Consider the following 56,968-nt stretch of genomic DNA (forward strand, 5'->3'; position numbering starts at 1 on the left):
GACGTCGCCCGGGTCGAGGAGCGCACCTTCATCTGCTCCGTCGACGAGGCGGACGCCGGCCCCACCAACAACTGGATGGCGCCGGCCGAGATGAAGCGGACGATGACGGAGCTGTACCGCGGCTCCATGCGCGGGCGCACCATGTACGTCATCCCGTTCTGCATGGGCCCGGTCGAGGCCGAGAGCCCCATGTTCGGCGTCGAGATCACCGACAGCCCGTACGTGGTCGCCTCCATGCGCATCATGACGCGGATGGGCGCCACGGTCATGGAGGCCATGGGCGACGACGCGGACTTCGTCCACGCGCTGCACTCGATCGGCGCCCCGCTCGCCCCCGGCCAGCAGGACGTGGCGTGGCCGTGCAACGAGACGAAGTACATCTCGCACTTCCCGGAGACCCGGGAGATCTGGTCCTTCGGTTCGGGCTACGGCGGCAACTCGCTGCTCGGCAAGAAGTGCTACTCGCTGCGGATCGCCAGCGTGATGGGCCGTGACGAGGGCTGGCTCGCCGAGCACATGCTGATCCTCAAGATCACCTCGCCGGAGGGGAAGGTCTACCACATCGCCGGCGCCTTCCCGTCGGCCTGCGGCAAGACCAACCTCGCCATGCTGGAACCGACCATCCCGGGCTGGAAGGTCGAGACCATCGGCGACGACATCGCCTGGATGCGGTTCGGCCCCGACGGCCGCCTCTACGCGGTCAACCCGGAGTACGGACTCTTCGGCGTCGCGCCCGGCACCGACTGGAAGACCAACGCCAACGCGATGCGCACGCTGGACCGCGGCAACTCCATCTTCACCAACGTGGCCCTGACCGATGACGGGGACATCTGGTGGGAGGGCATGGGCGAGCCGCCGGCGCACCTGATCGACTGGAAGGGCAACGACTGGACGCCGGAGAGCGAGGACCTCTCCTCGCACGCGAACAGCCGCTTCTGCACCCCGATCACCCAGTGCCCGATCCTCGCCGAGGACTACTACGACCCGAACGGCGTGCCGATCGACGCGATCCTCTTCGGGGGCCGTCGCCGGGACACCGTCCCGCTGGTGACCGAGGCCCGCGACTGGGTGCACGGCGTCTACATGGGCGCGACCCTCTCCTCGGAGACCACCGCCGCCGCCTCCGGCGCGGTGGGTGTCGTCCGGCGCGACCCGATGGCGATGCTGCCGTTCATCGGCTACCACGCCGGCGACTACTTCCGGCACTGGATCGAGATGGGCAAGGGCGCCGACGGCGACGAGTCCAAGCTGCCGAAGGTCTACTACGTCAACTGGTTCCGCAAGGATCCGGAGGGCAGCTTCCTCTGGCCGGGCTTCGGCGAGAACTCCCGGGTGCTCAAGTGGGTCGTCGAGCGGATCGAGGGCCGCGCCGAGGCGGTGGAGACCCCGATCGGCATGGTTCCGGCCCAGGACTCGCTCGACGTCGAGGGCCTGGACATGACCCCGGAGGACGTCCGGATCGCGCTGAAGGTCGACCCGGAGGAGTGGCGCAACGAACTCCCGCTGGTCACCGAGTGGTTCGAGAAGTTCGGCGACAAGCTGCCGGGCGTGCTCTGGGCGGAGCTGGACGCGCTGCGCGCCAGGCTCGACGCGGAGCCGCGGCGCTGAGGACAGGTGTGACCGATGCCCGGACCGGGCATCATCGGATTCCATGAGGACGGCCGCCGCGACCGAGGTCCGGCGGCCGTCCGCCGTCCGGGCGCTGACCCTGCTGCTCGCGCTGACCGCGGCGGCCACCGTCGTGGTCGAGATACTCAACTGGTGGTACGCCCCAGAGCAGGGCTTCGGGTTGGCGGTGCGGACCGGTTGGGCGATGCTCCGGTCGCTCGGCTTCCTGCTGCTGATCGGGCACGTCCGTCGGGGCCGAACGGCGGCCCGGCCGTTCGGGCTGATCCTGGCGGTGACCACGATCTTCGCGGTCGGCCGGCTGATCGTGCCCCGGCAGGGGGTACCACCGCTGCCGGGGTTGCTCGGATTCGTTCTGATCACCGTGCTCTGCGCCGCCGTGGTCTGGCTGCTATACCGCTCGCCCGCGGTCTCCGGGCACCTGGTCCGCCACCGGCCCCGGCTGGTCATCGACCGGCAGGGCATCTCCTGGCGGGAAACCCCGCCCCGCCGCCCCGAGGTGAGCGGGTGGTTGCTCACCAGCCGGGTCGCCGCGTTCACCTACAGCCCGCTCATGCTGGTCCCTGCGCTGGTCGCCGGGGGCGCCGTGCTGGACGACCGGCTGGCCGCCGTGCCCGCCGTGCTGTTCTGGTTCGCCGCCGGCATCGTGACCAGCTACGCGGTGCTCTTCTGCACCGCCTTCCTCATGCGGGGCAAGGGCTGGGCGCGCACGCTGCTGGTGGTGGTCACCGTGGTCGTGCTCGCCGTCGACCTGCCACTGTGTTGGTGGCTGCTCGGCCCGGACGGGCTGGTCCGCGACGGCGGCCCGCTGCTCGCCGCCGCCGTGTTGACGCTCTACGGCCTGTGGCGAGCGACCCGAGCCGAACGGCGGCCCGCCCCGGGGGTGTGACGCTGCCGTGACCGGACCGCCTCTCCGCGGGGCGACTGACCCGTGCGGCTGTCGGGTGCGGTGTGGTGTCGCGGGCGCTGTCGAGCTGCCCCGTCCACAGGACCACAGCGGAGTGGCGGTGCGAAACGCGTCATCGGACGGCCACGGGCACCGCGACCGCCCGGTGTCGCGGTGGTGGGTCGGGCGCGTGGCGTTCGGTGGTGCGCTGCCCCATCTGTGCGGGCAGCTCGACAGCGGCACACGGCCACCTGTTCAGTCGGGTCGACCGCAGGCTGCCGCACCGCCGTGCCAGCGCGCCGTCGCACTGATGAAGAGACCGTTCCGGGGAGAAGTCGGCCGACGTGCCGGTGAGGTGCCGTGCGGTGGGTTCGCCCGGCGGCAGGATGGCGGGTGGGCTGACCGAGGGAGGCGGTGCGGTGAGCGACGAGTTCGACGTGGTGGTGGTCGGGGCCGGTCCGGCCGGGTCGGCCGCGGCGCTGGCGGCCCGCCGGGCGGGGGCGAGCGTGCTGTTGCTGGACCGGTCCGACTTCCCGCGGGACAAGGCGTGCGGAGACGGCATCGCCGCACACGCGCTGGACGTACTCGACGAGTTGGGGGTGCCCGACGCGGTGGCCGGCCACGCCCCGCTGCCGGCGCTGCGACTGCTCGGCCCGGGCGGTGGCTCCGTGGCCCGGGCGCTGCCCCGGCCGGCGTACACCGTGCCCAGGAAGGTCTTCGACGCGCGGCTGGTGGCGGCGGCGGTCGCGGCCGGCGCACGGCTGCGCCGGCACACGGTGCGGCACCTGGAGGTCCGGGCCGACCGGGTGGTGCTCGACGGCGGGCTGGCGGCACGGGCGGTGGTCGGTGCGGACGGTGCCGGGTCCGTCGTCCGGCGGGCGCTCGGGCACCGGCCGAATCCCGACCGTCACCTGGCGCTCGCCATCCGGGGGTACGCCCCGGCGCTGCCCGGCCCGCCCGAACAGCTCATCGTCACCTCGGCGCCGCGCTGGCCGGCGTACGCCTGGTCGTTCCCGATCGGGGACGGCCGGGCGAACGTCGGGTACGGGGAGGTGCTGCGGGGCGAGCCGCTGACCCGGGCGCACCTGGTCGACCGGCTCCGCGCGCTGTTGCCCGGCACGGACCCGGCCACCGTCACCGACCTGCGGGCCCACCACCTGCCGCTGTCGACGCACCGTCCGGCCCCCGGGCACGGTCGGGTGGTGCTCGCCGGGGACGCGCTCTCCCTGATCAATCCGTTCACCGGCGAGGGCATCTTCTACGCCCTGCTCTCCGGTGCGCTCGCCGGCACGGCGGCGGCCGGCTCGCCCGAGCAGGCCGCCCGGCGGTACGCGGGCGCGCTGCACCGCCGACTCGGTACCCACCTGCGGCACAGCTCGCTGGCGGCGTGGCTCGGCCGACACCGGCGGGTGGTCGACGCGGCGGTCCGCGCGGCGCGCCGGGACGACCGGGTCTACCGGACGGTGGTCGAGTTGGGGCTGGGCGACGGACGGCTGGACGCCCGCACCCTGGGCATGATCGGCATCGGTCTCTCGGTGTGGAAGCGCGGTCCGAGGCGGTGATTCGCCGGGGATGTCGCTACGCTGCAGGGTGATGACTCTGCGGGACCTGATTTACTCGGTGTACGAGCGTCGCCTCAAGGCGAAGCTCGCGGGCAAGCCGGTGCCCCGGCACGTCGGCGTGATGTGTGACGGCAACCGCCGGTGGGCCAGGGAGATGGGCTACGTCGATCCGAACGACGGGCACCGGATGGGCGCCGTCAAGATCAAGCACATGCTGGGCTGGTGCAACCAGGCCGGCATCGCGCACGTCACGCTCTACCTCCTGGCCACCGACAACCTGCGTCGACCGGCCAAGGAACTCGACCCGCTGCTACAGATCATCGAGGATCTGGTGGTCGAGCTGGCGGAGGAGGGCAACCCCTGGCGGTTGCGCATGGTCGGCGCGCTCGACCTGCTGCCCGCCTCGACCGCCGCCGCGCTGAAGGCCGCCGAGGAACGCACCCGGGACCGCAGCGGCGGAGCCGAGGTCAACATCGCGGTCGGCTACGGCGGCCGGCGGGAGATCACCGACGCGGTGCGCTCGCTGCTGCTGGAACACGCGGCCTCCGGCGGCACCCTGGAGGAGCTCGCCGAGGTGCTGGACGTCGAGCACATTGCCGAGCATCTCTACACCCGAGGTCAGCCCGATCCGGACCTGGTCATCCGTACGAGCGGTGAGCAGCGCCTCTCCGGCTTCATGCTGTGGCAGTCGGCGCACTCGGAGTTCTACTTCTGCGAGCTCAACTGGCCGGATTTCCGGCACATCGACTTCCTCCGGGCCCTGCGCTCGTACGCCAACCGCCAACGCCGCTACGGCGCCTGACGCCCCCCACGCTGGCCCGCGACGCCGGTACCGCCACGGTAGGCCCCCGCGATCTTGCACTTTCGGCCCCGCAAATGCCCGTTTAGCCCTCTTTGCCTGGGCAGGAAGTGCAAGATCGCCGGGGCGGGCGGGCGGGCGGGCGGGCGGGGCCGGGCGGGCCGGGGAGGGTGGGGTGGGGTGGGTCAGGTCAGGTGGGTCAGGTCAGGTGGTGGGTGGCGTTGGTGAGGAAGTCGCCCAGGGCGGCGGGGGAGTCCAGGGTGAGGTCGGCGGCTTCCGCTACCTCGTGACCCGTCTCCGGGTTGGCGACAGCGACGCAGACGCCGAAGAAGTGCGGGTCGGCGGCGGCCCGGGCCCGCAGCGCGGCGAAGGCCTTGATGTCGGAGACGTCGTCCCCGAAGTACCAGGCGCCCTCGGCGTCCCGGACGATCTCGTCGATCACCATGCCCTTGTCGCGGTCGACCGGGGGCTTGAGCTCCAGCACCATCCGCCCGGCCTGGACCCTGAGCCCGAGCCGCTCGGCCTGCGCCCGGCCCCACTGTTCGACCGTCGCGCCGAGCTGCGGCGCGGTGCGCCAGTGCAGCGCCACGGAGAGCCGCTTGTACTCCACCAGCGCACCCTCGGGCAGCTCGGCCCGGGCCAGTTCGGCCAGCTCGGCCATGGTGGGCACCCAGGGCAGGGCCGCCGGCTCCGTCACGGTCTCGCCGCCGGAGTGGCTGTGTTCCAGGCCGTAGAGGCCGTACAGGTCGACGCCGGCCAGGCCGCCGAGGTGGTCGCGGAGGAACTCGACCGGGCGTGCGGAGACGATCGCGATCCGCCGGACGACCGGGGCGAGCGCCTCGATCGCGGCCAGCACCTTCGGTGCCGGGCGGACGGCGGTGGGATCGTCGTCGACCGGCGCGAGGGTGCCGTCGAAATCGAAGAAGAGCACTGTCCCGGCCGACCGCCCGGCGGTCGTCCGCCAGGCCTGGTCGGCGTCCAACGGGGTCCTCGGCTGCTGGTTGCCCAGATTCAACGGCGGCACGCGCGACAGCGTACCCCGGGCGGGGCGGCTCAATCCCCGACCGAGAGATGGCCTCCGGCCGGCGCATCGGGTGTGCGGCCGGCGCGGACGGCGGGCTGTCGCTCAGCGTTCGGCGGCTCCCCGTCCCCGCCGGCCGAACGGCACGACGGCCGCCTCCTGGCCGTGGTTGAGCAGGTAACCCTCGACGAATCCGGCGTTCCGGTCGCCGGTGCGCTCCTCGATCTCCTTCAGCTGGTCGACCAGGAAGTCGGCCAGGGCGCTGACCCGGTCGTCGAGCCGGTGGTGCAGCTCGGCGACCACGGCCAGGACGACCGCGGTGCCGGCCGAGGTGAGCGCGAGAAGGTTGACGAGCAGAGGAAGCTGCCCGCCGTTGACCGCGAGGGTCACCACGTTTCCGGTCACGCCCAGTGTCACCGACACGGTGGCGATCAGGACTGCCATCCACTTCAGGGTCATGGACAGACCCCTCCTTCTGTCCCGCAGGGCTGGGTTCGGCCTTGTCCCGTCCCCCCGCCGACGACGAGCCCAAGCAGTACGAATACGGACGCTAGCGCGCCCGTTCCGGCCCCGGAGCGAAACGAATGAGTCTGACCTGCTGTTCTTTCGCCATCTGAGGAACTAGCCGGCTTGTTTACCTCGTTTTCGGACATCGACCGGCAGGGTGGGGCGATATGCGAGGTATCTAATGGTTTCCCGAATATGGAACTTCTCCGCGTCGGAGACGTCGGGGTCGACGAGGCGACGCAGCAGCGCCTCCACGTCGGGGTCCATCGGCGGAGGTGTCGGGGCGCTGCGGGGGGCGGTGTTCCGTTCCCAGCCCAGCGCGGTGAAGGCGGTGGCGGGGCTGAGGCCCAGGCCCTCGCAGAACGCGACCACGCGCTCGGCCTCCGGGTCGCTCGCCCAGTCGCCCCGTACCCAGCGGTTGATGGTCTGCCGGGAGACGCCGGTGCGGCGGGAGACCTCGGTCCCGCTCCAGGCCCGGGTCGCCCGGGCCTCGTCGAGCGCCCTGCGGACGAAGCTGGCGAAGGCGATCTTCCGTGCGTTGGCCGTCTCGGTCACCTGGTGACGGTACGACCAGCCGTCGACCGGTGTGCGTACTGGCACGCTGTTGTCACGCGGACGTGACGAAGTTTTCGATGTGCCGGTAAACGATCCGGCACCGCTCCTGAGGGGTGTCACCTGGGCAGAATAGGTGACCGTAGAGGTCGCGGCAAAGGGACGAAAAGCTGATACTGTCACGCTCATGGGACAACCTACGGTGTGTCACGTGCATGAGACGATCGGTGCTCACATGCGTCACGCCTCCGGCGCGAGGGGGGTGTGGTGACCGAACTAGCCACCCGTACGCAGGCATTCGGCCTGGTCGCGAACGGGGTGGCCGCGGGCCTGAGCGCGCCCTGGCGGCTCTACCTCGCCCGAGGCTGCCGCTATCTGTCGCTCAGCGTCGGCGACCGCACCGAGTGGGACGCCTGGCGCACCCACCTCGGCTGCCCCGAACTGAGCGTCCGGGTGTACGACGCCGGCGGCGAGATCCGCCGCTCCTCCGTGGCCGAGGTGGTGCTGGACGGCTGCCGGATCAGCGTCGAGCTGGTGGAGGAGGTGGGCACGGACGACCTGGACCGGCTCCTGGTCGCCGAGCCCACCCCGACCGAGCCGGAGGAGCGGTGACCCGGCACCCGCGGCCGACCGGAGCCGCCGGATGAGCCCGTTCCTCGCCGTGTTCCTCGTCCTCGTCCTCGGCGCCACGAGCTACGCGGCCGGCCGGTTGCACGGTCAACTCAGCTACCGGATCGGTTACCGGTTCGGCTACCGGCAGGGCTACTTCGACGGCGACCGGGGGGCCTGGAACCGGCGTCGCCGCGACGCCCAGGCCGCCATCGCGTCCGCCCTGGCCGGCCCGGCACCCGTCGCCGCCGCCCGGGTCACCGGCACGGTGGTCCGGCCCGGAACCACCTACACCGGCTCGTCGTTCGCGGCACCGGCCGCCCCGGTCGCCGAGCGGCAACCGGCCGGCACCCTGGTCCGGCGGACCGGTTGAAGTCCGGTCGGTGGGGAGCCCGAGGCCCCGTCGACCGGCGATCAGGCGCGGTGCGTCGTCCGCGGCGGACACGCACCGTCGGGACCACGTCAGACCGGTGACGGTGGTTCCGCCGGCCGGGATGCGCGCAGGGGGCATGCATCCCGGCCGGTTCCGCCGCCGGCCGGGCACCACTGGCCGGTACCGGTGATCCGCGCTCGCCCTCTAGCCCACGGCGGCTGACGCCGCTAGCGTCTAGGCATGGCACGGGGTTCTCCCGGGCCAGCCGGTCCGCCCGGATCTGCGACCTCGCGCACGGGGTTCCGCATCCGACCCCGTGTCCCCGGGCACCGGAGGAGGCGGAACGCGGGTGGCGGGTGCCCATCCGTCGGAGCAGGCCTGTGACGACTCGCCGTACACCCGCCGGGACCGACCAGACCCCGGCCGCGACTGCCACGACCCGCCGCGCCACCCGGAGCCGCCGCAGCGCGGCCGCCGCTCCGGTCGGCACCGAGGAGCCCCGACCAGCAGGCCAGGCCTTCGTCCTGGACACCTCGGTGCTCCTGTCCGACCCGGCGGCCTTCCACCGCTTCGCTGAACACGAGGTGGTCCTGCCTCTCGTGGTCATCTCCGAGCTGGAGGGCAAACGACACCATCCGGAGCTGGGCTGGTTCGCCCGGCAGTCCCTGCGCATGCTGGACGAGCTGCGGGTCCAGCACGGGCGCCTGGACCATCCGGTGCCGGCCAACGACTCCGGCGGCACGCTGCGGGTGGAGCTCAACCACTCCGACGACGCCGTACTGCCCCCGGGCTTCCGCACCGACTCCAACGACGCCCGGATCCTCTCGGTCGCGTTGAACCTCGCCGCCGAGGGCCGGGAGGTGACCCTGGTCAGCAAGGACATGCCGCTGCGGGTCAAGGCCGCCTCGGTGGGCCTGCGGGCGGACGAGTACCGGCACGGCCAGGCCAGCGACCCCACCTGGACCGGGATGGCCGAGCTGGAGCTGACCGACGACCAGATCGGGCGGCTGTACGCCGGCGAGACGATCGACCTGGACGCGGCGGCCGGGCTGCCCTGCCACACCGGCCTGGTGCTGCACTCGGGCGGAGGCTCGGCGCTCGGCCGGGTGCTGCCCGACAAGACGGTACGGCTCGTGCGCGGCGACCGGGAGGCGTTCGGGGTGCACGGCCGTTCGGCCGAGCAGCGGATCGCGCTCGACCTGCTGCTGGACGAGTCGGTGGGCATCGTCTCGCTGGGCGGGCGGGCCGGCACCGGCAAGTCGGCGCTGGCCCTCTGCGCCGGGCTGGAGGCGGTGATGGAACGCCGCCGGCACAGGAAGGTCGTCGTCTTCCGCCCGCTCTACGCCGTCGGTGGCCAGGAACTGGGCTATCTCCCCGGCTCCGAGTCGGAGAAGATGTCGCCCTGGGCGCAGGCGGTCTTCGACACCCTCGGCGCGGTGGTGCACGAGAACGTGCTGGAGGAGGTCACCTCACGCGGGCTGCTGGAGGTGCTGCCGTTGACGCACATCCGGGGGCGCAGCCTGCACGACGCCTTCGTGATCGTGGACGAGGCGCAGTCGCTGGAACGCGGCGTGCTGCTGACGGTGCTCTCCCGGATCGGCCAGGGCTCCCGGGTCGTGCTCACCCACGACGTGGCCCAGCGCGACAATCTCCGCGTCGGGCGGCACGACGGGGTGACCGCGGTGATCGAAGCGCTCAAGGGCCATCAGCTCTTCGCCCACGTCACGCTCAGCCGTTCGGAGCGTTCGCCGATCGCCGCGATGGTGACCGATCTCCTGGAAGACATCCCGCAATGATGCCCGTTATGTAGGGGTTCATCCGCATTTTATTTGTGGTGCAAATCACAGTTGGGGCTGATGGTTTCCCATCAGCCCCACTGTGCGCGATGGTGTCCCACGAGCGCCCACGTACCGAGAAGATCGTTGGTGATCGTTCGTCACACACGACGCGCCAACATCTCCACTCCGGTGCGTCGGCTGCGACCGGCACCGGGTCGGGGCGCTCGCGGCGCGGATCGCACCCTCCCGGGTGCCCGCCACCGCGCCGCGTCCTTGCCCCCAACGAAGGGACCACTTCGTGAGTCGGCTGTGGAGCCGGTTCGGCGCCCGGACGGCCGCTGTCGCGCTGCTCTCCGTGGGCGTTGCCGGCGGTGTCTATCTGGGCGAAGACCGTCAGACCCAGCAGCAGGGCCTGACCGCCCAGGCCGGGGCTGCCGTCGAGCAGGCTGAGTTCGAGTACCAGCGCGAACGGCAGGCCGCCTACCAGGTGCAGTCCGCCAAGAAACGGGCCGCCGAGTACCAGGCGAAGCTGCGCGCCGCCATCGCGGCCAAGGAGGCCGCCAAGCGTGCCCGCGAGGCCGAGGCCGCCGCCGCGTCGCGGAAGAAGGCCCGCGAGGAAGCCGCCAAGAAGGCCGCCGAGAGCAAGCCGTACGCCGGCCCGATCCCCGCGTCCTGCGCCGAGTTCAGCGGCAACCGCAAGGTCGGCTGCGCGATGATGGTGGACGCCGGCTTCGGAATGGACCAGTTCCCCTGCCTGAACAAGCTCTGGGACAAGGAGAGCGGCTGGAACCACAAGGCCCGCAACTCCTCGTCCGGGGCGTACGGCATCCCGCAGGCGCTGCCGGGCAGCAAGATGGGCTCGGTCGCCAGCGACTGGCAGACCAACCCGGCGACCCAGATCGAGTGGGGTCTCGGCTACATCAAGGGCCGCTACGGCACGCCCTGCAAGGCCTGGGCGCACTCCCAGGACGTGGGCTGGTACTGACCGATCCGCCGGGGGCGGGGTGTGTGGGCGTCCACACACCCCGCCCCCGTCGTTCCGGTACGGGTTGCCCGCAGGAGTGGCGGCTGGGCCTGTCACCTGATAGCTCTTGACGGGTGACCCTGCACCCGTCCAGCGGCGACCCGCACCGGTTCGGCACCGAGGCGTTCTACGCCGCGCTCGGCCGGGCCTTCGTCGCCATGTGCGCGGTCGTGCCGTTCCTGTTCCTCGTCGAGGCCGTCGACCAGGGCCTGGCGTTCGGCCTCGACGCCACCGCCGGGATCATCCCGAAGCGCATCGACGGGCTCGACGGGGTCTTCTTCTCGCCGTTCCTGCACCACGGCTTCGACCACCTCTACAGCAACAGCATCCCGCTGATCCTGCTCGGCACCTTCGTGCTCGCCGCCGGCGCCCGCCGGTTCCTCTGGTCGACGCTCGTCATCATCCTGGTCAGCGGGCTGGGCGTGTGGTTCACCGGCTCGTCGACCACCGTCGTGGTGGGCGCGAGCGGCGTGATCTTCGGCTACCTGGGCATCCTGCTCACCCGGGGCATCGTCGAGCGGAGCTGGTGGAACTTCGCGGTCTTCCTGCTGGTCGGCCTGCTCTACGGCTGGCAGTTGGTCGGCATCCTCCCCACCGACGAGCGGATCTCCTGGCAGGGGCACCTGTTCGGGCTGCTCGGCGGGGTGGTCGCCGCGATCATCTTCCGGCGTCGCCGGGGCGACCTCGGCGGCCCGTACCGGTCGGAGTCCACGCTCACCATGCCCTGAGCCGGCGGGCGGCACCGACGTGTCGTCGCCGTGCTCTCCCCGTGGGAGGTGCTTGCCCAGGCGCTCCGTCGGCCCTACCGTCGGCATCAGCACGCGTTCATGCGTGAACGGAAAGTGACGGTGCGCCCATGCGTGAGATCGATGTCGCGGTGATCGGGGCCGGTCCGACCGGGCTGTTCGCGGCGTACTACGCGGGATTCCGGGGGCTCTCCGTCGCGGTCGTCGACGCGCTGCCCGAGCCCGGCGGCCAGATCACCGCCATGTACCCGGAGAAGCTCATCCACGACGTGGCCGGCTTCCCGGCCGTCAAGGGGCGGGACCTGGTGGCCAACCTCGTCGCCCAGGCGGCGCCCTTCGACCCGTGCTACCTGCTCGGCACCCGCGCCGAGAAGCTCTCGTACGCCGACGGTCGCCCGGTGCTCGGTCTCGCCGGAGGCGAGCAGCTCCGCTGCGGGGCGGTGCTCGTCACGGGCGGGCTGGGCAGCTTCACGCCCCGGCCGCTGCCGGCGGCGGAGCACTTCGTCGGCACCGGCGTCGTCTACTTCGTACCGCAGCCGGCCGAGCTGGCCGACCGGGACGTGCTGATCGTCGGCGGCGGCGACTCCGCGTTCGACTGGGCGCTGACGCTCCAGCCGCTGGCCCGGTCGGTGACGCTGACGCACCGGCGGGAGAAGTTCCGGGCCCACGCGGCCACCGTCGCGCGGGTGCTGGAAACGCCGGTGCGCGTGATCGTCAACGCCGAGGTGACCGCCCTGTACGGCGACGGCACCGTCACCGGCGCCGAGGTCACCGTACGCGGCGGCGCGGCCGAGCTGCTGCCGGTGGACACGGTGGTGGCCGCCCTCGGCTTCACCGCCGACCTCGGCCCGCTGGCCGAGTGGGGCCTGCGGCTGGACCGCCGGCACATCGTGGTCGACAGCGCGATGGCGACGAACCTGCCTCGGGTCTTCGCGGCGGGCGACATCACGGAATACCCGGGCAAGGTGCGGCTCATCGCGACGGGCTTCGGCGAGGCGGCCACGGCGGTCAACAACGCGGCGGTGGCCATCGACCCGAGCGCGCACCTGTTCCCCGGGCACTCGTCCGACGGCACCTGACCGCTGCTACCGGATCCTGCCCCGGCCGTGGCCGGATCGAGATCGGTGGCTGCGATCGTGGGTCGATGAGCCCTCCGGTCCCGCGCCCCGACGGCACGCGAGCGGCCCTGGCCTGGCTGGGGCACCCCGCGACGGTCGCCGCCCTCGTCCTGCTCGTGGTCAACGACCACCTGCTCAAGCCGGCTTTCCCCGGCCTGGTGACCGGAAAGCTCAGCGACGTCGCCGGCCTGCTCGTCGCGCCGCCGTTGGTCGCGGTGCTGCTCACGCTGCTGGCGCCGCGGCTGCCGGACCGCGTCGCCGCCGGGCTCGGGCTCGGTCTCGTGGCCGCCGGCTTCACCGCGGTCAAGTCCAGCGGGTACGCCGCCGCGGGCGCCTCGGCGCTCTGGAGCGCCGTCAGCGGGCCGTCGCTGGTCCGGGCCGACCCCACCGACCTGCTCACCCTGCCCGCGCTGGCCCTCGCCGGGTGGGCCTGGTCCCGGGCGCGGCGGGAGCCGGTGCGACGGCGGTCCGCGCGGCTGGTCCGGCTGCTCGTGCTGCTGCCGGCGGCCACGCTGGCGGTGGCGGCCACCAGCCCGGTCCACTATCCCGACGCCGTCCGGGCGGCGGTCCTGGACGGACAGTTGGCGGCCGGCATCGGTCACGGCTACGAAGACCACGTCTTCGACAGCCCTCCCGTCTGGCGGGTGAGCGGCGACGACGGGGTCACCTGGCGCGACCCGACCCGGGGCGAGACCGAGGCGTTGGCCGGCACGAAGGGGCCGGTCGCCGGCCCGGTCAGCCGGGGGTGTTCGACGGCCACGCCGACGCGTTGCTACCGGCTGGTCCCCGGCCGGCTCGCGGTGGAGCAGAGCGACGACGCGGGCCGGAGCTGGCAGCACGCCTGGGAAGCGACCGAGGCGCAGCGGGCCGTCCTCCGCCGGCAGTACCCGGACCCGGGGCGCGGGGAGCGGATCGCCACGCAGGAGCTGGCGGTGCGGGACACCGGCCACGGCCGGCACGTCGTGCTGGTCGCCAACGGCCGGGACGGGTTCGCCGTCCGCCGGCCCGACGGGAGCTGGGAGCGCCTCGGCTTCGTCGGGGACGAGGCGGCGGGCGGATACCCGTTCGACGGTCGGCCGTCGGCGCTCGGCCGGAGCAGCCCGGCGGACCGGCAGAACGATCCGCTGCTGGCCCTGGCCCTGGGCCTCACGCTTGTCGCGTCGGTGCTCGCCGTGTCGGCCGGGCGGGCGGGGGTACGAACCGGCACCGCCCGCTGGCGGCCGGTTCCCCTGGCCGTGCTCGCGGTCACCGCCTGGGCCATGCTGGCGCTGACCTGGTCGAATCTGCCGTTCGTCTGGGTACTCGGCCTCGTCGGACTGGTCGCGGTCCTGCTGCCCCTGCTGGCGCTGTCCGGCCTGGCGTCGGTCGGGCTGTCCGGCGCGCGCGGGCGATGGACCGTGGAAGTGCTGCTGGCCGCCGCCCTGACCCTGGCCCTGACCGCGTTGCCGCTGGTGGGCTGGCTCTACGGCCGGCCCGCGTACCCCGGCATGGCGGTGCTGCTCGCCGTGGCGGCCACCGTGCCGGGGCTGCTGCTGGGCTGGCGGGCGGCCCGGCTGGTCGCGGCACCGGCCAATCCGCTCGTCAGCGGGCCGGGCGGCCGGGCGTGACAGCGGCGACGATGACCGCGACGAGGGTCAGCGCCGCGCCGAGCAGGGTGACGGCGTCCGGGCGGGAGGCCGCCGTGGGCAGGAGAAGATCCAGCAGTACGGCGCCGACGATCTGCCCGGCGATGGTGGCCAGGCCGAGCAGCAGCACGCCGGTGAACGAGACGATCGCGGCGGCGATCGCGATGAACACGATCCCGATGGGCCCGCCGAGATAGAGCCAGGGCTCGGCCGGTGGGCTGCCCGCCGGCCACCCGCGCAACGCGATGTCGACGGCGAAGGCGACCAGCAGGGTCACCATGCCGACGGTGAAGTTGACCAGGGTGGCGGTCAGCGCGCTGCCCGACGCCATCCGTACCCGGCCGTTGACCGCCTGCTGCCAGGCGATGCCCACCCCGGCGAGCAGTGGCAGCAGGGCCAGCCCGAGGGTGCCCGGATCGCCCAGCCGGTCGCCGACGGCCAGCAGGACCGCGACCACGGTCAGCGCCGCGCCGGCCAGCCGCTGCGGGGTGACTCCCTGGCGGCCGCCCGGGCCGATCCCGGCCCGGTCGACGGCCAGGCTGCTGCCGGACTGGCCGGCGACCACCGCGACCGTGAAGACCGCCACGCCGAGCGTGCCGATGGTCAGCCCCTGGGCGGCGACCAGGAACGCCCCGCACATCCCGCCGAGGCACTGCCACGGCCGCAGCGTGCCCGCCGTCAGCGCGCCGCGCAGGGTGGTCAGCCCCCGCCGCCCGCCGGGGGTGGCGGGCACCAGCACGAGCAGCACCAGCAGGCCCAGCCCGAACGAGACCACCGCGGCGGCGATCCCGTCGGCCAGGCGTACGCCCAACTCGCCGTTGATCCGGGACTGCACGGCCACGGCCACCCCGGAGGCGGTCGCGAGACCCACGCCGACGATCCGGCGGGCCGCCGACGGGGCGGGCGGGGCCATCGTCCCGGCGGCTGTCACTCCTGCTCGGCCAGCGGGCGGCCGTCGAAGTCGATCGCCGAGTAGAGGGCCAGCTTCTCCAGCCGGTGGTACGAGTCGATCACCCGGATCGTGCCGCTCTTCGAGCGCATCACGATCGACTGCGTGTACGCCCCACCCGCCCGGTAGCGGACGCCGCGCAGCAGGTCGCCGGAGGTGACGCCGGTGGCCACGAAGAAGCAGTTGTCGCCGGTGACGAGGTCGTCGGTGCTCAGCACCCGATCCAGGTCGTGCCCGGCGGCGAGCGCCTTCTCCCGTTCCTCGGCGTCGCGCGGCCAGAGCTTGGCCTGCATCGCCCCGCCCATGCACTTCAGCGCGCAGGCGGAGATGATGCCCTCGGGGGTGCCGCCGATACCCATCAGCACGTCGACGTCCGACTCGCCCCGGGCGGCCGCGATGGAGCCGGCGATGTCCCCGTCGGAGATGAACCGGATGCCCGCCCCGGTCCGGCGGACCTGCTTGACCAGGTCGTCGTGGCGGCTCCGGTCCAGGACGCAGACCGTGACCTCGGAGACGTCGGTGCCCTTGACCTTGGCGATCCGGCGCAGGTTGTCGGCCACCCCGGCGTTGATGTCCACCACGTCGGCGTACGCCGGCCCGACGGCGAGCTTCTCCATGTAGAACACCGCGCTGGGATCGAACATCGCACCGCGCTCGGAGACGGCGAGCACCGCCAGCGCGTTCGGCATGCCCTTGCTCATCAGCGTGGTGCCGTCGACCGGGTCGACGGCGACGTCCACCTCCGCGCCGGTGCCGTCGCCGACCTCCTCGCCGTTGAAGAGCATCGGGGCGTTGTCCTTCTCACCCTCGCCGATCACCACGACGCCCCGCATCGGGATCGAGTTGATCAGCTTGCGCATCGCGTCGACGGCCGCGCCGTCGCCGCCCTCCTTGTCGCCCCGGCCGACCCAGCGGCCGGCGGCCATCGCCGCGGCCTCGGTGACCCGGACCAGGTCGAGGGCGAGGTTGCGGTCGAGATCCTGTGGGATCCGCGTCCTGGTGTTCGTCATGACTGCTCCTCCTCGCGACGTTGCGGGGCGGCAGGCTGCGGCGTTGCCGCTGCCGGCTATGTCGCTGATCCTCACACGATGGCGCACCCGGCGCCGGGCCGGGGCGGTGATGGCCCGGATACGGCCGGTCGGGCAACTGCGAAGATGGCGGGGTGGAACCCGCACAGCCTGCCGATCGCGTACCCGCCGACCCGACGCCGCCGGACGGCCAGCCGCCGGTGACCCCGTCCGCCGCCGTACCCCAGGCGGAGCCGGCACTTGTCGAACCCGCCGGCGCGCCCGGGGCGGCCCAGCCCGACGGCGCCGCCGAGACGGGCGAGCAGCCCGCGCCCCCGCCGGCGGTCGACACCCACAAATCGGAGCGGTCGCCGAAGGACATGGCGATCTCGCTGCTCGTGCTGCTGGTGCCGATCGCCCTGCTGCTGGCCTTCTACCGTGGCTTTCTCGGCGGCGACCAGCCGACCACCGTCGACCCGGCGCCCGCCGTCGAGTCGGCCCGGGCCGCCAACGCCTTCCCGGTGAGCGAGCCGGCGGGGCTGGCGGACGGGTGGCGTACGGTCAGCGCGAACTTCCAGACCGTCGATGGCGGGTCCAGCCTGCGCATCGGTTACCTGACCCCCGAGGGGCGGGGCGCCCAGCTGGTGCAGAGCAACGTGCCGCCGGAGCGGCTGCTGCCGACCGAGCTGACCGCCGAGGCACAGCCGCAGGGCCAGACCGACCTGGGCGGGCGCACCTGGCAGCGGTACACCGCCCGGGGCAACGAGCAGGCGTTGGTCCTGCTCGAACCGGACCGGACGGTGATCGTGGTCGGCGACGCGCGGGACAACGAGCTGCGGCACCTGGCTGCGGCGATCCGCTAGCCCGCGACCCCGCGTCCGAGCCGTTTCCGCGTTCCGGAGTCACCCGCGCGGGGCAACCGGACAGAAGGGTGATTGTGCGACGCGTCGACAGGGAACAGGAGTGGAGCGAACCCGTTACGGCCGCTCCGGCGACCGCCCCGGGCTCGTGCGACGCAGCCGAGGTGGTGCGTCGCCCGGTTTCCGGCCGCCGCCAGGTGCGTCGGGTGACCCCGTGGGAGACACGTATGACTGTTCGACGCCTGAGCGCCGGCCTGGTGGCCGCCGCGCTGTTCACTCCCGGTCTGGCCGCCTGCAACGCCACCGGGACCCCGACGGCGGGCTCGTCCGCCACCCCGACCCTCTCGGCGCCCGCGGCCTCCGGCAGCGCGACGCCGGTGCCCGGGGACGCCAAGCAGGCGCTGCTGAACTCCACCCGCGAGATCAGCAACGGCAACTTCCGGTTCACCATGTCCGGCGTCGGCTCGACGGCCGAGGGGCGGGTGCACGAGCCCAGCCAGAGCGCCGAGATGCGGGTGACGATCGGCAAGCCGACGGACGACCTGTTCATGAAGCTCGACCTCGTCCACTACAAGCCGGACAGCTGGGTGAAGGTCGAACTCGGCGGCACGACCGCCAAGAGCATCCCGGGTGTGCAGAAGCTGAACCTGGGCAAGTACCAGCACCTGGACCAGACCCGGATCAAGGGCAACCGGAACCTCGGCTTCGACTTCGACAAGGTCGACCCCGCCGGCAGCGCGGTGCTGACGCAGGGCATCACGGAGGTGCGTCAGACGGGCGAGGGCGCGTACGCCGGCACCATCGACGTGTCGAAGGCCGCTGAGGCGGGCTCGGTGGACCCGACGGTGATCACGGCCCTCGGGGCGCAGGCGAAGTCGGTGCCGTTCACCGCGAAGCTCGACCCGCAGGGCCGGCTCAGCGAGCTGGTCATCCAGATCCCGGCCGCCGGGCAGACGAAGGCCCAGGACATCCGGATCACCTACTCGGAGTACGGCAGCGCCACCGCGGCGCAGAAGCCGCCGGCGGACCAGGTGGTCGAGGCGCCGGCCGAGCTCTACAACCTGTTCAACTGAGTCGATCGACGCGGGCGCGGGGCGGTTCCGGCCGCCCCGTTCCGCGTCGGCTCAGGAAGCCGACTCCTGCCGGGCGGCGTCGATGCGGGCGCGGGCCCCGTCGAGCCAGCGCTGGCAGGTCTCGGCGAGCTTCTCGCCGCGCTCCCAGAGCGCCAGCGACTCCTCCAGCGTGGTGCCGCCGGCCTCCAGCCGTTCGACCACCGATGCCAGCTCGGCCCGGGCCTGCTCGTAGCTGAGCCGTTCGTCCTGCTTCTCGTCAGTCATCGCTGCCATCCCACCACATCGTGATCCTCGCCCCCGCTCAACCGTCGACCGTCGCGGTCAGCTCGCCGTCGGCGAGGCGTACCCGGAGCGGATCGCCCTTGCCGACCTCGGACGCGGCGCGGACGACCTGACCGTCGGCGCGCTGGACGATCGCGTAGCCCCGGTCGAGGGTGGCGGCGGGGGAGAGCGCGCGCAGCCGGGCCAGGGTGTGCCGCAGGTCGTCGTCGGCGGCGGCGAGCCGGTGCTCCAGACACCGGCGGGCCCGCTGGCGCAACCCGGTCAGGTCGGTGGCCCGCTGGTCGACCATCACCTGCGGCCGGGCCAGCACCGGGCGGGAGCGCAGCCCGTCGAGCCGGTGCGACTCGCGGTCGACCAGGTTGCGTACCGCGCGTTCGAGGCGGTGCCGGGCCTGCCGGATGACGCGTACTTCCTCGGTGAGGTCCGGGACGACGCGCTTGGCCGCGTCGGTCGGCGTCGACGCCCGCAGATCGGCGACGTAGTCGACCAGCGGCGTGTCGGTCTCGTGGCCGATCGCGCTGACCACCGGCGTGCGGCAGGCGAAGACGGCCCGGCAGAGCGCCTCGTCGGAGAAGGGGAGCAGGTCCTCGATGCCGCCCCCGCCCCGGGCGATGATGATCACATCGACGGCCGGGTCGGCGTCCAGCACCTTGAGCGCGTCGACGATCTGCGGGACCGCGCCCGGCCCCTGCACCGCCACGTTGACCGTGCGGAACTCGACCGCCGGCCAGCGCCGGCGGGCATTGGTCAGCACGTCGCGCTCGGCGGCCGAGGCGCGCCCGGTGATCAGCCCGATCCGGTTGGGCAGGAACGGCGGCCGGCGCTTGCGCGCCCGGTCGAACAGCCCCTCGGCGGCGAGCAGCTTCTTGAGCTTGTCCAGCCGGGCCAGCAGCTCGCCGAGGCCGACCTGTCGGATCTCGTCGGCGCGCAGGCTGAGCGTGCCCCGGGCGGCGTAGAACTCCGGCTTGGCGTGCAGCACCACCCGGGCGCCCTCGCGCAGCTCCGGCGCCCCGGCGTCGAGGACGTCCCGGTTGGTCGTGACGGTCAGGCTCAGGTCGGCCGACGGGTCGCGCAGGGTGAGGAAGACGGTGCTGGCGCCCGGCCGGCGACTGATCTGCGCCACCTGCCCGTCGACCCACACCCAGCCCAGCCGGGCGATCCAGGCGCCGACCTTCTGGCTGACCACCCGGACCGGCCACGGCTCGTCGGACGTGCTCCGCGCCACCTCGCCTGTGCTCACCCGCCCACCCTACGGCCCACCCCGGACATGCCCGCGCGGCTCACCAGCCAGCCTCGTGGTGGCGGTCGCGTCCCGCGTGGCTCTCCCGGGCGGCACGTACGATGGGCGGGTGACTCAGGCTGAAGCGACGTCCCGGACCGGCAAGCGCGTGCTCCTGGCCAAGCCCCGCGGCTACTGCGCGGGCGTCGACCGCGCGGTGCAGACCGTGGAGGAGGCCCTCAAGCTCTACGGCGCCCCGATCTACGTACGCAAGCAGATCGTGCACAACAAGCACGTCGTACGGACACTGGAGGGCCAGGGCGCGATCTTCGTCGAGGAGAACGAGGAGGTGCCGGAGGGTGCCACCGTCATCTTCTCCGCGCACGGGGTCGCCCCGGAGGTCTACGAGCAGGCCCGCAGCCGCTCCCTACGGGCGATCGACGCGACGTGCCCGCTGGTCACCAAGGTGCACCAGGAGGCGAAGCGGTTCGCCGCCGAGGACTACGACATCCTGCTGATCGGCCACGAGGGTCACGAGGAGGTCATCGGCACCTCCGGCGAGGCCCCGGAGCACATCCAGCTCGTGGACGGCCCTGAGGACGCCGACAAGATCACCGTCCGTGACCCGAACAAGGTCGTCTGGCTCTCCCAGACCACCCTCTCAGTCGACGAGACGCTGGAGACGGTGGCCCGGCTCAAGAAGCGGCTGCCGATGCTCCAGTCGCCGCCCAGCGACGACATCTGCTACGCCACCTCCAACCGGCAGCACGTGGTCAAGGAGATCGCGCCCGAGTGCGACGTGGTGATCGTCGTCGGCTCGACCAACTCCTCCAACTCCGTACGCCTCGTCGAGGTCGCCCTGGACGCCGGGGCACGCGCCGGTCACCTCGTCGACTTCGCGGACGAAATCGATGACGCGTGGCTGGAGACGGCGCGCACGGTCGGGCTGACCTCGGGCGCGAGCGTCCCCGACGAGCTGGTCCAGGAGGTTCTCGACCACCTCGCCGCGCGTGGCTTCACCGACGTCGACGAGGTGGTGACCGCCAACGAGCGGCTGACCTTCTCGCTGCCGCAGGAGCTGAAGCGGGACATGAAGGCCGCCGCCGCGGCCCGTGGCTGACCGGCGGGAACGCCGCGCGGCCCCGCTGCGTCGAATACGGGTATGAGGACCCTTCGGCTTGCCGTCTCCGCGCTGGCCGTCTGCATGGCGCTGAGCGCCTGCGGCGGCCAGGACGGTGCCGGCGACACCCCGACCCCTACCCCGACGGGAGCGCAGCCGGTGACCAGCCCGCCGAGCCCGGATCCGACGACCCCCGGCGACCCGACCGGCCCGGTCGTGCCACCACCCACGAAGGGCTCTGGCGGGCCGACGAGCCCACCGGCGGGCGGCACCACGCTGACCGGGACCGTGACCTCCGGGGTGGAGCCCAACTGCCTGCTGCTCGACAACTACCTGCTGGTCGGCGGCCCGCGTGACGTGCTGGCGCCGGGCACGAAGGTCACGGTCACCGGCCGCGTCCAGCGCGACCTGATGACCACCTGCCAGCAGGGCACGCCCTTCCTGGTCGAGACCGCCCGCCGCGGCTGAGACCGGATCGTCGGGGCCCGGCCGCCCGGGCGGGGCGTGGATCGGCGGAATCCGCCGTGCCACGCGACCGCCCGCGGCCTCCCGCCGGCCTCCCGCGCCCTCGATGCCAGGCAGTGGTGCGTGGCAGCGGTACGTGAGGGCGGTGCGTGACAGCGGTGCGTGGCGGTGGTGGTGAGGGCGATGAGTAACGGTCGGGGCCGACTGGGGGCGGTGCGGTGCACGGTGCGTGACGACCCGGTTGGCCGGTTGGTCGTGACCCGCTGTCGAGCTGCCCGCACAGATGGGGCACTGACCGTCACACCGGTGGACCTGAGGAACAAAACCTCTTGGGGGCGGCCTTCGCGGAATGGCCCCGAGGAACGAACCCCGGGGAAGCGGTCGAGGAGTGGCCCCGAGGAGCGGCCCGGGGGAAGCCGACGAGGAACGGCCCCGAGGAGTGGCCTGGGGAAAGCCGTCGAGGAGCGGCCCCGAGGAGCGGCCCGGGGGAAGCCGACGAGGAGCGGCCCCGAGGAGCGGCCCCGAGGAGCGGCCCGGGGAAGGCCGACGAGGGGTGGCCCCGCCGAGCGGGCACAGGGTAGGCCGACGAGGAGCGGCGCCCGAGGAGCGGACCCCGGGAGTGAGCCCCCGAGGAACTGCTGGTCGTCGGGAATGCGGTCGCCGGGACCCTTGGCGCGGCCGGTAGCCCGCCTCCGACCGACCATCGCGGCAGCGCTTGTGCCGTCCATCCCGCATGCGGTCCTATTGACGGGGCAGCTCGACAGCGCCCGCGACGACATCCCACCGCTCGATCGGGTCCGCGGCAGCCCTGCCGCGCCCGACAGCGTCCGCCACAGCCCCGCCGCGCCCGACAGCGTCCGCAGGTGGCGGCCCGGCCCACCGGCAGCCCAGGGGCGGCAGGAGCACACCTCCAGCACGGGCGGCACATTCAGCGTGGCAGGGTGACCAGACCGCAGACCGGCCAACGCGGCGGCGGCGAGCAGAACGGGCGGAGCCCGCCCCCGGACGGGGACGGGCTCCGGTGTTCCGGTACGGGACGGGTCAGCTCACGGTGCCGATGGAGACGGCACCGCGGCCGACGACCGCGCCCTCGCTGGTCACCACGGACAGCTCACCGTAGAGCGCCCGACCGGCGACCGGGGTGGACTGGGCGGTCACCGCACCGGTGAGGGTGGCGGTGGCGCCGTGGGCCAGGTTGACGGTGCTGGCGGACGCCGAGAGGCTGCCCAGCGCCGCCGCCGAGAACGAGTCCTGGTAGTCGTAGGCGGTGCTGCCACCGGCCCCGTCCACCGCGTACCCGTCGACGACCACCCGGTAGGTGCCCGCCACCGGGTTGTTGATGGTGACGGCCTCCTCCGAGTCGCCGTCGGCGGCCCGGCCGACCTCCGTGGCACCACGGAAGACGAAGAGGTCGAGGTCGGCCGCGGCGCTGGCCGGGTTGCCGATCCGGGCGGTGAAGCGGGTCGCGCCCGCCGGCACCTCCACGATGAACTCCTGCGTCGCGCCCTCGGCGATGGTCGGCCGCTCGGCGTGGACGCTGGAGAGCGGCCCACCCTGACCGGCCACCGAGACCGGGCCGAAGGTGTTGGTCAGCGACCAGGTCACCGGGGTCGCCGTGCCGGCGGGGACCGACGGCAGCTCGACCACGGCCGGCTCGACCGCGACACCCTGCACCCGCGCCGTGAGCTGGAACGGGTTGTTCAGCGACGGCGAGGTCCGCCGGGACTCCACCTCGATCTCCCAGACCCCGGCGATCGGGTTCTGGTAGTCACGCTCCTGCGGCTTGCAGGCGTTGACGTCGGAGAAGTTGGTGTAGCAGGCGAGGCTGGAGGTGCTCTCCACCGGGACGCCGTACGGGTTGAAGGCGATGAACCGGGTGTGCGAACCGGTGGCGATGCCGGAGAGGTTCACCTGGAGGGCGCCCGTGCCCGGCGGAACGGTCACGAAGTACGAGGTGAAGCCGTTCCGGTCGACCGAGCCCTCGGCCGAGAAGGCGAAGTTCGGCTTCTGCACCTCGTTCGAGGCCACCACGACGGTGGAGACCTCGAAGTCGATCACCGAGGTGGCCGGGTCGTCGATCGTCAGGATCGCGCCGTGCGCGCCAGCGGTGCCGGGCTTGGCGGTCACCGCGACGGTGACGGTCTGGTTCAGCGGGAGCGAGACGGTCTTCGGGGCCTTGAAGGTGCCGTCGTTGCCGCGCAGGCCGAGGTTGTGCTTCACGGTGCCGGCCGGCCCGCTGGTACGGGTGATCTTGACCTGGTAGGTCTTGGACTGGCCGACCCGCTGGCCACCGTTGGCGGAGGCGCAGCGGTTGTAGAGGCCGGTGCCCTGGTTCGGGGTGCTGAGCTGGCCGGACAGCACGGTGCAGACCGGCGCCTCGGAGGTGTAGGAACGGGTCTCCACGCCCTTGCGCAGCAGCTTCCACGCGCCCGGCACGTTGAACATGCCGTAGCCCTGGCCGTACGTCGGGACGTCCTTGATTGGCTTGGCCGACGAGTAGATCGCCCGGCGCAGCGCGGCCGGCGTGACGCCCTTGTCGGTCGCCTTGGCGGCCGACAGCAGCAGCGCGGCGGCGCCGGCGGCCTGCGGGGCGGCCATCGAGGTGCCGTTCAGCATCGCGTAGCCCGGGGGCAGCGGGTAGCCGGCCTCGGGGACCGGGTTGCCGAGCTGCCAGGTCGGGGCGGTGGAGATGGCCGAACCGGGGGCGGCGATGTTCGGCTTGAAGCCGCCGTCCTCGCGCGGGCCGCGGGAGGAGAAGTTGAACAGCGCGTTCTTCGTCTTCACCGCGGAGCCGTAGTTGGCCAGCCAGGTGTCCTTGCTGATGCTCGCCGCGGCGCTGATCACGTTGGCGGCCACCGACGGGTCGCCGATGGTGTTCAGACCCGGGCCGGAGTTGCCGGCCGAGATGACCAACTGCACGCCGTAGGTGGTGATCAGGTTGTTGTAGAGCTCGGCGCGGGCGTTGTTGCCGTCGTTGAGCGCCGGCAGACCGCCGATCGACATGTTGACCACGTCGACCTTGCGGTTGATCACCAGGTCGGCCATGCCGGTGGTGAGGGCGGCGTAGGTGCAGCCGCCGCCCCACGAGCAGGCCCGGGCGGAGACCAGCTTGGCGCCGGGCGCGGCACCGTCGAAGGCGCCGTTGCCGAGCATGTCGTTGGCGGCGGTGATGCCGGCGACGTGGGTGCCGTGGGTGCTCTCGACGATGCCGATGTTGACGTAGTCGACCAGGCCGGGGCCGCCGGCGGGGGTGGTGTCCACGTCCTCGCGGTACTCGACCACGAACGGGATCCGCTCGACGACCGGGGTCGCCGGGTTGTCGGTGCCGAAGTGGCCGACGTCGAACTTCTCCTTGTACGGCCGCATGACGGCGTCGTCGGTGAAGTTGTTGTTCTGGTTGCTGTCGACCCAGACGTTGTGGGTGGCCGGGTCGTAGAGGACGCCGAACGTGTCGGTCCGGTCCCCGTCGCGGTTCACGTCACCGGCCGGGTCGCTGGCGGCGGTGATCGACTCGCTGAAGCGGTTGAAGCGGTAGGTGCCCGCCGGTGCCGTCCAGGTCACGCCCGCGGCGCTGAAGGTGGGGCCGGCGACCTCGGTGAGCATCGGGCGCCAGGTCGCGTCCTCGAGCGGGTCCGTCGCGGTGACCCAGTCGACGATCTTCCGCTCGCCGGTGGTGGTCTTCTGCAGTGCCGGGTGGGCGAGGTCCACACCCGAGTCCATGATGCCGATCGTGACGCCGCGACCGTCCCACTGGGGGTTGTCCGCGACGAAGTCGACCGCGCCGATCTCGTGCGTCGGCATGTAGGGGTTGGCGGCCCGGGTGCCGGCGCCGGGGCCGGACAGCGTCGCAGCCTGCTTCGCCGCCTTCTTGCCGGCGGGCGCGACCTCGGGCGTCGGGTCGGGCAACTGGATCGTCTCGTCCAGGTCGACGGCCGAGACGCCGGGCAGCGTGGCGGCCTTCACCACCTTGGCGGTGGGGACCTTGGCCAGGACGTAGCCGATGCTGTCGTACCGCTCGGTGACGGCGGCGCCGAGCGCCTTGAGATCGGCGGCGACGTCCTTCGCCTCACCCTTCTCGGTGGCGACGATCAGCGTGACGGTGGGGGCCTTCTTCGCCTCCGCCTCGGCGAGCAGCTTGGCGTCGTGTGAGCCCAGCGCCGCCACGGGGGAGGCTTGGGATGCGTCGGGCGCGGCGGCGGGCGCGGCGCCAGCGGTGGCGGCACCACCCGCCACGGTCACGGCGCTGGCCGCCATGACCGACGCGAAGAGCGCGGCGGAGGTGCGCCGGCTCAGGTTTCGGGGTTTGCTCACGTTCTCTTTCCTCCAGAGAACAGGGCCCTCAGATGCAGGGCACGCGTGAGGCGAATCCTTCGTGCTTTCGCTGGTCACTGTCACTAGTGACGTGGTCGTTGTGACCACTTCGTGATATGCGCGAATGTGCGTTGTCACATCCAGGTAATGGAAATCGGCCGTCAGTCCAGTGTCGACCGACCGGTCGGCGCATCGGCGTCGGCGGTTTCGAGCAGTTCCGGCGCCTGCGGCTGACGGGGGGCCACCTCGACCTGCGCCGGCGCCGCCAGATCCTGGTCGGAGACCCCCAGCTCGGCGAGCTTGCGGGCACTGACCAGCACGCGCGCCTCCAGCGAGCCGACGGCCCGGTTGTACGCCGTCACCGCGCCGCCGAGCGACGCGCCGAGCTTGCCGACGTGGTCGCCCAGGGTGGACAGCCGCCCGTAGAGCTCGCGGGCCAGCGAGTGCACCGCCACCGCGTTGCGTGCCAACGCCTCCTGCCGCCACGAGTAGGCGACCGTACGCAGCAGCGCGACCAGGGTGGCCGGGGTCGCCAGCACCACGTCGCGGGCGAACGCGTGCTCCAGCAGCGTCGGATCGCGCTGCAACGCGACGTCGAGGAACGGGTCGGCCGGCACGAACAGCACGACGAACTCCGGCGTGCTGTCGAACGCGGCCCAGTAGGACTTGGCGGCCAGGGCGTCCACGTGCGCCCGCAGGTGCTTCGCGTGCGCGTCGAGGTGCGTGTCGCGACCCCGCTCGTCGCGGGCCTCCATCGCCGTCAGGTAGGCGTCGAAGGGTGCCTTGGCGTCCACCACCACGGACCGGCCGCCGTGCAGCCGGACCACCAGGTCGGGGCGGACCCCCTGGTGGTCCGTGGCGGCCGTGACCTGCTCGGAGAAGTCGCAGTGCTCCAGCATGCCGGCCGCCTCGACGATCCGGCGCAACTGGTGCTCGCCCCAGCGGCCCCGCACCTGGGGCGCCCGCAGCGCCGCCACCAGCTGCTTCGTCTCGGTACGCAGCTCGCCCGAGACCGTGCTCATCGCGCGGACCTGTTCGCGCAGCTCGGCGTACGCGTCGACCCGGTCGTGCTCCAGCTCGGCGACCCGCTGCTCGTAGCGGCGGAGCGTGTCGTGCAGCGGGGCGACGGCACGGGCCACCGCCTCCTGGGACTGCGCGGTGGCCTCGTAGCTCAGCGCCCGCATGGACTGCTCCAGCCGCCCCTCGCCCTCCCGGGTGGCCCGCAGCGTGGCGTCCAGCCGGGCGATCTCGGTCGCCGAGCGGTTCCGGGCGGCGTACCAGCCCGCCGCGCCACCGGCGGCGAGGCAGACGACCACCACGGCCAGCGTCGAGAAGTCCACCCCCGGAGCTTGCCAGAAGCGCACGACGTACGCCGCCGCGCCGCGTTTGTCGCGGATGGACGTTGTCGCCGATCGTGCCGAGCGTCATGCCGACATCCGGCCGTTCCGGGGGCAGACAAAGGGCGAGGCGATGGCTCAGAGTGACGGCATGGCTGCGGAGGGGGTTGGCATGGCTGGTGGGCCGCGCCCGGGGCGGGCACCCGGAATGTTGGTGGTGGGACTTCTGCTGGCCGGCCTCTCGGGGCCGGGCGTGGCGGTCGCCGCGCCGCCGGGCGGCCCGGTCGGCTGGCGGGACCTCGGCACCCTGGGCGGCGGCTGGAGCGTCCCGGTCGGGCTCACCGACTCCGGGCTCGTGGTCGGCAACAGCCAGACCGCGGCCGGCCGGATCCACGCGTTCGTGTGGCGCGACGGGGTGCTGACCGACCTCGGTACGCTGGGCACGGACAGCCATGCCGTCGCCGTCAACGAACGCGGCATGGTGGTCGGCACCACCGTCCTGGGCAACGGACAGACCCGCCCGTTCCGGTGGCGCGACGGCATGATGACCGATCTCGCCGCTGTCGGCGGGCCGGCCTGGGCGGTCGGCGTCAACGATCGCGGCGAGGTGATCGGCACGAGATACACCGACACCAGCGGCGAGTACGGCCAGGCGTTCCGCTGGCGGGACGGGGTCAGCACCGACCTGCCCGGGCGGGGTGGCGACACCGTACCGGTGGCGATCAACGGTCGGGGTGACGTCGTCGGCTTCACGAACAGCGCGGACGGGGCGGACACCGAGGCGGCGCTGTGGCGCGACGGAAGGCTGGTCGGCCTGGCCCCGCCGGGCGCCTGGGCCAGCATGGCGACCGGTGTCAGCGACCGGGGCCACGTGGTCGGCAGCATGCGGGACGGTGCGGGATGGCGCACGTTCCTGTGGCACGACGGTGTCTTCACCGACCTCGGCGCCCTCGGCGGCACCGACAGCTACCCGGTGAGCATCAACGGGCGCGGGCAGCTCGCCGGCAGCGTGCAGACCCCGATGGGCGTGCGTGCCGTGCGGTGGAACCGCGGCGTCGTCACCGACCTCGGCACCCTCGGCGGCTCGTCGAGCCAGGCGATGGCCATCAACGACGCCGGCACCGTGGTCGGCGAGGCGACCACGGCCGACGGTACGAAGCACGGTGTGGCCTGGGCCCGGGGCCGCAGCGTCGACCTCGGCCCGCTGGACCTCGGCATCTCCGGCGGCCAGGTGCGGTTCGTCAACGACCGGGGTCTCGTCGCCGGCGAACTCGCCACCACGGGCGGCGACCCGCACGCCGTGGTGTGGCGGATCGGTCGCCCCTAGCCGCCACCGACCGGCCGGGCCGCCAGCACCCGCGACAGCGGCCGGGTCGAGGCGTCGACCGGGCACGCTGTGCCTGCCGGGCCGGCGCGGAAGGGCGGTGGCGGCTGCCCACCCGGCGGTCCGAGGAAGCTTACGACCTGCTCGGCGCGGGTACGGTCGGAGCATGGAACTTCTGCTGGTGGCGGTCCTCGTCGTGCTGCTGGTCGGCGCGTTCTTCTGGTGGCGGCGGGAGAGCACCGCCCGCGGGGCCCGGAACCTCGCCGACGCGCGGGCCGACGCACAGCGCTGGTACGAGCGCCTCGGCGGCCAGGTGATGAACCTGCACGGCGACCACCCGGCCGTGCGTCAGGCGCTGGTCGACGCCGGGGAACGCTACAACGCGGCCGGCAGCCAGCTCGAGCAGGCCCGCAGCGTCGAGCAGTACCGCCTGGCCCGGGAGACCGCGCTGGAGGGGTTGACCTACGCGCGGGCGGCGCGGGTGGCGCTCGGCATCGACCCCGGCCCCGAGCTGCCCCCGCTGGCCGCCGCGCAGGGCGCGGGGCAGCTCACCCGGGAGCGCCAGGTCGACGTCCAGGGGCAGACCTTCCGGGCGGGCCCGCAGCCCGGCCGGGACACCCCCTACTACTACCCGGGCGGGCGCTACCAGGGCCGGCCGGTGCCGGCGGGCTGGTACTCCACCCCGTGGTGGAAGACCGCGCTGGGCGCCGGCGCGGGCGTCCTCGGCGGCCTGTTGATCGCCGACGCGCTCTTCTCGCCCGGCTTCGCCGATCCCGGTTACGGCGCAGAGGCCAGCGGCCAGGAGGGCTTCGGCGACGCTGCCGGCGATGGCGACTTCGGCGGCGGCGACGGGGGCGGCGGCGACTTCGGCGGGGCCGGCGACTTCGGGGCCGGCGACTTCGGTGGTGGCGACTGGTAGGGCCGGGCTCGCCCGTTGCGGTGTTGGGAAGGGCACCTTCCTCTGCAAAATCCGTTAGGAAGGTGCCCTTCCTTACCCCTCAGCCCGTGTTGCGCATGCCGGCGGCGATGCCGTTGACCGTGGTCAGCAGCGCGCGCTCCAGCGCCGTACCGTCGCTCGGCGCCCGGCGACCGCCCGGCGCGGTGGCGACCGCCCGGCCCGCCGCCCCGGACTCCCGGTACTGGCGCAGCAGGGCCACCTGGAGGTGGTGCAGCGGCTCCAGGTAGGTGTCGCGGACGGCCAGGGTGCGCTGGAGCACCGGGGAGTTCTCCAGCAGGGCCGGTGCGGAGGTCACCGCCAGCACCTCCTGCTTGGTCAGCTCGTACTCCTCTTCGATCTTGTGGAAGATCGGGTGCAGCTTCTTGGGCACCAGCGTCTCGACGTACCGGCGGGCGATGTTCAGGTCGGTCTTGGTGAGCATCATCTCCACGTTGGACAGGAACGTGCGAAAGAAGTGCCAGTTGCGGTGCATCTCGGCCAGCACGTCCTCCAGCCCGGCCTCCCGCGCCGCGGCCAGGCCGGAGCCGACCCCGAACCAGCCGGGCACGATCTGCCGGGTCTGGGTCCAGCCGAACACCCACGGGATGGCCCGCAGCCCGGAGAGCCCGGCCCCGGTGTTGGGCCGCTTCGCCGGCCGGGAGCCGATGTTCAGCGCGCCGAGCAGCTCGGTCGGCGTCGACGCCCAGAAGTACGCCGGCAGGTTCGGATCCTCGACCAGCGAGCGGTACGACCGGAAAGCCGAGTCGGAGACCAGCTCCATCGCGGCGTCCCAGCGTTCCAGCATCTCGGCGGGCTGCCGGGGCGCGGTGTGCAGCAGCGTGGCCTGGAGCACCGCGGCCAGGGTCAGCTCCAGGTTCTCCCGGGCCAGCGACGGCAGCGAGTACTTGTCGGAGATGACCTCGCCCTGCTCGGTGACCTTGATCGCGCCGTCCAGCGTGCCGTACGGCTGCGCCAGGATCGCCTCGTGCGTCGGCCCGCCGCCGCGACCGACCGTGCCGCCGCGGCCGTGGAACAGCCGCAGGTGTACGCCGTGCCGGGCGGCCACGTCACGCAGCGCGCGCTGGGCCCGGTGGATCGACCACTGGCTGGTGGTGATGCCGGCCTCCTTGTTGGAGTCGGAGTAGCCCAGCATCACCTCCTGCACGTCGCCCCGCGCCGCCACCAGTGCCCGGTACGCCGGCAGCGAGAGCAGCTCGTCGAGGAGTTCCCCGCCCGAGTTCAGCTCGGCCGGGGTCTCCAGCAGCGGCACGAAGCCGATCCGGGACCGGCTGCTGTGCACGTCGACCAGGCCGGCCTCGCGGGCCAGCACCACCGCGGCGAGCACGTCGTCCACCCCGAGCGTCATCGAGACGATGTACGACTCGATGACCTCGTTGCCGAGCCGGTCCTGTGCCTCGCGGATGGTGCCGAACACGTCGAACGTCTTGCGCGCCGCCTCGGTCAGCGGGGTGTCCAGGGTGGAGAGCGGCCGGCGGCCGGTCAGCTCGTCGGCGAGCAGCTTCGTGCGCTCCAGCCGGGTCAGCGACGGGTAGTCGGAGACCTCGCCGACGGCCGCGTAGAGCTGGGCGAGCACCGCGTGGTGCGCCTCGGCGTGCTCCCGGACGTCCATGGTCGCCAGGTGCAGCCCGAACGCGGAGACCGTACGGATGGTGGAGGCGAGCCGGCCCACGGCGGTGAGCTGGCCCGAGTTGCGGGCCAGCGAGGCGCGCAGCAGCTCCAGGTCGGCGATCAGCTCGGCCGAGCCGCGATAGTCCCGGCCGGGCACGTGCGGGGTGCCCTGGCGCAGCCGCTGCCGGGTGTTCGCGAGCTTGGCCTTCACGCAGCGGGCCTTGAGCCGGTAGGGCTCCTCGGCGTTGACCCGGCGGAACCGCGGCGCCACCTCGGGCAGCGCGTCCAGGTCGGTGGCGAGGCTGGCGGAGAGGTCGAGCGACACACCGCGCAGCCGCCGGGAGACCGACACCTCGTTGATCAGGTGGTCCATCGCCTTCTCGGTGGCCGCGATGCCGTGCTCGTGCTGGATGGTCAGCACCTCGCGCGTCACGGCCGGGGTGACGAACGGGTTGCCGTCGCGGTCACCGCCGATCCAGGTGCCGAAGGACAGCGGCCGGGCGGTCGGCGAGGTTTCGACGCCCAGGGCGCGCAGCGTGTCGGCGAGGTCGTCGAGGACCTGCGGGGCGGCCTCGGCGTACAGGTCGCGCAGGTAGTAGATGGCGTTGCGGGCCTCGTCGGTCGGGTCCGGCCGGTCCAGCCGCAGCTCGTCGGTCTGCCACATCAGGTCGAGCAGCTCGGCGAGCCGGCGGTTGGCCGGGCCCTCGTCGCTGGCGCCGTAGAGGATCGCGTTGGCGGTCTCGGTGTCCAGCTCGTCGGCGATGGCGCGCAGCTTGGACAGGATCGACCGGCGGGCCGCCTCGGTCGGGTGGGCGGTGAAGACGGGCCGTACCGCCAGCCGGCGGGCCGCCGCGGCGATCTCCTCGGCCGGCACCCCGCGCTCGGCGATCATCTTGGCCGCCTGGTCCAGCCAGCCGCCCTGGACCGCCCGGCGGCGGCGCAGCTCCCGGCCGCGGTGCACCTGCTCGGTGATGTTGGCGAGGTGGAAGTAGGTGGAGAAGGCGCGGGCCAGCTTGGTGCCGGTGGTGACGTCGAGGCCGGCGAGGCGCTGCGCGGCGGCGGGGGCGTCGGAGCGGACCTGGGCGCGGATCTCCTCGACCAGGTCGAGCAGCGGCCGGCCCTCCTGGCGGGCGAGGGTCTGCCCGAGCAGGGTGCCGAGGCGGCGGATGTCGGCCCGCAGTGCGGCGTCGGGGCCGTCGTGGTCGTGCTGGTCGGTCACGTTGCGCTCCTTACGTGAGTACGAAGGACAGCGCTGTCCGACTCCCTGGATCGTATCCGCGTCCCCTGCCGGGAAGGAGGGGGCCCTTCCTAACGCGTGCGGTAGAGGAAGGGGCCCTTCCTAACATTTCAGCCGCCGGCACGCGCGTCTGCGCTGGTGGGGGCGGATGTGGCGGGGTGGGCGGCGCGGCGACCGGAGCGGGGCGACGTGGCGCTGAGCACACCCGCCACGCCGGGCCGCGTCCAGATGGTGAGCCCGGTGACCGCCCGGCCGGCCCACCCCGGACGAGGTGGTCGCCGGGCCACCGAGCGGTACGCGGCGGCCTGTCACGCGTCTCCCGGTCCACGCCGTCAGCCTAGGGCGGCCCGTACCCGCGCGATGGCGTTTCCCGGCGCGCCCGGTGCCGTCCCACCGTCGATCAGGTGATCCGGCAGCGGCCCGCGCTGTAGTGGGCGATCGCCGCCATGATCTCCTTCTCGGGCCTGCTCGCGAAGTTGAGGGAGGCGACGAGCCCCGAGCCGTAGAAGGCATTCAGCGTCGCGCTGTCCACCCGCGTGAACACCCCGAGGTGCTGGAGCACCTGGGAGTCCCGGGGCTTGACCACCACCATCTTCTCCAGGCTCCAGCGTCGCCGGGAGATCTGCGCGACGCCCTCCCAGGGCAGCCAGATCGCCTGGCCCCGGGTCGGTCGGGTGCGGATCCACAGCCCGGCCGGGCCGACCGCCAGCAGCGGGCCCCCGGAACCGATCAGCCAGAGCTGGATCCCCAGCGGCAGGCCGACCAGGGCCAACAGGCAGGCCACCACGCCGAGGACGCCGAGGGCGGCCTGGGAGCGCAGCTCCGGGTCCGCCGAGTTCACGATGCCGAGGCTGGCGAGGAAGGCGATCGGGAGGATCAGGATCAGCATGATCCCCATGGACACGAAGCCCCGCTTCGCGAGGCCGGGGCGTACGACGAAGGGCTGGTCCTCCGGGATGCGCCTGACCACCGGGGCCGGCGGCGCGGGGTGCCCGCCGCGCGGGTGGTGGAACGCCGGGCCGCCGTGGAAGGGCTGCGAAGGATGTCCGGTCGGGGTGGTCACGGGGCGCTCCGCTTTTCGATCAACTTCGGCGGAGCCCAGCCTATCCGGCGTCTACCAGCGCAAAGTCGGGCCGGTGGACGGGAAAATCGCTTGGTCGGGTGGATAGCGTCCTCACATGACGTCGCCGAGCTATCCCCCCAAGCCCAGGCCAGGAGACCGGGTCGCGGTCGTCTCGCCCTCCGCCGGCCTGCCAGCCCTCTTCCCCCACGTGTACGAGCTGGGGCTGCGCCGGCTGCGCGAGGAGTTCGGCCTGGAACCGGTGGAGTACCCGACCACCCGCGTGCTCGGCGCCGACCCCCGTGACCGGGCACGGGACCTGACCGCCGCCTTCGCCGATCCGACCGTGACCGCCGTGCTCGCCACGGTGGGCGGGGACGACCTGATCACGGTCGTCCCGCACCTGGACGACGACGTGCTGCGGGCCAACCCGAAGCCGTACTTCGGCTACTCCGACAACACCAACGTGCTCAACCACCTGTACCGGCTGGGCATCGTGGCCTACCACGGCGGGTCGGTCCTGGTGCACCTCGGCCGGCCGGGACGGGCGCACCCGACGACCGTCGACTCGCTGCGCGCCGCCCTCTTCACCCCCGGCTGGTACGACCTGACGCCGGCCCCGCAGTGGGGCGACCGGCCGAACGACTGGCGGGACCCGGCGACGCTGGCCGACGAGCCGGAGATGTTCCCGGGGGAGGGCTGGCGCTGGCAGGGGCCGTCGACGGTGGTCGAGGGGCGCACCTGGGGCGGCAACCTGGAGATCCTGCACTGGCTGCTGGCCGCCGACCGGGTGCCCACCGCCGGGGAGCTGACCGGGTCGGTGCTGATGGTCGAGACCTCGGAGGAACTGCCCTCGGCCACCGAGGTGTTCCGGATCCTGCGCAACATGGGCGAGCGGGGGCTGCTGGCCGGCTTCCCGGCGGTCCTCGTGGGCCGGGCGAAGGCGTGGGACTTCGAGCGGCCGCACACCCCGGACCAGCGGCGGGACTGGGCCGACGCCCAGCGGGAGGCGGTCACCCGGGTGCTCGCCGCCTACTGCCCGGACGCGGTGGTGGTCTTCGACGTCGACCTCGGCCACACCGACCCGCAGTTGATCGTCCCGTACGGCGGCGAGATCCGCGTCGACGCCGTCGCCCACCGCATCTCGGTCCGCTACTGACCCCGCCCCCTCCCCCCGCTGCCCCGCCCCGCCCCGCCCCCTCCCCTCCCCCCCCTGGCGCGGGCAGGCGCCCGGGTGATCAGGACGCCATGGACGTCACGTGGCTGTCTTAGCGTCCATGGCGTCCTGATCACCGTTGGCTGGACCGGCGCTCGTGGAGCGCGTCAGTGACGAGGCGGACAAGTCGGGCGGGGTGGTGCAGTACGTCGTCCGCCGTGAAGCGCAGCACCAACCAGCCCGCCGCGCGTAGTGCGTTGAGTCGAGCGACGTCGCGCTGGAAGTGGACACGCTCCCGGTGGTGGTCACCCTCGTACTCGATGGCGATCTGCCACCGGGGATAGGCGAGGTCGACGCGGCCGAGGAAGACGCGTACTCGCCGCGAGTGGGTGCCATGCACGTCGTGCTGCGCGGTCGGCGGTGGCAGGCCGGCGTCGTGCAGGACGAGCCGGAGCCGGGTCTCCATGGGAGACTCGCTGGGCGGTTCGGCCAGCGTGAGCACCTCACGCAGTCGGGCGGTGCCGGGCCAGCCGCGGTGCGTGTCCAGGTAGCCGCCCAACGCGGGGAGCCTGGCCACCCGCCGATGCGGCAGCGCGTCCACCGCGACCAGCGCGTCCGTCCGGGGCAACTGCCGCCCGAGGTCGAAGGCCGTGCGGACGCCGGTGGTGACCGGCAGGCCCGCGAACCGGGTGATCTCCCGGGCGGAGAGCGACCGTTGGTCGACCGCCACCCGTCGAGTGGTGCGTCGGCGGGCCGGCCCCGGAAGCGTGACGAAGACCGGGCCCGCGCGTGGGAGGAGGTCCACGCCCCACAGGAACGCCGCGCTCAGGCCGCTGATGGCGGCCCCGGTCGGCAAGGTCAGGGCGACGGCGTCGCACCACATCCGGTGGTCTTCCGCACGATGGCCGTCGACGTTGACGTAGATGTCGGGCAGCAGCCGGCGCCAGGACGGCCCACGCAGCATCCGCCAGGTGACCAGGCCGGCGGCGACGGCTTGACTGCCGGAGAACGGGAGGAACGCCAACTCTCCGGGGACGCGCGGTGCGTGGCATTCCGGCAGCCTGCCGCCACGGGCCGCTGTCGCGCTGACCCGAAGGTCGATTCCGGGGTGGTCCCGGCCCGGCCGCCTCTGCGCCGTCATCCGGAGCCCGGGCTGCGGCCTGCCCCGGCCCGCTGCGCGCTGCCGGACAACGTCGTCGTCTTCGCCACCCGGATGTCGTGACGCGTCCCCGGCCCCGGGCCGCGGACTGCCCTGGCCTCGCTGCGCGCTGCCGGAGTGCGGCCGGAGGTTGCCAGAGTCGTGAGCGGCGGCGTGGTGCCGGCCGCCAGGCTGTTGAGGGCCGATCAGGTGGGGTCGAGGACCGCGAACGCCCGTACCGGGAAGGTGCCCATGCCGGCCACCAGCGGCGGCGCGGCCGTGAACCGGAAGCCGGTCGGGGGCAGCGCGTCGAGCCCGGTCAGGTGCTCGACGATCGGGATGCCGGCCGCCAGCAGGGTGCTGTGCGCCGGTCGCTCGCCGGCCGCCGCCGGGCTCATGTCGTCGATGTTGATCGAGTCGATGCCGACCAGGGCGGCACCGGCGTCGGCCAGGGCCCGGGCGCCGTCCCCGGTGAGGTAGGGCGCCTCCGGCGCGCCGTACCGGTCGGTGCCGAAGTGCGCCGACCAGCCGGTGTGCAGCAGTACCGCGCGCCCGGCGACGTCGTACGGCGCCAGCAGCAACCGGTCCACCGCGCGGGTGCCGGCCGGCACCCGGACCACGACGCCGGGCAGGTCGGCGAGGCGGTCCAGCGGCGTGCCGGCGAGGTCGGCGCCCTCGGCGAAGCGGTGGGCGGGCGTGTCCAGGTACGTGCCGGTGTTGGCGATCATGTCGATCCGCCCCACCTGGAACTCGGTGCCGGGGGCGTAGTTGGCCCGGGAGGCCTCGCGGGTCAGCCACTCGGTGATCCGGGGTGCCGGCCAGCCCGGCAGGGTGGTCATGCCGTCGGTGATCGGGTGGCTCAGCTCCACCAGCCGCCGCCCGTGGTCGACGTCGGTGCCCGAGCCGGGCCGCCGGCGAACCGCGCCGGTGGCGCCCTCCGAGCCGGCTACGGCGGCCACGCCCCGGCCGCCCTTGTGCGGTTCCTCGACGATCGTCTTGCCGGTGATCCGGACCTCCGCCACCATCAGCAGCCCGAGGTGCCGGACGAAGAGCGCCGCCAGGTCTTCGTCGGCGATGTCGCGGCCGGGGATGTCCAGCCGGAACCCGTCGGTCCGGAGCCCGCCGCCGTTGGCGAAGACGACCTCCGCGTCGAACTGTGCCCGCCACTGCTCGCCCATCAGCGCAGCCGATCATGGCCGGTCCGCGCCGTCAAGTTCCGCCCGCCCGGGCCGTCGGGCCCGCCGGGGTGCCGTACAAGGGGGGCACGGCACCGCCGGCGGGCGGCGCTGGCAGGGTCGCCGGCGCCGAGGCCGCAGCCGGGGTGGAGCCGCGGGCCTCCCCGAACAGGTCCGCGTAACCCCGGGACCGCCGATCCGGCGATCCGTTCCTGGCTGGCGGATCCATCCTCGGCCGGCGGCGGCCCCGGGTCTTGAAGATTGATGCTCAGTTGGCCGCCGGAGCGGACCGGTCGGTGCCGCGCTCGGTGAGCAGCCGGCGCAGGCGGGCCGGCGGGTGGCCGACGTGCTCCCGGAGCACGCGGGTGAGGTGCGCCTGGTCGGCGAAGCCGTGCTCCGCAGCCACGGCGCGCAGCGGTCGCCCGTCCGCCTCGGCGAGAGTGTCCAGCACCGCCTGGACCCGCAACCGGTTGCGGTAGGCGGTGAGGCTGCTGCCGGTGACCCGCTGGAACACCCGGCTCAGGTGGTGTGGTGAGGCGCCCACCTCCCGCGCCACCTGGTCGAGCGTGAGAGAGAAGTCGTGGGCCATGAGCACCTCCCGGGCCCGGTCGGCGAGGCGACGGTGGGCGGCCGCGGTGGCGGGGCGCCGGTTGACGACGCGCCCCAGCTCCGCCCCCGGTGGCTCGGACCGGGCGTTGACGAAGCCGAGCACCCTGCCGAGGAAACAGTGCAGCCGCTCCGCCATCTCGAACGGGTCGAGCCCTCGCCGGAACTCCGTGACGAGCATCCGGTGGGCCAGGCCGAGCGGTGTGTCCGAGGTGCCGTCCCAGCCGGCGGTCGCCAACCAGCGCGCCCCGTCCCCAGACTCCGCGAGGACCGTCGGCTCGATTTCCAGGCAGGTGAACGAGTCGCCGCCCAGCGGGTGGGACACCTGCATCTCGTCGCCCGGCCGGGTGAGCAGCAGCGAGGTGGCGTCCGAGAACGTCGTACGACCGTTGATGCGCCGCCGGTAAGCGCCCGACCGGCCGAGGATGACCCTGTGACGCAGCAGGACCGACGGTGCCGTCCAGCTCTGGTGCTCGTCGTAGCAGCACACCTCGGAGATCGAGATCCCCGCCGGCTGACCCAGCACCCGCTGGCGGCAGGATCCGATCGTCCGGCGTGGGTCGTTGCCGACTCCCTCAGGCATCCGTCCTCCCCCTCGGGTAACTGTCGCGGATCATCGACGATCAAACGTACGCGGGGGTGGCTCGCCCGGCCGGAGAGATAGTGTCGACCGGTGGACCCCCCGCCCGGCCGGGCGAGGGGTGATCGTCGTGTCGTCCGCCCGCTGGAAGTGATCACATGCTCACCGGTCTGTACTCCGCCGCCCTCGCCGACCCGGGGCTGGCCCGGGCACGTGACCTGGCGCGCTCCGGTGCCGCGCAGGTCGACGGCCTCGACATCACCGCGCCGCCCGCGCTGCGTCCGTTCGCGGTCGCGGCGGTCGCGGCCGACCCGGCGGGCGACGGCGGTGCCGGTGGCGGTGCCGGCCGTCCGGTGCTCGCTGTGACGGCCACCACCCGGGAGGCCGACGACCTGGCCTCGGCGCTGGGCGGCCTGCTCGCGCCCGGACAGGTGACGGTCTTCCCGTCCTGGGAGACGCTGCCGCACGAGCGCCTGTCGCCCCGCTCCGACACGGTGGGCCGGCGGCTGGCCGTGCTGCGTCGGCTGGCGCATCCGGATGCGGCCGACGCGCACGGCCGCACCGGCCCGTTGCGGGTGGTCGTGGCGCCCGTCCGGTCGCTGCTGCAACCACAGCTCAAGGGGCTCGGCGACCTGGAGCCGGTGCAGCTCGCGGCCGGGCAGGAGGCCGACCTGGAGGAGGTGGCCCGCCGGCTCACCGACATGGCGTACGCGCGGGTCGACCTGGTCACCAAGCGGGGCGAGTTCGCCGTACGCGGCGGCATCCTGGACATTTTCCCGCCCACCGACGAGCACCCGTCCCGGGTCGAGTTCTGGGGCGACGAGGTGGAGGAGATCCGCACCTTCGCCGTCGCCGACCAGCGCACCATCGAGCAGGTGCCGCAGCTCTGGGCGCCGCCGTGCCGGGAGTTGCTGCTCACCCCGTCGGTGCGGAAGCGGGCCGCCGCGCTCGCCGAGGAGCACCCGGAGCTGGCCGAGATCCTCGACAAGCTGGCCGAGGGCATCCCGGTGGAGGGGATGGAGTCCCTCGCCCCGGCGCTGATCGGCGCCGACTCGATGGAGCTGCTGCTGGACGCCATGCCGGCCGGCACCCACGTGATCCTCTGCGACCCGGAGCGGATCCGCACCCGGGCGCACGACCTGGTGCGTACCTCCGAGGAGTTCCTCCAGGCGAGCTGGGCCGCCGCCGCCGTCGGTGGCCAGGCCCCCGTCGACCTCGGCGCCGCCGCCTTCCGGACCCTGGCCGACGTACGCGCCGCCGCGGCGAAGCTGCGCCAGCCCTGGTGGACGCTGTCGCCGTTCGGCCTGGTGGAGGCGGAGGCCGCCCCGGAGCGGCAGCCCTGGGAGGACGCGCCGGAGGCCGGCGAGGTCACCCCCGACGACGCGATCGCGGTGACCCTGGCCGCCCAGCCGGCCCCGCTCTACCACGGCGAGACCGCCCGGGTGGTCGACGACCTGACGCGCTGGACCGGCGAGGGCTGGTCGGTCGCGCTGGTCTTCGAGGGCCACGGTCCCGCCCAGCGGGCGGTCGAGGTGCTCCGCGACGCCGGCCTCGGCGCGCGGCTGACCGACCAGATCCCGACCGCGCCGGCCCCCGGCGAGGTGCTCGTCTCCTGCGGCAGCCTGACCAGCGGATTCGTCGACGAGGCGTCCCGGTTCGTGCTGCTCACCGGCAACGACGTCACCGGCGGTCGGGGCACCTCGACCCGCGACATGCGCAAGATGCCGAGCCGGCGGCGCAACACCATCGACCCGCTGGAGCTGAAGGCCGGCGACCACGTGGTGCACGAGCAGCACGGCATCGGCCGCTACGTCGAGCTGGTGCAGCGCACCGTCAACGGGGCCTCCCGGGAGTACCTGGTCATCGAGTACGCCCCGAGCAAGCGCGGCCAGCCCGGCGACCGGCTCTTCGTCCCCACCGACCAGCTCGACCAGCTCTCCCGCTACGTCGGCGGCGAGCAGCCCACCCTGCACAAGATGGGCGGCTCGGACTGGCAGAAGTCCAAGGCCCGGGCCCGTAAGGCGGTCAAGGAGATCGCCGCCCAGCTCATCCAGCTCTACGCCGCCCGCAAGGCGTCCAAGGGGCACAGCTTCGGCCCCGACACGCCGTGGCAGCGGGAGCTGGAGGACGCCTTCCCGTGGCAGGAGACGCCGGACCAGCTCGCCGCGATCGAAGAGGTCAAGCGGGACATGGAGCAGACCGTCCCGATGGACCGGCTGATCTGCGGCGACGTCGGCTACGGCAAGACCGAGATCGCGGTCCGGGCGGCGTTCAAGGCGGTGCAGGACGGCAAGCAGGTGGCGGTGCTCGTGCCCACCACGCTGCTGGTCCAGCAGCACTACAACACCTTCGCCGAGCGGATGAGCCAGTTCCCGGTGACCATCCGGCAGCTTTCCCGCTTCCAGACGCCGAAGGAGGCCGAGCAGGCCCTGGAGATGGCCGCCAACGGCACCGCCGACATCGTCATCGGCACCCACCGGCTGCTCCAGGCGGCCACCCGGTTCAAGTCGCTGGGCCTGGTCATCGTCGACGAGGAGCAGCGCTTCGGCGTCGAGCACAAGGAGCACCTGAAGTCGATGCGCGCCTCGGTCGACGTGCTCAGCATGTCGGCGACCCCGATCCCGCGCACCCTGGAGATGGCGATCACCGGCATCCGGGAGATGTCGACAATCGCCACCCCGCCCGAGGAGCGGCACCCGGTGCTCACCTTCGTCGGCGCGCACGACGAGCGGCAGGTGGCCGCCTCCATCCACCGCGAGCTGCTCCGCGACGGTCAGGTCTTCTACCTGCACAACCGGGTCGAGTCGATCGACCGGACGGCCCGGAAGCTCCGGGAGCTGGTGCCCGAGGCGCGGGTCGCGGTGGCGCACGGCCAGATGAGCGAGGAGGCCCTGGAGAAGGTCATGGTCGGCTTCTGGGAGAAGGAGTTCGACGTGCTGGTCTGCACCACGATCGTGGAGTCCGGCATCGACATCCCGAACGCCAACACCCTGATCGTGGAGCGGGCCGACCTGCTCGGCCTGGCCCAGTTGCACCAGATCCGGGGCCGGGTCGGCCGGGGCCGGGAGCGGGCGTACGCGTACTTCCTCTACCCGCCGGAGAAGCCGCTCACCGAGCACGCCCACGAGCGGCTGGCCACCATCGCCCAGCACACCGAGCTGGGCGCCGGCATGTACGTGGCGATGAAGGACCTGGAGATCCGGGGCGCCGGCAACCTGCTCGGCGGTGAGCAGTCCGGGCACATCGAGGGCGTCGGCTTCGACCTGTACGTGCGGATGGTCGGCGAGGCGGTGCAGGCGTTCAAGGGCGAGCGGCCCGAGGAGGAGACCGAGGTCAAGGTGGACCTGCCGGTCGACGCGCACCTGCCGCACGACTACGTCGGCGTGGAACGGCTGCGCCTGGAGATGTACCGCAAGCTCGCCGAGGCCCGCGACGCCGACCGGCTGGGCGAGGTGGTCGCCGAGATGACCGACCGGTACGGCGAGCCGCCGGCCCCGGTGCAGAACCTGGTCGCGGTGGCCCGGTTCCGGCTGCTGGCCCGCCGTTACGGCCTGACCGACGTCTCCATGCAGGGCAAGCACATCCGGTTCGGTCCGCTGCCGCTGCCCGACTCGAAGCAGCTCCGGCTCAAGCGCTACCACCCGGACTCGGTCTACAAGTCCGCGCTCGACCAGGTCAGCGTGCCCCGGCCGAGCACCCGGCGGGTGGGCGGCGAGCCGCTGCGCGACCAGGCCCTGCTGGAGTGGTGCGCCCAACTGCTGAAGGATGTGCTGGGCGAGCCGGCGGTGGCCGGAGCCTCCGCCCGGTGAGCGGGGCCGGTGGGCGGGGCCGGTGGGCGGCCTCACCAGGGCGGCATGAGAGAGTGACCGCCATGCGTGCTCGCCGTCTTGTCGCCGTCGCCAGCGTGGCGCTCGGCCTCGTCGCCCTCTCCGGTTGCCGTGCCGAGCCCGGCGTCGCCGCCTACGTCGGCGACCTGCGGATCACCGAGGATGCCGTCACCCAGGTCGTCGACGACCTGGGGGCGAAGAATCCGAGGCCCACCGCGACGCCCGCGGCCCCGGAGGGGCAGCCCCCGGCGCAGGTGCCGCAGCTGCCCGGCCGGGACCAGATCGTCAGCGTGCTGGTGCTGTCGGAGGTCTGCGAGCGGCTCTCGGCCGAGAAGAACTACCAGCCGCGCGGGCAGGTGGCGCCGGAGCAGCTCGCCCAGCAGCTCGGCCTGTCCCCCGAGAGCGGCTACGTGCGCCAGACGGCCGAGCTCTACAGCTGCCTGTCCGGGGTGCCGACCGGGGCCCCGGTCGCACCGACCCCGGAGGAAATGGCCGACGTGGTGGCCGCCGGCCGCAAGGCGGGTGCCATCCCGGCCGACGTGCCCGACGACGCTGCCGCGGGCCAGCTCGACGGCGACCAGCTGCGCACCGCGCTGGCCACCCGGAAGTCGCTGGCCGAGGCCGTCGCCGCGTACGACGTGACGGTCAACCCGCGTTACCGGCCGCTGGAGTTCCCGGTGCTGAGCTTCTCCGGCAACGCGCCCGCGGTCAGCGTGCCGCTGGGCGAGTCCGGCTCCGACGCGGTCACCAACGTCTCCACCCCGGAGCCGCTGCCCACCGTCGTGCCCGAGGCGGCCGGCGAGACCCACAACTGAGCATGCCGGCGCGGATCGTCCTGCTCGTCACCTCGCCCCGGCTGCCGGCCGGGCTGCTGACGGCCGCCGCCTGGGACGCCGTACGCCGGCATCCGGTGCTGGCCGGGGCGGAGAGCGAGCTGACGACGGCCGTCCGTGCGGCGGGCGCCGAGGTCACGGTGGTCGACGGCCGGGCGACCCAGGCGCTGCTCGACGCGGCGGCGGCGCACGGCGCCGTGGTGTGGCTGGCCGGCCCGGCCGGCGACGAGTCGCTGGCCCGGGAGCTGGGCCTGCGGCTGGCCCGCGAGCCCGGCCTGGCCGAGCTGGAGCTGATGTACGGCTCCTGGGACCCGCCGGGTGCCCGGCTGCTCGACGCGGTGGCGGTGATGGACCGGCTGGCCTCCCCCGGCGGCGATCCGTGGAAGCGGGCGCAGACCCACCGCAGCCTCGCCGGCTTCCTGATCGAGGAGTGCTACGAGGCGTACGACGCGATCAACGCCGGGGACACCGACGCGCTGCGCGAGGAGCTGGGCGACGTGCTGCTCCAGGTGGTGCTGCACGCCCGGCTCGCCGAGGAGCTGCCCGAGGGCGAGCGGTGGACCGTCGACGACGTGGCCGGCGGGCTCGTCGACAAGATGGTCCGGCGCAACCCGCACGTCTTCGCCGACACCGAGGCGGGCACGTTGGAGGAGATCGAGGCCAACTGGGAGCGGATCAAGCGGGCCGAGAAGGCGCGTGACTCGGTGCTGGACGGCATCGCGCTCAGCCAGCCCGCCCTGGCCCTGGCCGCCAAGATCCTGGAACGCGCCGGCCGCGTCGGCCTCGCCGTCCCGCCGCCCCTCGCGGAGTCCCAGGTGGACCCGGAGGCGAGGCTCGGCGCGAGCCTGCTCGCCACGGTCGCGGCAGCCCGCGAGGCAGGCCTGGACCCGGAGGCGGCCCTGCGCCGCGCCACCCTCGCCTACGCAACCGCCATCCGCACCGCCGAACACCCCTAACCCCCACCCCCCTCCCTCCCCCTCCCCCCGGCCCACCCCGTTGATCATGAGGTTGGCGGGGCGATGTGCCGGAATCTGAGCGGTCAACCTCATGATCAACCCGGGAGGGGCGGGGGAGAGAGCGCGGGTGGGTGGGGGTGGGGGCCGGTAGGGTCGGCGGGTGGAATCGTTTGTGCCGCTCGCGGAGCGGATCGTCGACGCGTTGCTGGAGAGCCGGCCGGGGGTCGCTACGTCGACCGGGGACCACCGGTTCGACGACCGGCTGCCGGATCTCTCCGCCGGGGCGGTCGCGGCCGACCAGGCGATGCTCAAGGAGGCCGCGGACGCGCTCGCCGAGCTGGACCCCGACGCCCTGGACGTCGAGGAGCAGGTCGACCACGCGCTGCTCACGTCGTTCGTGGACCGGGAGTTGTTCGAGTCCAGCGACATCCGCGCGCACGAGTGGGACCCGCTGGTGCACAACCCCGGGCCACTGCTGCACGCGCTGCTCGCCCGCCCGTACGCCCCGGTCGAGGTCCGGCTGACCAGCCTGGCCGGCCGGCTCGCCGCCGTACCGGACGCGCTGGCGACCGCGCGCGCGACGCTGCGCGACATGCCGCGTGTCCATGCCGAGACGGCGGTCGGGCAGTTCACCGGCGCGGCGGCGCTGGTCCGCGACGAGGTGCCGGCGCTGCTCGCGCAGGCCCCCGCCCTGTACGACCGGGTCGAGCCGGCCGCCACCGCGGCGATCGCGGCCCTGGAGGAGTTCGTGGCGTGGCTGCGTCAGGGCCTGGCCGCCGACGCCGGCCCCGGGCGGGACCCGCGCCTGGGCCGCCGCCGCTGGGAGGCCCGGCTCTGGCACACCCTCGACACCGAGCTGGGGGCCGCCGAGATCCAGCGCCGGGCCTGGGCCAACCTGGACCGGGTCGGCGAGCAGATCCGCGCGGCGGCCGTCGAGCTGGTCGGCGGTCCGGCCGACGACGAGACGGTACGCCGGGCGCTGGACCTGCTCGCCGCCGAACACCCCGACGACCACACCATCGTGGACCTCGCCTCGGTCACGCTGGACGAGGCGACCGACTTCGTCCGCGCCCACGACCTGGTCACCCTCGTCGACGACCCGTGCGTGATCCAGGAGATGCCCCAGTTCGCCCGGGGGGTGGCCGTCGCCTACTGCGACTCGCCCGGCCCGTTGGAGACGGCGGACGTGCCGACCTTCTACTGCATCGCGCCCACCCCGGCGGACTGGCCCGTGCACCGGGTCGAGTCGTTCTACCGGGAGTACAACGACCACATGATCCGCAACCTGACCGTGCACGAGGCGATGCCGGGGCACTTCCTCCAGCTCGCCCACGCCCGCCGGCACGTCGGGCCCACCCGGGTCCGGGCGCTGACGGAGTCGGGGCCCTTCATCGAGGGCTGGGCGGTCTACACGGAGGAGCTGATGGCCGGCCTCGGTTTCGGTGGCCTGCCGGTGCGGTTGCAGCAGCTCAAGATGCAGCTCCGGATGACCATCAACGCGCTGCTGGACCAGCTCGTGCACTGCGAGGAGCTGCCGGAGGCGGAGGCGATGGCGCTGATGACCGGGCGCGGCTTCCAGGAGGAGGGCGAGGCGGCCGGCAAGTGGCGGCGCGCGCTGCTCACCTCGACGCAGCTCTCGACGTACTTCGTCGGCTACAGCGAGGTGGCCGAGATCGCCGCCGCCCGGCCCGCCGGGGTGTCGGTGCGCGACTGGCACGACGCGATGCTCGCCCACGACTGCCCGCCCCCACGCCACCTACGCACCCTGCTCGGCGTGTAAGGAAGGGCACCTTATTAACGTTTCCGGTAGAGGAAGGGGCCCTTCCTAACACCACAGGCGCAGCGCAGGCTCAGCGGCGGGCGGCGGTCACCGTCGCGTCGACCAGCCACCGCGAGATGGAGTATGCGGGCGGCAGCTCGGCCGGCAGCCGGTCGAGCGGGAACCAGCGCGCCTCGGCCAGCTCCCGCCCGTCCACCACCGGCTCGGCATCGGGGTCGGCGACGGTGGCGGTGAAACCGGTGAGCAGCACGTTCGGGCCGGACAGCGCCCACGGCTGGCTGCCGAAGTAGGCCAGCCCGGCCAGGGTCAGCCCGACCTCCTCGGCGACCTCCCGGTGGACGGCCGCCTCCAGCGTCTCGCCGGCCTCGACGAACCCGGCGACGAGCGCCCACAGCCCCGTCGGTCCGTACGAGTGCCGCACCAGCAGCAGCTCGTCGGGGCGGCCGGCCGGTGTCGGGCGGGTGATCGCCACCAGCACGGCGGGGGAGAGCCGCAGCGGCACGTACAGGTCGCAGTCGGGGCAGCGGCGGGCGCACTCCCCGGGCACGTCGGTCAGCTCGGCCCGGCAGGCCCCGCACCACCGGTGGGTGCGCCGCCAGGTGACCACCGCCAGCGCGCGGCCGGCCAGGGTGGCGAGTGGTTCGGGCGTCTCGGCGGCCAGCGCCGTCCAGCCCTGCCACCGGCCCGGCAGGTCCTGCGCCCCGGCCGGCTCGGCGGCCCAGGCGGGTACGCCGTCCAGGGTGCCCAGCGGCACCCAGTCGGTGCCGGCCGGCAGGTCGGCTACCCGTAGCACGGAGCCGTCGACGGCGGTCAGCAGCTTGCGTCCGGCCACCGGGAGAGCGAGGTCGGTGGGCGCGGGGGCGGTGCTCCCGTCGGCCCCGGGCAGGAATCCGGCCGACCTGGTGCGGTCGGGGGCCGACGGGCCGGTCACGAGCGGGCCGGGCGGCGGTCGACCACACCCGCGTCGGGTGGCAGGTCGAACGCGGTGCCGTCGACCGTCTCGCGGTAGCGGCTCAGGGCCAGCTCGACCTGCTTGCCGTCGATCTGGCCGGTGAAGCTGCCCAGCGCCCCCTCCGTGGTCACGCAGGCCGTGAAGGCGCCGCCGGCCTGCTCGACGTCGACGCAGGTGGCGTGGCGTCCGGCGACGGTGGTGTCGCTCTGCGTGATCACCGCGTCGGGGTCCAGCGCGGCGCCGGTCAGCAGCCCCACCACGACCGGCGGCGTGAGCAGGCCGCGCTGCTTGGCCTCGGTGAACATGGTGACCGTGGGCTTCGCGTTGGGCGCGGGCGGGGCCTCCAGGGTGCAGGAGGCGCGGCTGGCGGCGGTCTCGCAGCGGGTCGTCGCCTCCGGCGTGACGGTGAGCCGGCCGCCGGGCCAGGTGTACGCGGAGCGGGCCGGGTCCTGGGCCTGGGTGATGGTGGCCGTCTGCCCGCCGGGAAGCTGGTAGTCGGCGGAGTAGGTCAGCTCCAGCGCCCGGTCCAGTCGGGCGGCCAGGTCGTTCACGAGGTCGGACCGCCCGATCGCCCGGCCGGCGTCGTCGAGGGTCTGGCAACCGGTCACCGTGAGCGACGCGATGACCGACACGGCGAGCATGCGAAGGGTGGTCGAGGCGGCGGGCATGGCGACCAGCCTTGCCGATCGGGTCAACCGCACGCAAACCCGTTGCCGGTTGAGGCACGAGAATACGGGAATGTCCGAGTGGCGCACCGCCCGGAGACGGGTTTCGGGTCGGGCTCGCGGACGACCGGACCGCCCGCGCCCGAGCGTCGCCCGATACGCTGCGTTCAACACCTGCCTCAGCCGCACCGTCGCGGCCCATATCGGACCGGAAAACACAAACGAGGAGCGACTCAGTGGCAACCATCGAGGGAATCGTCGCGCGGGAGATTCTGGACTCGCGGGGCAACCCGACCGTCGAGGTCGAGGTCGGGCTCGACGACGGCACGATCGCCCGGGCGGCGGTGCCGTCCGGCGCCTCCACGGGCGCCTTCGAGGCGATCGAACTGCGCGACGGTGACACCGACCGCTACCAGGGCAAGGGTGTCGAGAAGGCGGTCTCGAACATCGAGGACCGGATCGTCGACCAGCTCATCGGCTACGAGGCCAGCGAGCAGCGGCTGATCGACCAGAAGATGCTCGACATCGACGGCACCGACAGCAAGTCCGAGCTGGGGGCCAACGCCATCCTCGGCGTCTCCCTGGCGGTGGCCAAGGCGGCGGCCGGCAGCGCCGAGCTGAGCCTCTTCCGCTACCTGGGCGGCCCGAACGCGCACCTGCTGCCCGTGCCGATGATGAACATCCTCAACGGTGGCGCGCACGCCGACTCCAACGTCGACATCCAGGAGTTCATGATCGCGCCGATCGGCGCGCCCAGCTTCCGGGAGGCGCTGCGGTCGGGCGCGGAGGTCTACCACGCGCTCAAGTCGGTGCTGAAGAAGAAGGAGCTCTCCACCGGCCTCGGCGACGAGGGCGGCTTCGCGCCGAACCTGCCGACCAACGCCGCGGCCCTGGACCTGATCGCGGAGGCCGTCGAGAAGGCCGGCTACCGGCTCGGCACCGACATCGTCTTCGCGCTCGACGTGGCGGCCACGGAGTTCTTCGACAACGGCGTCTACACCTTCGAGGGCACCGCGAAGACCGCCGAGGAGATGAGCAACTACTACACCAAGCTGGCCGACGACTACCCGATCGTCTCGATCGAGGACCCGCTGGCCGAGGACGACTGGACCGGCTGGCAGACGCTGACCGCCTCCGTCGGTGACCGCATCCAGATCGTGGGCGACGACCTGTTCGTCACCAACCCGCAGCGGATCGCCCGGGGCATCGCCGAGCGCGCCGCCAACGCGGTGCTGGTCAAGGTCAACCAGATCGGTTCGCTGACCGAGACCCTGGACGCGGTGGACCTGGCCCACCGGGCCGGCTTCAAGTGCATGATGAGCCACCGCTCCGGCGAGACCGAGGACACCACCATCGCCGACCTGGCGGTGGCCACGGGCTGCGGCCAGATCAAGACCGGTGCCCCGGCCCGCTCGGACCGGGTCGCGAAGTACAACCAGCTCCTGCGGATCGAGGAGGAGCTGGCCGACGCGGCGCGGTACGCCGGTGCGGGCGCCTTCCCGCGCTACCGTTCGGCCTGAGACACGCGAGGCCTCGGGGGAGGGGTGTGACGATGCAGCAGCGCCGCACACCGGGTGGTCAACGCCCCGCCCGCCGGCCGGGTCAATCCGGCCGGCCGGGCGGGGCCCGGGGCACCCGGGCGTCGGCCCGCGACAGCGGCGTCCGCGCGGACTCGCGGGCGACCGCCGGTCGCGCGCCGGGGGCGGCCCGGGGCGCCGAGGGCGTACGCTCCGCGAGCCGGCCCGCCGCGGCCCGTCGTACGGCTGCCGGCGCCGTCAAGCGGCTCGCCGCACCCCGATCCCGGGGCTTCACCGGGCGGGCCACCGTGCTCTTCGCGGTGCTGATCGCGCTCGCCCTGGCCTACACCTACCCGGTGCGCGTCTACCTGGACCAGCAGGCCGACATCGAGCGGATGGAGGCCGCCCAGGCCGCCCAGCGGAAGGCGATCGAGGAGCTTTCCGAGCGGGCCGCCAAGTGGCAGGACAAGGAATACATCAAGATCCAGGCCAGGGAGCGGTTCTTCATGGGCCCGCCGGGCGAGGCGCTGCTGGTGGTGCTCTCCGACCCGGAGGGTGCCGCCCGGGACGCCGGTTCCGCCCCGTCCGCGCCCGTCACCCCCGCCACCTGGTACGACACCCTCTGGTCGAGCGTGCAGGCCGCCAACGGCGAGCAGCCCGACAAGTGAGCAGCACCCGAGCATCGAACGAGGAACCGACATCGTGACTGTCGTACCACCGCAGGAGCCGGCGGCGGACTCCGTACCCCCGCCGCGGCGGGAACCGGCCACCGAGGCCGACCTGGCCGCGGTGGCCGCGCAGCTCGGACGCCCGCCCCGCGGCACCCGGGCCGTCGCCCACCGCTGCCCCTGCGGCCTGCCCGACGTGGTGGAGACGACCCCGCGACTGGCCGACGGCACCCCCTTTCCGACGCTGTTCTACCTGACCTGCCCCCGGGCGACGGCGGCGTGCAGCCGGCTGGAGTCGGCGGGCCTGATGAAGGAGATGGCGGACCGGCTGGCCGCCGACCCGGAGCTGGCCGCGCACTACCGCGCCGCGCACGAGGACTACCTGGCCCGCCGGGACGCGATCGGCGAGGTGCCGGAGATCGCCGGCATCTCCGCCGGCGGCATGCCCGGCCGGGTGAAGTGCCTGCACGTGCATCTCGGGCACGCGCTGGGGGCGGGCCCGGGGGTGAACCCGTTCGGCGACGAGACGCTGGCGCTGGTGGAGAAGTGGTGGGCGGCGGGCCCCTGCGTGGACGTGCCGGCGGCGGAGTGACCATGGCGGGCGCGGGCGCGGGCGGGGGCGCGACGGGAGCCGACCAGATCGTGGTGCGGCGGGCCCGCACCTCCGACGTGCGCGGCATCCGGCGGCTGGTCGACACCTACACCGACGACCGGCGGCTGCTCAGCAAGGCCACCGTCACCCTCTACGAGCACGTGCAGGAGTTCCGGGTCGCGGTCCGCGCGGACGACGGCGCGGTGGTCGGCTGCGGGGCGCTGCACGTGATGTGGGAGGACCTGGCCGAGATCCGTACGGTGGCGGTCGACCCGTCCTGCCGGGGCCACCGGATCGGCCACCGGATCGTCACGGAACTCGTCGACGCCGCGCGCGAGCTGGGCGTGGCCCGGATCTTCGTGCTCACCTTCGAGACCCGGTTCTTCGGCTCGTTCGGGTTCACCGAGATCGACGGCGCCCCGGTGCCGCATCCGGTCTACGAGCAGTTGCTGCGCTCCTACGACGAGGGTGTCGCCGAGTTTCTCGACCTGGAACGCGTCAAGCCGAACACCCTCGGCAACACCCGGATGCTGCTGCGCCTGTAGCCCTTGACCGGCTCCGGCATGCTGTGCCGGTGATGATCGTCCGGCGGCTGGGCGCGGTGGTGGCGGCCCTGGTGAGCCTCGCCGCCCTGCTCGGCGTGGTACGCCTCGTCGCCCCGGCCACCGCCGGCCCGGACGACGACCCGCCCGGGGTGGCCCGGCAGCTCACCTTCCTGCGCGCCGCGCTCGACGACGGCGCGGGGGAGGACGCCCAGGCCCTGTTCCCCGAGGGGTTCTTCTTCGCGCACGCCCTCTACGGCCTGGCCCGGGTGGAGACCGGCCTGCGGCTGCCGGTGGGCGAGCGCGGCGCGGCCCTGCGGGAGGCGCGCTGGGCGCTGGAGCGGCTGGAGTCGCCGGCCGGGCGGGCGCCGTTCGATCGCGCCCTCACGCCCGCGTACGGGGTCTTCCACGCCGGCTGGACGAACTGGCTGCGCGGCGGCGTCCTCGCCCTGCAACCGGCCGGGCACCGCGAGCCGGCCGAGACCCAGCGGTTCGCCGAGCACTCCGCCGCCCTCGCCGCGGCGTTCGACGCCTCGGCCCCGCCCTATCTCGCCGCGTACCCGGGGCAGGCGTGGCCGGTCGACTCGACGGTGGCGGTGGCCTCGCTGCGCCTGCACGACCACCTGCTGCCGCCCCGCTTCACCCCGACCGTCGACCGCTGGCTGGCCGGCGTACGCGAGCGGCTGGATCCGCGTACCGGCCTGATGCCGCACCGGGTGGACCTGGCCACCGGCGCGCCCGCCGAGGTGGCCCGGGCGACCTCGCAGAGCGTCATCCAGCGGTTCCTCGCCGAGATCGACCCCGGGTTCGCCCGCGAGCAGTACCTCCGCTTCCGCGAGCGGTACGTGGTGTCACCGCTCGGGCTCGGCCCGGCCGTACGCGAGTACCCGCGCGGCCTCGACGGGCCGGGGGACGTCGACTCGGGGCCGCTGCTGCTCGGGGTGAGCCTGTCGGCGACCGTCGTCACCCTCGGCGCGGCACAGGTGCAGGGCGACGCCGCGCTGGCCGGGGCCCTCGCCAACTACGGCGAGCTGGCCGGGGTGCCGCTGGGCACCCCGCACACCAAGCGGTACGCGTTCGGCGCCCTGCCGATCGGCGACGCCTTCCTGGCCTGGTCGAAGTCGGCCCGCCCGTGGGTCTCCGCGCCGCCGTCGGCGCCCCCGGCGACCGTCTCCTGGTGGTGGCGGCTGCCCCTGCTGTCGTTGCTGGTCCTCGCCGGTGCGCTGCCCTGGGCGCCGTTGGCGCCGTGGCGTCGGCGGCGCCAGCCACCCCACTCTTCCCCGGCCGGGGCGGCGCCCCCGGCCCGGGCGTCAGGTCCGGCGCGGGTGGGCGGCGAAGAAGCTCCAGATCAGCTCGGTGGCGACTAGGCCCGCGTCGGGATCGGCGAGCCCGCCGACCTGCGCTCCGGGCCACGAGTGCCCCATGTCGGGCAGGGTGTGGACGGTGACGTCGCTGCCGTCGCGGCACCGCGCGTCGGTGCGGGTGGCCCGAGGTACGCCCGCCGGCGGCGGGGCGTTCGACGGCCCCCGAAGGCGGCGGGGCCGGCGTGACCGGGGCACGGCCCCGGTCCCCACCGCACGCCGCGGCGACGACGGTGACGACAAGTCCCGTCAGCACTGCCACCGTCCGTCGCACGCCCCGCCCCCCTCCGGACCCCGGTCCACCCTGGAACGCCCGGCCGGCGCGGGCAACCCTTTCGGTCCAGGCCGAAGACCGGCAGTCTGCTGGCATGCTCCGTCTCCACCTGGGACTGGCGGACCTGTGCCGGGTCCGTTTCGCCGACCGCCTGCATCCGGTCGGCACGGCCCTGTTGGCCTGCCAGGCGCTGTACGACGCGGAGACGGTCCGGCTGGCGCCGGGACTCGCGGCGGGCGCGGTAGCGGCGGCGGGACCGGCCCGCTCCGCCGCCGCCGTGCTACGGCACCTGCTGCCGGCGCGTGGGCGCCTGCCGGACTTCCTCACCCCGCTGGACGGCCTGGAATCGGTCGCCGCCGGCCTGGAGGCGATCCGGGCCGTCCCCGTCGGGCGCATCCGGGCGGAGGTCGCCGCCGCGTACGCGCACCTGCCGGCGACGCCGCCGCGCAGGCGGTTCGCCGAGGCCGACGGCGAGACGATGACCCTGTTCGGCCGGGCCCTGGGCGCTTGGCACGACGCGGTGCTCGCGCCGCACTGGGCCGATCTGGCGTCGGCGCAGCGGCACCACGTGGCGGACGCGACCGCGCACCTCGCGACGTACGGGTTGGACGGGCTGCTGAACTCGCTGCACCCGGCGATCCGGTGGGAGGCGCCGACGTTGACGGTGCGCACCTGGTGGAGCGGTTCGGTGTCCGGCACCGGGCAGGGGCTTCTGCTGCTGCCCTCGCCGCTGGCCGGCCCGCATCCCCGGGTGCTGGTGGAGCCCGACCGGCCGGTGCTGGTCGTGTACCCCGCGCCGATGCCGCGCCCGATCGGCGCCGGCACCCCCGATCCGCTGGGCCGCCTGCTGGGGTCGACCCGGGCGGCGGTACTGCGTCGGCTCGCCGGCCCCGGCCGGCACACCACCACGGCGCTCGGCCGGGCCGTCGGGATCAGCACCTCCTCGGCGTCGGAGCACGCCGGGGCGCTGCGGGCGGCCGGGCTGGTCGCCAGCGTGCGGGAGGGCGGCGCCGTGCTGCACCGGTTGACGCCGCTCGGCACCGGGCTGCTGCACGGCGACGACTTCCCGCCGGCCGCGCGGAGCGCTGACGTAGGGTTGCTGCCGTGACGACGCGTGTGGCCGCCATCGACTGCGGGACCAACTCGATCCGACTGCTGGTCGCCGACCTGCCCGACGCCTCGGCCGGTCCGCAGGCGCCGCTGGTCGAACTGAGCCGCCGGTTGGAGATCGTCCGGCTGGGCCAGGGCGTCGACAAGACGGGCCGGCTGGCCCCGGAGGCGATCGAACGCACCCGCGTCGCGCTGGCGTCGTACGCCGCCGAGATCAAGAAGCTCGGCGCGGAGCGGGTCCGGATGTGCGCCACCTCGGCGTCCCGGGACGCCTCCAACGCCGCCGAGTTCCGGGAGATGGTCGAGCGGACCCTCGGGGTCGCGCCCGAGGTGGTGACCGGTGACGAGGAGGCGCGGCTCTCCTTCACGGGCGCGGTGCGCGGGCTGCCCGCCGACGCGCGCGAGCCGTACCTGGTCTTCGACATCGGCGGTGGCTCGACCGAGTTCGTCGTCGGCACCCGCGCGGGCGGCGTCGAGGCGGCCATCTCGGTGGACATCGGCTGCGTCCGGATGACCGAGCGACACCTGCACGGCGACCCGCCGACCCTCGACGAGGTCGCCGCCGCGCAGGCCGACATCGCGGGCGCGGTGGACCGGGCGCTGGCGGCCGTGCCGGGCCGGCAGGCCGCCACGCTGGTCGGGCTCGCCGGGTCGGTCACCACCGTGGTCGCGATCGTCGAGGGCCTCCAGGAGTACGACCCGGCCCGCATCCACCACGTCCGGGTGCCGTACGACGCGGTGGCCGGCGTGACCGCCGACCTGCTCGGCAAGACCAGGGAGCAGCGGCTGGCGATCCCGGCGATGCACCCGGGCCGGGCGGACGTGATCGGGGCGGGTGCCCTGGTGCTCCGGGTGATCATGGAACGGGCGGGGATGGGCTCGGTGGTCGCCTCCGAACACGACATCCTCGACGGCATCGCCTGGACTCTCGCGTAGCTCCGGCGTTCGTTTCTCGTGCCGCTGTCGCCTGGCGGTCACGACGAACGGCAGCGGCGTACTTGAATAGGGGCATGAGGATCGTGCCCAAGGCGTTGGTCGCGGCGGCGGGCGTGACGGGCGTCGTGGCGTACGCCCTTCCGCGGCCGTGGTCGTTGGTGGCGGCCGTGGCGGACCTGCTCCTGGTCGGGCTGGCCGGCGGGCTCTGGGCCCGGGCCGTACGCCGCCGCGACGTGCCCCCACCCGGTTGGGGCGTTGCGAGCGGCCCGCCCGGGGCCTACGGGTCCCCGCCGTTCGGACTGCCAGGCGGGTCCGGGGCAATACCTCAGCAGGGCACGCCGCCGACCGCCACGCCACTGTTCCCGCCGCCGGAGTCATCTGGGCCCGACGGCCCGCTGTCCCGTTCCCGGCGGCGGCCCCGATGGCTCAGCTCGGCGGTGGGGGAGCCCACACCCCCCACCCGCCGGGTGCGACGCCAGCCAAGTGCCACGGCGAGCCCGCCCCCCGGACCATCCCCCAATCTGTTCGCGGGGCCGACCGACGTGCACCAGGGCCTGGCGAACCTGGAGGATCTGCTGCGCACGACGAACCAGCGCGGGCAGCGGTCGCAACTGTGGTTCTTCCTCGCCGGGGTGGCGGTGTCCATCCCGGCCGGTGTGGTGGTCAACCTGCTCACCGGCTAGCGTTCCGTGCCGCTGCCGGGCGCGCGGACCGCGTCCGCCACGGGTGGGCAGCGTCGCCCGTGGCGGACCGCGGAATACCGTGCGGATCAGTGGAGCCGTTGCCGGGTGCCCGTCGCGGCGGAGCGGGCGATGGCGTCGATGAGACGGTGGGTGCGTTCGGCGGTGCCGAAGTCCGGTTCCACGGGGTGTCCGGCGGCCAGGTCCGCGTAGACCTGCCGGACGTTGTGGACGGCGGGCGGGGCGGCCGGAGGCGTGTGGCGGTGTTCCGCCGGCACCGGCAGCTCCGTGCCGCGCCCGGTGCCGTCGGAGACCGTCAGGGTGAACTCCGGGCCGACCAGCGAGTCGTCCCTGGCGCGCAGCACGAGCCGTCCGGACCTGCCGTGGACCTCGATCCGGAAGCCGTCACCCACCGGTCCGCCGGTCATGATGTGCACCGAGGCGGTGGCTCCGGACTCCAGCAGCCCGACGGCGGCGATCTGGTCGGGCGAGGTCACCGGGATCTGCTCGCCGGTCTCTTCCAGCGTGATCCGCGCGATCCGGGTGGTGAGCGTCGCCGCGATCTCGGTCGGGTGGCCCACGGCCGAACCGAACATGTCCATCGCGTGGCCGCCCACGACAGCGAGGTGGTTCACGCCCTTGGTGTGGTCGAACAGGTCGGCGTACCGGCGGGACCAGACCTCCGGGGTCGCCAGCGAGTACGTCAGGGAGGCCGACATGATCTTGCCGATCCGGCCCGCGGCCAGCAGGGCGCGGAGGTGGCGGATCGCCGGGTGGTGCCTGCTCTGCAACCCGACGGCGTGTCGTACGCCGGCCTGGTCGGCCAGTCGCCGCAGGTGCGTTGCTTCCTCCGCGGAGCGGGCCAGCGGCCACTCGCTGTAGACGTGTCTGCCCGCCGCGATCGCCGCCTCGACCAGCCCGTCCCGGCGCGGGAGCTGCACGGCGACGGTCACCAGGTCGACGTCCGGATGGGAGATCAGCGCGTACGGGTCGGCGAAGGCGTGCCGGGCACCCCAGACGGCCGCGGCCTGGTCGGCGACGGCCTGGCTGGTGCTGGCCACGGCGGTGACCTCGTAGTCGGGCAGGGCCGCCAGTGCGGGCAGGTGGACCGCGCGGGCCCAGCCCCGGGACGGGTGGGCGCCGATGACTCCGACCCTCATGCCGGGATCCTTTCCTTCGTCTTGGTGTCGGTGAGCAGCAGGTACGTGACGAGCACCCCCGCGAGCACGAATCCGGCCGCGACCTGGAACGCCAGGCTGTAGCCGTCGCGTAGGGCGGTGAGGTCCGGCGTGCCCTGGCCGAGGAGCGTGTCCGTGCGGGCGGTGGCCACCGTGGCCAGGACCGCCAGGCCGACCGCCGCGCCCGCCTGCTGCGCGGTGTTGTTCAGGCCGGAGGCGAGCCCGGCATCGGCGGGAGCGGCCCCCGCCATCGCCCGCATGATGACCGACGGCACGGTGAGGCCCATGCCGAAGCCCTGGACGAGCAGCGAGGGAGCGACGTCGGTCCAGTAGTCGCCGCCGACCGGGGCCCGGCTGAGCAGCAGCAGGCCGGCGGCCAGCGCCAGCAGCCCGGTCAGCAGTACGCGGCGGGTGCCGTACCGGGCGGTGAGCCTGGCGGAGAAGAACAGCGACATCGCCCCGATCACCAGCGGCGCCGGCAGGAACGCCAGGCCGGTCTGCAACGAGTCGAAGCCGAGCACGCGTTGCAGGTACAGGGCGTTGAGGAACTGGAAGCCGAATCCCGCGGCGAAGACCAGCACCACCACGAGGTTGGCCCCGGTGATCTCCCTGCTGGCGAACAGGCGCAGCCGGAGCAGTGGCTGTGCGGTGCTCGCCTGGCGTGCGACGAACGCCGCCAGCAGGACGACGGAGGCGGCGGCCCACCCGAGGTGCAGCCCGGACTCCGGGACCCGGGAGATCGTGAGGACGCCGAGCGACAGGCCCGCCGTGATCAGGACCGCGCCGACGACGTCGACACCGGCACGCCACCCGAGCCCGGCGGTGCGGGCCAGCAGCCGGGCGCCGCCCACCAGCGCCACCACGCCGATCGGCACGTTGACCAGGAAGATCCAGGGCCAGCCGACCGTCTCGGTGATGACCCCTCCGGCGATCAGCCCGACCGAGGCGCCGCCGGCGGACACGAAGCTGTAGACACCCATGGCCTGGGCCTGCTCGCCGGGTTCGGGAAAGAGCGCCACGATCATGCCGAGCACGACCGCGGACGCCAGCGCCGCCCCGACGCCCTGGAGGAACCGGCCGGCGATCAACATCGCCGGGGTGGTGGCCACCCCGCACAGCAGCGAGGCGAGGGTGAACGTGGCGAGCCCGGCCTGGAACACCTTCCGGCTGCCGACGAGGTCGCCGAGCCGGCCCGCGAAGAGCAGCAGGCCGGCGAAGGCGATGAGGTACGAGTTGACCACCCAGGACAGCCCCGCCTGGGAGATCCCCAGTTCCGCCTGGAGGACGGGCAGGGCCACGGTGACGACGGTCCCGTCGAGAATGATCATCAGTTGCATGGCGCACAACACGGCGAGCGCCGGCCAGCGAGACTTCACGACTCTCCTCTCTACACGACACGTGTCGTG

49 protein-coding genes (1 of these 49 running past the window's edge) are annotated in these 56,968 nt (G+C 73.5%); 30 read left to right on the forward strand and 19 right to left on the reverse strand.

Annotated features, from left to right (window positions below; translation table 11 throughout):
- The 4 genes from ABZ809_RS04740 to ABZ809_RS04755 form a co-directional block, all read left to right on the forward strand.
- On the forward strand, window positions 1–1,608 hold the 3' portion of the coding sequence (locus ABZ809_RS04740) for a phosphoenolpyruvate carboxykinase (GTP) (RefSeq protein WP_357561034.1). Its footprint begins 234 nt before the window's first position; only the last 1,608 of its 1,842 coding nucleotides appear in the window; the start codon falls outside the window, past its left edge; it ends in the stop codon at window positions 1,606–1,608.
- Between the two features lie 43 nt (window positions 1,609–1,651).
- On the forward strand, window positions 1,652–2,515 hold the full coding sequence (locus ABZ809_RS04745; RefSeq protein ID WP_357561035.1) for a hypothetical protein: 864 nt from the start codon (window positions 1,652–1,654) through the stop codon (window positions 2,513–2,515).
- 383 nt (window positions 2,516–2,898) lie between these two features.
- Window positions 2,899–4,074, forward strand: a complete 1,176-nt coding sequence (locus tag ABZ809_RS04750; RefSeq protein WP_357561449.1) for a geranylgeranyl reductase family protein — start codon at window positions 2,899–2,901, stop codon at window positions 4,072–4,074.
- A gap of 31 nt (window positions 4,075–4,105) precedes the next feature.
- Entirely contained in the window at window positions 4,106–4,876 is a 771-nt protein-coding gene (locus ABZ809_RS04755) for an isoprenyl transferase (RefSeq protein WP_357561036.1), read from the forward strand.
- Window positions 4,877–5,072: 196 nt separating this feature from the next.
- On the opposite strand, the gene otsB is transcribed toward ABZ809_RS04755, so the two are convergent.
- The 3 genes from otsB to ABZ809_RS04770 all read right to left on the reverse strand — a co-directional run bounded on the left by otsB (window position 5,073) and on the right by ABZ809_RS04770 (window position 6,956).
- Window positions 5,073–5,897 carry a trehalose-phosphatase gene (otsB, locus tag ABZ809_RS04760; RefSeq protein WP_357561037.1) on the reverse strand — a complete coding sequence of 275 codons (825 nt, stop codon included), beginning with the start codon at window positions 5,895–5,897 and terminating at the stop codon, window positions 5,073–5,075.
- Window positions 5,898–5,999: 102 nt separating this feature from the next.
- Window positions 6,000–6,353 (reverse strand): hypothetical protein, encoded by a 354-nt coding sequence (locus tag ABZ809_RS04765; protein WP_357561038.1) that lies wholly within the window; start codon window positions 6,351–6,353, stop codon window positions 6,000–6,002.
- A gap of 162 nt (window positions 6,354–6,515) precedes the next feature.
- Window positions 6,516–6,956, reverse strand: coding sequence for an XRE family transcriptional regulator (locus tag ABZ809_RS04770; RefSeq protein WP_357561039.1), 441 nt, complete (start codon window positions 6,954–6,956; stop codon window positions 6,516–6,518).
- Between the two features lie 264 nt (window positions 6,957–7,220).
- Here ABZ809_RS04770 and ABZ809_RS04775 point away from each other — a divergent pair, with 264 nt between their 5' ends.
- The 7 genes from ABZ809_RS04775 (at window position 7,221) to ABZ809_RS04805 (ending at window position 14,208) form a co-directional block, all read left to right on the forward strand.
- Complete coding sequence (locus ABZ809_RS04775; protein WP_357561040.1) at window positions 7,221–7,565, forward strand: hypothetical protein; 345 nt, start codon at window positions 7,221–7,223, stop codon at window positions 7,563–7,565.
- Between the two features lie 31 nt (window positions 7,566–7,596).
- On the forward strand, window positions 7,597–7,935 hold the full coding sequence (locus ABZ809_RS04780; protein WP_357561041.1) for a hypothetical protein: 339 nt from the start codon (window positions 7,597–7,599) through the stop codon (window positions 7,933–7,935).
- A gap of 380 nt (window positions 7,936–8,315) precedes the next feature.
- Window positions 8,316–9,731, forward strand: a complete 1,416-nt coding sequence (locus tag ABZ809_RS04785) for a PhoH family protein (protein WP_357561042.1) — start codon at window positions 8,316–8,318, stop codon at window positions 9,729–9,731.
- A 280-nt stretch (window positions 9,732–10,011) separates the two neighbouring features.
- Complete coding sequence (locus ABZ809_RS04790; protein WP_357561043.1) at window positions 10,012–10,698, forward strand: lytic transglycosylase domain-containing protein; 687 nt, start codon at window positions 10,012–10,014, stop codon at window positions 10,696–10,698.
- A gap of 113 nt (window positions 10,699–10,811) precedes the next feature.
- The gene (locus tag ABZ809_RS04795; protein WP_357561044.1) at window positions 10,812–11,465 is read left to right on the forward strand and encodes a rhomboid family intramembrane serine protease; all 654 of its coding nucleotides are present in this window, start codon (window positions 10,812–10,814) and stop codon (window positions 11,463–11,465) included.
- Between the two features lie 128 nt (window positions 11,466–11,593).
- Window positions 11,594–12,562, forward strand: a complete 969-nt coding sequence (locus tag ABZ809_RS04800) for an NAD(P)/FAD-dependent oxidoreductase (protein WP_357561045.1) — start codon at window positions 11,594–11,596, stop codon at window positions 12,560–12,562.
- A 65-nt stretch (window positions 12,563–12,627) separates the two neighbouring features.
- Window positions 12,628–14,208, forward strand: coding sequence for a hypothetical protein (locus tag ABZ809_RS04805; protein WP_357561046.1), 1,581 nt, complete (start codon window positions 12,628–12,630; stop codon window positions 14,206–14,208).
- On the opposite strand, the gene ABZ809_RS04810 is transcribed toward ABZ809_RS04805, so the two are convergent.
- Together ABZ809_RS04810 and glpX are read right to left on the reverse strand one after the other, a co-directional pair.
- Window positions 14,183–15,139 carry a DMT family transporter gene (locus ABZ809_RS04810; RefSeq protein ID WP_357561451.1) on the reverse strand — a complete coding sequence of 319 codons (957 nt, stop codon included), beginning with the start codon at window positions 15,137–15,139 and terminating at the stop codon, window positions 14,183–14,185. The two genes, ABZ809_RS04805 and ABZ809_RS04810, sit on opposite strands and share 26 nt — an antisense overlap.
- 14 nt (window positions 15,140–15,153) lie before the next feature.
- Window positions 15,154–16,185, reverse strand: coding sequence for a class II fructose-bisphosphatase (gene glpX, locus ABZ809_RS04815; protein ID WP_357561047.1), 1,032 nt, complete (start codon window positions 16,183–16,185; stop codon window positions 15,154–15,156).
- A gap of 152 nt (window positions 16,186–16,337) precedes the next feature.
- On the opposite strand from glpX, the gene ABZ809_RS04820 reads away from it, so the two are divergent.
- Both ABZ809_RS04820 and ABZ809_RS04825 read left to right on the forward strand, forming a co-directional pair.
- Entirely contained in the window at window positions 16,338–17,045 is a 708-nt protein-coding gene (locus ABZ809_RS04820; protein WP_357561048.1) for a DUF4245 family protein, read from the forward strand.
- Window positions 17,046–17,269: 224 nt separating this feature from the next.
- A complete protein-coding gene (locus ABZ809_RS04825; RefSeq protein ID WP_357561049.1) occupies window positions 17,270–18,115 on the forward strand; it encodes a hypothetical protein in 846 nt (281 codons plus the stop codon).
- Window positions 18,116–18,166: 51 nt separating this feature from the next.
- On the opposite strand, the gene ABZ809_RS04830 is transcribed toward ABZ809_RS04825, so the two are convergent.
- Window positions 18,167–18,379, reverse strand: coding sequence for an exodeoxyribonuclease VII small subunit (locus ABZ809_RS04830; RefSeq protein ID WP_357561050.1), 213 nt, complete (start codon window positions 18,377–18,379; stop codon window positions 18,167–18,169).
- A 37-nt stretch (window positions 18,380–18,416) separates the two neighbouring features.
- Window positions 18,417–19,637 carry an exodeoxyribonuclease VII large subunit gene (gene xseA / locus ABZ809_RS04835; protein WP_357561051.1) on the reverse strand — a complete coding sequence of 407 codons (1,221 nt, stop codon included), beginning with the start codon at window positions 19,635–19,637 and terminating at the stop codon, window positions 18,417–18,419.
- A 109-nt stretch (window positions 19,638–19,746) separates the two neighbouring features.
- Between xseA and ABZ809_RS04840 the strand changes: the two genes are divergently transcribed.
- Together ABZ809_RS04840 and ABZ809_RS04845 are read left to right on the forward strand one after the other, a co-directional pair.
- On the forward strand, window positions 19,747–20,736 hold the full coding sequence (locus tag ABZ809_RS04840; protein WP_357561052.1) for a 4-hydroxy-3-methylbut-2-enyl diphosphate reductase: 990 nt from the start codon (window positions 19,747–19,749) through the stop codon (window positions 20,734–20,736).
- Between the two features lie 42 nt (window positions 20,737–20,778).
- On the forward strand, window positions 20,779–21,204 hold the full coding sequence (locus tag ABZ809_RS04845; RefSeq protein WP_357561053.1) for a hypothetical protein: 426 nt from the start codon (window positions 20,779–20,781) through the stop codon (window positions 21,202–21,204).
- 1,038 nt (window positions 21,205–22,242) lie between these two features.
- Here ABZ809_RS04845 and ABZ809_RS04850 read toward each other — a convergent pair.
- Together ABZ809_RS04850 and ABZ809_RS04855 are read right to left on the reverse strand one after the other, a co-directional pair.
- The gene (locus ABZ809_RS04850) at window positions 22,243–25,512 is read right to left on the reverse strand and encodes a S8 family serine peptidase (RefSeq protein WP_357561054.1); all 3,270 of its coding nucleotides are present in this window, start codon (window positions 25,510–25,512) and stop codon (window positions 22,243–22,245) included.
- A gap of 161 nt (window positions 25,513–25,673) precedes the next feature.
- Window positions 25,674–26,852, reverse strand: a complete 1,179-nt coding sequence (locus tag ABZ809_RS04855) for a DNA recombination protein RmuC (protein WP_357561055.1) — start codon at window positions 26,850–26,852, stop codon at window positions 25,674–25,676.
- Window positions 26,853–27,066: 214 nt separating this feature from the next.
- Here ABZ809_RS04855 and ABZ809_RS04860 point away from each other — a divergent pair, with 214 nt between their 5' ends.
- Window positions 27,067–28,176, forward strand: coding sequence for a hypothetical protein (locus tag ABZ809_RS04860; protein ID WP_357561056.1), 1,110 nt, complete (start codon window positions 27,067–27,069; stop codon window positions 28,174–28,176).
- A gap of 163 nt (window positions 28,177–28,339) precedes the next feature.
- Entirely contained in the window at window positions 28,340–29,092 is a 753-nt protein-coding gene (locus ABZ809_RS04865) for a hypothetical protein (RefSeq protein WP_357561057.1), read from the forward strand.
- Between the two features lie 79 nt (window positions 29,093–29,171).
- Here the strand turns inward: ABZ809_RS04865 and ppc are convergent, their stop codons facing one another.
- Both ppc and ABZ809_RS04875 read right to left on the reverse strand, forming a co-directional pair.
- On the reverse strand, window positions 29,172–31,958 hold the full coding sequence (gene ppc, locus ABZ809_RS04870; RefSeq protein ID WP_357561058.1) for a phosphoenolpyruvate carboxylase: 2,787 nt from the start codon (window positions 31,956–31,958) through the stop codon (window positions 29,172–29,174).
- 418 nt (window positions 31,959–32,376) lie between these two features.
- Window positions 32,377–33,039, reverse strand: coding sequence for a hypothetical protein (locus ABZ809_RS04875; protein ID WP_357561059.1), 663 nt, complete (start codon window positions 33,037–33,039; stop codon window positions 32,377–32,379).
- A gap of 115 nt (window positions 33,040–33,154) precedes the next feature.
- On the opposite strand from ABZ809_RS04875, the gene ABZ809_RS04880 reads away from it, so the two are divergent.
- The gene (locus ABZ809_RS04880) at window positions 33,155–34,195 is read left to right on the forward strand and encodes a S66 peptidase family protein (RefSeq protein WP_357561060.1); all 1,041 of its coding nucleotides are present in this window, start codon (window positions 33,155–33,157) and stop codon (window positions 34,193–34,195) included.
- A 130-nt stretch (window positions 34,196–34,325) separates the two neighbouring features.
- Here ABZ809_RS04880 and ABZ809_RS04885 read toward each other — a convergent pair whose 3' ends face one another.
- The 3 genes from ABZ809_RS04885 to ABZ809_RS04895 form a co-directional block, all read right to left on the reverse strand.
- The gene (locus ABZ809_RS04885; protein WP_357561061.1) at window positions 34,326–35,216 is read right to left on the reverse strand and encodes a DUF559 domain-containing protein; all 891 of its coding nucleotides are present in this window, start codon (window positions 35,214–35,216) and stop codon (window positions 34,326–34,328) included.
- A gap of 320 nt (window positions 35,217–35,536) precedes the next feature.
- Complete coding sequence (locus ABZ809_RS04890; protein WP_357561062.1) at window positions 35,537–36,508, reverse strand: cyclase family protein; 972 nt, start codon at window positions 36,506–36,508, stop codon at window positions 35,537–35,539.
- A gap of 265 nt (window positions 36,509–36,773) precedes the next feature.
- Complete coding sequence (locus ABZ809_RS04895) at window positions 36,774–37,694, reverse strand: AraC family transcriptional regulator (RefSeq protein ID WP_357561063.1); 921 nt, start codon at window positions 37,692–37,694, stop codon at window positions 36,774–36,776.
- 155 nt (window positions 37,695–37,849) lie between these two features.
- On the opposite strand from ABZ809_RS04895, the gene mfd reads away from it, so the two are divergent.
- From mfd to ABZ809_RS04915, 4 genes are all read left to right on the forward strand, one after another.
- On the forward strand, window positions 37,850–41,500 hold the full coding sequence (gene mfd, locus ABZ809_RS04900; RefSeq protein ID WP_357561064.1) for a transcription-repair coupling factor: 3,651 nt from the start codon (window positions 37,850–37,852) through the stop codon (window positions 41,498–41,500).
- Window positions 41,501–41,562: 62 nt separating this feature from the next.
- Window positions 41,563–42,333, forward strand: coding sequence for a hypothetical protein (locus ABZ809_RS04905; protein WP_357561065.1), 771 nt, complete (start codon window positions 41,563–41,565; stop codon window positions 42,331–42,333).
- Window positions 42,334–42,335: 2 nt separating this feature from the next.
- Window positions 42,336–43,307: a nucleoside triphosphate pyrophosphohydrolase gene (locus ABZ809_RS04910; RefSeq protein WP_357561066.1), complete on the forward strand. Its 972-nt coding sequence runs from the start codon at window positions 42,336–42,338 to the stop codon at window positions 43,305–43,307.
- Window positions 43,308–43,467: 160 nt separating this feature from the next.
- Window positions 43,468–45,087: a DUF885 domain-containing protein gene (locus tag ABZ809_RS04915; RefSeq protein ID WP_357561067.1), complete on the forward strand. Its 1,620-nt coding sequence runs from the start codon at window positions 43,468–43,470 to the stop codon at window positions 45,085–45,087.
- A gap of 70 nt (window positions 45,088–45,157) precedes the next feature.
- Here the strand turns inward: ABZ809_RS04915 and nudC are convergent, their stop codons facing one another.
- Entirely contained in the window at window positions 45,158–45,919 is a 762-nt protein-coding gene (gene nudC / locus ABZ809_RS04920) for an NAD(+) diphosphatase (RefSeq protein WP_357561068.1), read from the reverse strand.
- A 95-nt stretch (window positions 45,920–46,014) separates the two neighbouring features.
- A complete protein-coding gene (locus ABZ809_RS04925; RefSeq protein WP_357561069.1) occupies window positions 46,015–46,707 on the reverse strand; it encodes a hypothetical protein in 693 nt (230 codons plus the stop codon).
- A gap of 233 nt (window positions 46,708–46,940) precedes the next feature.
- Here ABZ809_RS04925 and eno point away from each other — a divergent pair, with 233 nt between their 5' ends.
- The 5 genes from eno to ABZ809_RS04950 are packed head-to-tail and all read left to right on the forward strand — an operon-like array spanning window position 46,941 to window position 51,390.
- Window positions 46,941–48,224 (forward strand): phosphopyruvate hydratase, encoded by a 1,284-nt coding sequence (gene eno, locus ABZ809_RS04930; RefSeq protein ID WP_357561070.1) that lies wholly within the window; start codon window positions 46,941–46,943, stop codon window positions 48,222–48,224.
- 32 nt (window positions 48,225–48,256) lie between these two features.
- Window positions 48,257–48,889: a septum formation initiator family protein gene (locus ABZ809_RS04935; protein WP_357561071.1), complete on the forward strand. Its 633-nt coding sequence runs from the start codon at window positions 48,257–48,259 to the stop codon at window positions 48,887–48,889.
- 34 nt (window positions 48,890–48,923) lie between these two features.
- Complete coding sequence (locus ABZ809_RS04940; RefSeq protein ID WP_357561072.1) at window positions 48,924–49,481, forward strand: DUF501 domain-containing protein; 558 nt, start codon at window positions 48,924–48,926, stop codon at window positions 49,479–49,481.
- A gap of 2 nt (window positions 49,482–49,483) precedes the next feature.
- Window positions 49,484–50,026: an amino-acid N-acetyltransferase gene (locus ABZ809_RS04945; RefSeq protein ID WP_357561073.1), complete on the forward strand. Its 543-nt coding sequence runs from the start codon at window positions 49,484–49,486 to the stop codon at window positions 50,024–50,026.
- Window positions 50,027–50,058: 32 nt separating this feature from the next.
- Complete coding sequence (locus ABZ809_RS04950) at window positions 50,059–51,390, forward strand: hypothetical protein (protein WP_357561452.1); 1,332 nt, start codon at window positions 50,059–50,061, stop codon at window positions 51,388–51,390.
- Here ABZ809_RS04950 and ABZ809_RS04955 read toward each other — a convergent pair.
- Window positions 51,334–51,582 (reverse strand): hypothetical protein, encoded by a 249-nt coding sequence (locus ABZ809_RS04955; RefSeq protein WP_357561074.1) that lies wholly within the window; start codon window positions 51,580–51,582, stop codon window positions 51,334–51,336. The genes ABZ809_RS04950 and ABZ809_RS04955 overlap by 57 nt on opposite strands.
- A gap of 170 nt (window positions 51,583–51,752) precedes the next feature.
- On the opposite strand from ABZ809_RS04955, the gene ABZ809_RS04960 reads away from it, so the two are divergent.
- The 3 genes from ABZ809_RS04960 to ABZ809_RS04970 all read left to right on the forward strand — a co-directional run bounded on the left by ABZ809_RS04960 (window position 51,753) and on the right by ABZ809_RS04970 (window position 54,387).
- A complete protein-coding gene (locus ABZ809_RS04960; RefSeq protein ID WP_357561075.1) occupies window positions 51,753–52,766 on the forward strand; it encodes a winged helix-turn-helix domain-containing protein in 1,014 nt (337 codons plus the stop codon).
- Between the two features lie 8 nt (window positions 52,767–52,774).
- A complete protein-coding gene (locus ABZ809_RS04965) occupies window positions 52,775–53,704 on the forward strand; it encodes a Ppx/GppA phosphatase family protein (RefSeq protein WP_357561453.1) in 930 nt (309 codons plus the stop codon).
- A gap of 74 nt (window positions 53,705–53,778) precedes the next feature.
- Window positions 53,779–54,387 (forward strand): hypothetical protein, encoded by a 609-nt coding sequence (locus ABZ809_RS04970; RefSeq protein WP_357561076.1) that lies wholly within the window; start codon window positions 53,779–53,781, stop codon window positions 54,385–54,387.
- An 86-nt stretch (window positions 54,388–54,473) separates the two neighbouring features.
- On the opposite strand, the gene ABZ809_RS04975 is transcribed toward ABZ809_RS04970, so the two are convergent.
- Entirely contained in the window at window positions 54,474–55,544 is a 1,071-nt protein-coding gene (locus ABZ809_RS04975; RefSeq protein WP_357561077.1) for a Gfo/Idh/MocA family oxidoreductase, read from the reverse strand.
- Window positions 55,541–56,938 (reverse strand): MFS transporter, encoded by a 1,398-nt coding sequence (locus tag ABZ809_RS04980; RefSeq protein WP_357561078.1) that lies wholly within the window; start codon window positions 56,936–56,938, stop codon window positions 55,541–55,543. Before ABZ809_RS04980 ends, ABZ809_RS04975 begins: the two co-directional genes overlap by 4 nt.
- Window positions 56,939–56,968 lie beyond the last annotated feature (30 nt).

It is taken from the genome of Micromonospora sp. NPDC047074 (assembly GCF_040643815.1).
Taxonomy (GTDB): Bacteria; Actinomycetota; Actinomycetes; order Mycobacteriales; family Micromonosporaceae; genus Micromonospora.

Excerpts from the sequence above, each read along its gene's own strand:
- ABZ809_RS04745 (WP_357561035.1), top strand. The coding sequence starts at position 1,652 with ATGAGGACGGCCGCCGCGACCGAGGTCCGGCGGCCGTCCGCCGTCCGG.
- ABZ809_RS04750 (WP_357561449.1), top strand. The coding sequence starts at position 2,899 with ATGGCGGGTGGGCTGACCGAGGGAGGCGGTGCGGTGAGCGACGAGTTC.
- ABZ809_RS04755 (WP_357561036.1), top strand. The coding sequence starts at position 4,106 with ATGACTCTGCGGGACCTGATTTACTCGGTGTACGAGCGTCGCCTCAAG.
- ABZ809_RS04765 (WP_357561038.1), bottom strand. The coding sequence starts at position 6,353 with ATGACCCTGAAGTGGATGGCAGTCCTGATCGCCACCGTGTCGGTGACA.
- ABZ809_RS04780 (WP_357561041.1), top strand. The coding sequence starts at position 7,597 with ATGAGCCCGTTCCTCGCCGTGTTCCTCGTCCTCGTCCTCGGCGCCACG.
- ABZ809_RS04800 (WP_357561045.1), top strand. The coding sequence starts at position 11,594 with ATGCGTGAGATCGATGTCGCGGTGATCGGGGCCGGTCCGACCGGGCTG.
- ABZ809_RS04805 (WP_357561046.1), top strand. The coding sequence starts at position 12,628 with ATGAGCCCTCCGGTCCCGCGCCCCGACGGCACGCGAGCGGCCCTGGCC.
- ABZ809_RS04810 (WP_357561451.1), bottom strand. The coding sequence starts at position 15,139 with ATGGCCCCGCCCGCCCCGTCGGCGGCCCGCCGGATCGTCGGCGTGGGT.
- glpX (WP_357561047.1), bottom strand. The coding sequence starts at position 16,185 with ATGACGAACACCAGGACGCGGATCCCACAGGATCTCGACCGCAACCTC.
- ABZ809_RS04825 (WP_357561049.1), top strand. The coding sequence starts at position 17,270 with ATGACTGTTCGACGCCTGAGCGCCGGCCTGGTGGCCGCCGCGCTGTTC.
- ABZ809_RS04830 (WP_357561050.1), bottom strand. The coding sequence starts at position 18,379 with ATGACTGACGAGAAGCAGGACGAACGGCTCAGCTACGAGCAGGCCCGG.
- ABZ809_RS04845 (WP_357561053.1), top strand. The coding sequence starts at position 20,779 with ATGAGGACCCTTCGGCTTGCCGTCTCCGCGCTGGCCGTCTGCATGGCG.
- ABZ809_RS04865 (WP_357561057.1), top strand. The coding sequence starts at position 28,340 with ATGGAACTTCTGCTGGTGGCGGTCCTCGTCGTGCTGCTGGTCGGCGCG.
- ABZ809_RS04880 (WP_357561060.1), top strand. The coding sequence starts at position 33,155 with ATGACGTCGCCGAGCTATCCCCCCAAGCCCAGGCCAGGAGACCGGGTC.
- ABZ809_RS04890 (WP_357561062.1), bottom strand. The coding sequence starts at position 36,508 with ATGGGCGAGCAGTGGCGGGCACAGTTCGACGCGGAGGTCGTCTTCGCC.
- ABZ809_RS04895 (WP_357561063.1), bottom strand. The coding sequence starts at position 37,694 with ATGCCTGAGGGAGTCGGCAACGACCCACGCCGGACGATCGGATCCTGC.
- mfd (WP_357561064.1), top strand. The coding sequence starts at position 37,850 with ATGCTCACCGGTCTGTACTCCGCCGCCCTCGCCGACCCGGGGCTGGCC.
- ABZ809_RS04905 (WP_357561065.1), top strand. The coding sequence starts at position 41,563 with ATGCGTGCTCGCCGTCTTGTCGCCGTCGCCAGCGTGGCGCTCGGCCTC.
- ABZ809_RS04910 (WP_357561066.1), top strand. The coding sequence starts at position 42,336 with ATGCCGGCGCGGATCGTCCTGCTCGTCACCTCGCCCCGGCTGCCGGCC.
- ABZ809_RS04925 (WP_357561069.1), bottom strand. The coding sequence starts at position 46,707 with ATGCCCGCCGCCTCGACCACCCTTCGCATGCTCGCCGTGTCGGTCATC.
- ABZ809_RS04935 (WP_357561071.1), top strand. The coding sequence starts at position 48,257 with ATGCAGCAGCGCCGCACACCGGGTGGTCAACGCCCCGCCCGCCGGCCG.
- ABZ809_RS04945 (WP_357561073.1), top strand. The coding sequence starts at position 49,484 with ATGGCGGGCGCGGGCGCGGGCGGGGGCGCGACGGGAGCCGACCAGATC.
- ABZ809_RS04950 (WP_357561452.1), top strand. The coding sequence starts at position 50,059 with ATGATCGTCCGGCGGCTGGGCGCGGTGGTGGCGGCCCTGGTGAGCCTC.
- ABZ809_RS04960 (WP_357561075.1), top strand. The coding sequence starts at position 51,753 with ATGCTCCGTCTCCACCTGGGACTGGCGGACCTGTGCCGGGTCCGTTTC.
- ABZ809_RS04970 (WP_357561076.1), top strand. The coding sequence starts at position 53,779 with ATGAGGATCGTGCCCAAGGCGTTGGTCGCGGCGGCGGGCGTGACGGGC.
- ABZ809_RS04975 (WP_357561077.1), bottom strand. The coding sequence starts at position 55,544 with ATGAGGGTCGGAGTCATCGGCGCCCACCCGTCCCGGGGCTGGGCCCGC.